Origin of the sequence: Nitratidesulfovibrio sp. D1, assembly GCF_051133415.1 — a bacterium.
Classification (GTDB): domain Bacteria; phylum Desulfobacterota; class Desulfovibrionia; order Desulfovibrionales; family Desulfovibrionaceae; genus Cupidesulfovibrio.
The window spans coordinates 227,936-271,438 of sequence record NZ_JBPGNZ010000004.1 but is presented as its reverse complement, the minus strand read 5'-3'; the positions used below and the strand labels follow the sequence as shown (position 1 = coordinate 271,438).

At 68.5% G+C, this 43,503-nt stretch carries 32 protein-coding genes (1 of these 32 running past the window's edge); 25 read left to right on the top strand and 7 right to left on the bottom strand.

The genetic code is table 11. The features are described from left to right. The first annotated feature begins 370 nt into the window (after positions 1–370). The 9 genes from ACR4XJ_RS09185 to ACR4XJ_RS09145 all read left to right on the top strand — a co-directional run bounded on the left by ACR4XJ_RS09185 (position 371) and on the right by ACR4XJ_RS09145 (position 13,370). Positions 371–685, top strand: a complete 315-nt coding sequence (locus ACR4XJ_RS09185) for an isoamylase early set domain-containing protein (protein ID WP_434754947.1) — start codon at positions 371–373, stop codon at positions 683–685. A gap of 408 nt (positions 686–1,093) precedes the next feature. Then, complete coding sequence (locus ACR4XJ_RS09180) at positions 1,094–1,855, top strand: hypothetical protein (RefSeq protein ID WP_333505894.1); 762 nt, start codon at positions 1,094–1,096, stop codon at positions 1,853–1,855. A gap of 31 nt (positions 1,856–1,886) precedes the next feature. Then, positions 1,887–2,663 (top strand): GGDEF domain-containing protein, encoded by a 777-nt coding sequence (locus ACR4XJ_RS09175; RefSeq protein WP_434754946.1) that lies wholly within the window; start codon positions 1,887–1,889, stop codon positions 2,661–2,663. A gap of 231 nt (positions 2,664–2,894) precedes the next feature. Continuing rightward, positions 2,895–5,801, top strand: coding sequence for an insulinase family protein (locus ACR4XJ_RS09170; RefSeq protein WP_434754945.1), 2,907 nt, complete (start codon positions 2,895–2,897; stop codon positions 5,799–5,801). 294 nt (positions 5,802–6,095) lie between these two features. Beyond that, on the top strand, positions 6,096–6,554 hold the full coding sequence (locus ACR4XJ_RS09165) for a Fur family transcriptional regulator (protein ID WP_333505897.1): 459 nt from the start codon (positions 6,096–6,098) through the stop codon (positions 6,552–6,554). Positions 6,555–6,880: 326 nt separating this feature from the next. Continuing rightward, positions 6,881–8,623: a YeiH family protein gene (locus ACR4XJ_RS09160; RefSeq protein ID WP_434754944.1), complete on the top strand. Its 1,743-nt coding sequence runs from the start codon at positions 6,881–6,883 to the stop codon at positions 8,621–8,623. Positions 8,624–8,706: 83 nt separating this feature from the next. Further along, positions 8,707–8,961 (top strand): hypothetical protein, encoded by a 255-nt coding sequence (locus ACR4XJ_RS09155; RefSeq protein ID WP_434754943.1) that lies wholly within the window; start codon positions 8,707–8,709, stop codon positions 8,959–8,961. 99 nt (positions 8,962–9,060) lie between these two features. Further along, positions 9,061–11,817, top strand: coding sequence for a c-type heme family protein (locus tag ACR4XJ_RS09150; RefSeq protein ID WP_434754942.1), 2,757 nt, complete (start codon positions 9,061–9,063; stop codon positions 11,815–11,817). Further along, on the top strand, positions 11,817–13,370 hold the full coding sequence (locus tag ACR4XJ_RS09145; RefSeq protein WP_434754941.1) for a sigma-54-dependent transcriptional regulator: 1,554 nt from the start codon (positions 11,817–11,819) through the stop codon (positions 13,368–13,370). The genes ACR4XJ_RS09150 and ACR4XJ_RS09145 overlap by 1 nt, the downstream gene beginning before the upstream one ends. A gap of 58 nt (positions 13,371–13,428) precedes the next feature. Here ACR4XJ_RS09145 and ACR4XJ_RS09140 read toward each other — a convergent pair whose 3' ends face one another. After that, positions 13,429–14,331, bottom strand: a complete 903-nt coding sequence (locus tag ACR4XJ_RS09140) for a DMT family transporter (protein ID WP_434754940.1) — start codon at positions 14,329–14,331, stop codon at positions 13,429–13,431. Positions 14,332–14,743: 412 nt separating this feature from the next. Between ACR4XJ_RS09140 and ACR4XJ_RS09135 the strand changes: the two genes are divergently transcribed. The 4 genes from ACR4XJ_RS09135 (at position 14,744) to ACR4XJ_RS09120 (ending at position 22,760) form a co-directional block, all read left to right on the top strand. Then, a complete protein-coding gene (locus ACR4XJ_RS09135) occupies positions 14,744–16,039 on the top strand; it encodes a molybdopterin molybdotransferase MoeA (protein WP_434755168.1) in 1,296 nt (431 codons plus the stop codon). Positions 16,040–16,195: 156 nt separating this feature from the next. Next, the gene (locus ACR4XJ_RS09130) at positions 16,196–17,074 is read left to right on the top strand and encodes a TIGR00282 family metallophosphoesterase (RefSeq protein WP_434754939.1); all 879 of its coding nucleotides are present in this window, start codon (positions 16,196–16,198) and stop codon (positions 17,072–17,074) included. 96 nt (positions 17,075–17,170) lie between these two features. Next, the gene (tyrS, locus tag ACR4XJ_RS09125; protein WP_434754938.1) at positions 17,171–18,379 is read left to right on the top strand and encodes a tyrosine--tRNA ligase; all 1,209 of its coding nucleotides are present in this window, start codon (positions 17,171–17,173) and stop codon (positions 18,377–18,379) included. 289 nt (positions 18,380–18,668) lie between these two features. After that, a complete protein-coding gene (locus tag ACR4XJ_RS09120) occupies positions 18,669–22,760 on the top strand; it encodes a DUF748 domain-containing protein (RefSeq protein ID WP_434754937.1) in 4,092 nt (1,363 codons plus the stop codon). 909 nt (positions 22,761–23,669) lie between these two features. Here ACR4XJ_RS09120 and dnaB read toward each other — a convergent pair. From dnaB to alr, 5 genes are all read right to left on the bottom strand, one after another. Continuing rightward, a complete protein-coding gene (gene dnaB, locus ACR4XJ_RS09115; protein ID WP_434754936.1) occupies positions 23,670–25,154 on the bottom strand; it encodes a replicative DNA helicase in 1,485 nt (494 codons plus the stop codon). After that, the gene (gene rplI, locus ACR4XJ_RS09110; RefSeq protein ID WP_007523775.1) at positions 25,105–25,608 is read right to left on the bottom strand and encodes a 50S ribosomal protein L9; all 504 of its coding nucleotides are present in this window, start codon (positions 25,606–25,608) and stop codon (positions 25,105–25,107) included. The genes dnaB and rplI overlap by 50 nt, the downstream gene beginning before the upstream one ends. A gap of 9 nt (positions 25,609–25,617) precedes the next feature. After that, positions 25,618–25,881, bottom strand: a complete 264-nt coding sequence (gene rpsR / locus ACR4XJ_RS09105) for a 30S ribosomal protein S18 (RefSeq protein ID WP_007523772.1) — start codon at positions 25,879–25,881, stop codon at positions 25,618–25,620. 1 nt (position 25,882) lies between these two features. Further along, the gene (rpsF, locus tag ACR4XJ_RS09100) at positions 25,883–26,188 is read right to left on the bottom strand and encodes a 30S ribosomal protein S6 (RefSeq protein ID WP_434754935.1); all 306 of its coding nucleotides are present in this window, start codon (positions 26,186–26,188) and stop codon (positions 25,883–25,885) included. Between the two features lie 206 nt (positions 26,189–26,394). Continuing rightward, on the bottom strand, positions 26,395–27,513 hold the full coding sequence (alr, locus tag ACR4XJ_RS09095; RefSeq protein ID WP_434754934.1) for an alanine racemase: 1,119 nt from the start codon (positions 27,511–27,513) through the stop codon (positions 26,395–26,397). 283 nt (positions 27,514–27,796) lie between these two features. Here alr and ACR4XJ_RS09090 point away from each other — a divergent pair, with 283 nt between their 5' ends. Beyond that, positions 27,797–30,139, top strand: coding sequence for an LPS-assembly protein LptD (locus tag ACR4XJ_RS09090; RefSeq protein ID WP_434754933.1), 2,343 nt, complete (start codon positions 27,797–27,799; stop codon positions 30,137–30,139). A 336-nt stretch (positions 30,140–30,475) separates the two neighbouring features. Here ACR4XJ_RS09090 and queF read toward each other — a convergent pair whose 3' ends face one another. Next, on the bottom strand, positions 30,476–31,042 hold the full coding sequence (gene queF, locus ACR4XJ_RS09085; protein ID WP_434754932.1) for a preQ(1) synthase: 567 nt from the start codon (positions 31,040–31,042) through the stop codon (positions 30,476–30,478). A gap of 184 nt (positions 31,043–31,226) precedes the next feature. On the opposite strand from queF, the gene ACR4XJ_RS09080 reads away from it, so the two are divergent. From ACR4XJ_RS09080 to ACR4XJ_RS09030, 11 genes are all read left to right on the top strand, one after another. Continuing rightward, entirely contained in the window at positions 31,227–34,247 is a 3,021-nt protein-coding gene (locus tag ACR4XJ_RS09080) for an NAD-glutamate dehydrogenase domain-containing protein (protein WP_434754931.1), read from the top strand. Positions 34,248–34,357: 110 nt separating this feature from the next. Further along, positions 34,358–34,561: a hypothetical protein gene (locus ACR4XJ_RS09075; protein ID WP_434754930.1), complete on the top strand. Its 204-nt coding sequence runs from the start codon at positions 34,358–34,360 to the stop codon at positions 34,559–34,561. 342 nt (positions 34,562–34,903) lie between these two features. Then, positions 34,904–35,722, top strand: coding sequence for a transporter substrate-binding domain-containing protein (locus ACR4XJ_RS09070; protein WP_434754929.1), 819 nt, complete (start codon positions 34,904–34,906; stop codon positions 35,720–35,722). A gap of 461 nt (positions 35,723–36,183) precedes the next feature. Further along, positions 36,184–37,197, top strand: coding sequence for an ABC transporter permease subunit (locus ACR4XJ_RS09065; RefSeq protein ID WP_434754928.1), 1,014 nt, complete (start codon positions 36,184–36,186; stop codon positions 37,195–37,197). Continuing rightward, positions 37,194–37,925, top strand: coding sequence for an amino acid ABC transporter ATP-binding protein (locus ACR4XJ_RS09060; RefSeq protein WP_434754927.1), 732 nt, complete (start codon positions 37,194–37,196; stop codon positions 37,923–37,925). The genes ACR4XJ_RS09065 and ACR4XJ_RS09060 overlap by 4 nt, the downstream gene beginning before the upstream one ends. A 428-nt stretch (positions 37,926–38,353) precedes the next feature. Next, a complete protein-coding gene (locus ACR4XJ_RS09055; RefSeq protein ID WP_434754926.1) occupies positions 38,354–39,115 on the top strand; it encodes a LysE family translocator in 762 nt (253 codons plus the stop codon). 78 nt (positions 39,116–39,193) lie between these two features. Further along, positions 39,194–39,607, top strand: a complete 414-nt coding sequence (locus tag ACR4XJ_RS09050) for a hypothetical protein (protein WP_333505918.1) — start codon at positions 39,194–39,196, stop codon at positions 39,605–39,607. A gap of 83 nt (positions 39,608–39,690) precedes the next feature. After that, the gene (locus ACR4XJ_RS09045; protein WP_434754925.1) at positions 39,691–40,494 is read left to right on the top strand and encodes a MogA/MoaB family molybdenum cofactor biosynthesis protein; all 804 of its coding nucleotides are present in this window, start codon (positions 39,691–39,693) and stop codon (positions 40,492–40,494) included. A 485-nt stretch (positions 40,495–40,979) separates the two neighbouring features. Next, on the top strand, positions 40,980–42,269 hold the full coding sequence (locus tag ACR4XJ_RS09040; RefSeq protein ID WP_434754924.1) for an HD-GYP domain-containing protein: 1,290 nt from the start codon (positions 40,980–40,982) through the stop codon (positions 42,267–42,269). Between the two features lie 24 nt (positions 42,270–42,293). Continuing rightward, positions 42,294–43,154, top strand: a complete 861-nt coding sequence (locus ACR4XJ_RS09035; protein ID WP_434754923.1) for a UbiA-like polyprenyltransferase — start codon at positions 42,294–42,296, stop codon at positions 43,152–43,154. A gap of 52 nt (positions 43,155–43,206) precedes the next feature. Further along, a protein-coding gene (locus ACR4XJ_RS09030; protein WP_434754922.1) for a hypothetical protein crosses the window boundary here: on the top strand, positions 43,207–43,503 show its 5' portion. 201 nt of this gene lie beyond the right edge of the window; the window shows 297 of its 498 coding nt (coding positions 1–297); the start codon lies at positions 43,207–43,209; its stop codon lies beyond the right edge, outside the window.

Sequence of the window (43,503 nt, the reverse complement as noted above, 5' to 3'; positions counted from 1 at the left end):
CAGGCTGCCGCCTCGGGATCCGGCGGCCCCCCGGCGCATGCGCCGCCCATATTCCACGTTTTCGTGCGCGCACTTTCCGGCAGGGCCGGGGGGTGCGCGTTTCGCGTTTCGCGGGGGGAGCCCCGCGCGCCGTGGGGGGGGAGGCGGCATCGCCCGCATGCGCACGCAATGGTGAAACGCCGCGCCCGTCCGCCGCTCCATGTCCCGGCATCCGGATGGGCTCCCGGCGGAAAATCACGCCCGGCGTGGCCTCCGGGGCCATCATTCACCGGGGTTGCCTTTTCCGGCATATAATGTTCCTGTCACAATGTCCGGGTATCCTTTTGACGACAGTGTCCCGGTTTGCGGCCGGGCACCATGGAGGCAAGCCATGGCATTGACCAAGCAGTTCCTGAAGAGCAGGCCCGTCTGCAAGGTGAAGTTCCGCCTGGAGGCGGACGAGGTGGGGCAGGCCACCGAGGTCTTCCTGGTAGGTGAATTCAACGACTGGGACGAGCGGGCCACCCCCATGCGCCGCCTGAAGGACGGCGCGTTCACCGCCGAGGTGGAACTGGAGACGGGGCGCGAATACCGCTTCCGCTACCTGCTGGCGGGCGGCGCGTCCGGCTGGCTCAACGACGGCCGTGCCGACAGCTACGAGTACTGCCCCTTCGCGGGCACCGACAATTCGCTGGTCAACGTCTAGCGTCCCGCCCGGCTGGACGGCTTTTGCGCCGTCCGTTCCGCCGGGCGGGGTCCGCCCCTTCGCCTTTGGCGTTCTTTTCCCCCCTCGCCTTTGTCTCCGCGCTGCCCCCCCAAGGGGCGTGTGCTCCCATGGATAACGGGCGCTTGCGTCAGTAGATGACGGGCTTTTGCGCCCTGCGCCGGGACCGGCATGCGGCTGCTGCACGGCCTCGCGTGTTCCGTGGTCACGCGTTCTTCTCGACGCGTGCCCCTGGCGGCGGCCTGCCGTTTCGCCCGGCCTGAAATCCGCCCGCGACATGCCCGGATGTTTCACGCCTCTCCTTGCCAACTGCCCGAAACGGTTGTATCATTGCTGTAAGGAACCGGCCGGGGGGCGGATCGCCGTGACCATGCAGGGGCGGAAGGTGCCATGTCGCAGACCGCATCGCAGAGCATCAGGGATTTCGACCTCCTCGAAATGCCCATGGAAGGGGTGGCCGCCTACTGGCTCTCCCTGAAGAAGCTGGTGGGCAACCGCCGCAACTTCAAGGGGCTGGACCAGGAGGCGGAATTCACCTCCGAACCCTTCGTGCGGCACCTGCTGGAAATCACCTTCAGCGGCGACATGGGCGAAGACCGCGTGCGCCGCTGCGCCGCCGCGCGGGGCGACCTCTTGCGCGGCGAACTGGACCGGCGGCTGGACCTGATGCGCGTGGCCGTCATGGACGTGGCCGGGGGCGAAAACCCCCTGCGCACCATGGCCCGCATCGCCGCCCTGTATCCTTCCCCGCCCATCACCACCGACAAGGCCCTGGGCTATGCGCAGGAACTCTTGCGCCAGGCCGGGGAAAAGCCCCCCGCCGAACGGTTCTTCGACGTGTCCCACCGGTTGCAGGACGACAGGCTCATCGTGGCCCTGCTGTTCTACGTCCTGCTTTCCCGCCATCATGGCAGGATGGCCTGCCGTCCCTTTCTCGAACACATGGGCTCGCGCTTCTTCGCCGACGGCATGTCCCTGGTGGCCGACGGCTTTGACGCGCCCTTCGTGCGCAAGTGGCTGAAAAAGCACAAGCAGGTGTTGCTGGACGACGTGCGCGACAAGATGGCCATGTCGGTGGAACTGGCCTTGGGCATCAAGGCCCGGCTGGGCTACGACGACGTGTTTCGCATCGCGCGGTCCTACATGCGGTAGGCCAACGGGGGCGCCCTACGCGGGGTGGATCATGGCCGGCAACGGCGGGGGCGGTGCACGGAAGCCAAAGGCACGGCTGCTGCGGCTGGTCCAGGGGGCCGCGCTGGGGCTCGGCGCGCCGCTGGGCTGGCAGCTGCTGCGCTGGCTGTTCGATCTGGCGCCCACTCATCCCCGGTACGAACTGGTGCTCGACGTGTACATGGCCGTGGGCGGGGTGCTGGTGTTCGCCGTGTTCGGCTATCACCTGGGCCGCAAGGAACAGCGCCTGGAACGTCTGACCCTGGTGGACCCCCTGACCTCGCTGTACAACCGCAGGCATTTCGAGCTGATGCTGGAAACCGAGTTCGCCCGGCACCTGCGCGACGGCACCGACCTTTCGCTGCTGATGCTGGATCTGGACCACTTCAAGCAGGTCAACGACACCTGGGGCCACCAGGAGGGCGACCGGGTGCTGACGACCCTGGCGGGCATCCTGCGCGCGGGACTGCGCGCCCAGGACGTGGCCGCGCGGGTGGGCGGCGAGGAATTCGCGGTGATCATGCCCGGCGTGGGCGGCGCGGGGGCCATGACCGCCGCCGAGCGGCTGCGCTGCGCCGTGCGCGACGGCACCTTCGTGGTGGGGCCGGGCACGCGCATTCCGGTGCGCATCTCCATCGGGGTGGCCAGCACCGAGCGGTTGGCCGTCTCCGGGCCGTCGGAACTGTTCCGCCTGGCGGACGACGCCCTGTACCGGGCCAAGGGCCTGGGCCGCGACCGGGTGGAGCCCGCGTGGCCGGGCGGCGCGGAGGACGGGCCGGGCTCCTGCTGAGGGCCGTCCGTTTCATTTTCCTCGCGGGTTCGGCGCTCTGGCGGTCCCGGTTGCCATGACGCCGCGAAATGTTCATGGTACAAGGCTGCGGGGCGTCGGCGCGCCACGCGGAACCCCACGGTTCCATCCGCGTCGTTCCGGCTGGACCGTCCCCGGGCCACGTCGCACTCAGGCCCGGCCATGCCCCAGCCATGCCCCGGTCATGACACCCCCCATGGAGGAATCCCACGCATGCAATCCCACGGGTTCGATCTCGTTTTCGAACGTACCGTCCATGAACTGAACAGCCGCATCCGCCTGTGGCGTCACGAAGCCACCGGCGCGCAACTGCTTTCCTGCTGCAACGCCGACGAGAACAAGGTCTTCGGCGTCACCTTCCGCACGCCGCCCAACGATTCCACGGGGGTGGCCCACATCCTCGAACATTCGGTGCTCTGCGGGTCCGAGAAGTACCCGGTCAAGGAACCCTTCGTGGAACTGCTGAAGGGTTCGCTGCAAACCTTCCTCAACGCCTTCACCTATCCGGACAAGACCTGCTACCCGGTGGCCTCGGCCAACTTGCAGGATTTCCGCAACCTGGTGGACGTGTACCTGGACGCGGTGTTCTTTCCGCGCATCACCGAGGAAATCTTCCGGCAGGAGGGCTGGCACATCGAGGCCGACGCGCCGGAAGGCCCCTTCGCCTACAAGGGCGTGGTCTACAACGAGATGAAGGGCGTCTATTCCTCGCCGGAATCCATCCTGTCCGAGCAGTCGCAGCAGGCGCTGTTCCCTGACATCACCTACGGGCTCGATTCCGGCGGCAACCCGGAGCACATCCCCGACCTGACCTACGAACAGTTCGCGGGCTTCCACGCCAGCTACTACCACCCCTCCAACGCCCGCTTCTTCTTCTGGGGCGACGACCCGGAAGACGACCGGCTGGCCTGCCTGGCCGGGGTGCTGGCCCGCTTCCAGCGCATCGAGGTGGATTCCGCCGTGCCGTTGCAGCCCCGCTCGGATACGCCGCGCATGATCGAGGTGGGCTACGCCGCCTCCGAAGGCGACGACCGGGGCATGGTGACCATGAACTGGCTGCTGTGCGAAACTGCCGACGTGGAACGCAACTTCGCCTTCGAGATGTTGGAGCACATCCTGCTGGGCCTGCCCGGCTCGCCCCTGCGGCGCGCGCTGATCGAATCGGGCCTGGGCGAGGACGTGGCCGGGGTGGGCCTGGAAAGCGACCTGCGCCAGATGTACTTTTCCGTGGGGCTCAAGGGCATCGACCCGGCGAACGCCTCCAGCGTGGAAATGCTGATCATGGAAACCCTGGCCGACCTCGCCGGGGAAGGGCTGCCCGCCGACGCCGTGGAGGCCGCCGTGAACAGCGTGGAATTCGCCCTGCGCGAGAACAATTCCGGCCGCTACCCGGTGGGCCTTGCGGTGATGGTGCGCAGCCTGACCACCTGGCTGTATGACGGGGACCCGCTGGCCCTGCTGGAATGGGAAAAGCCCCTGGCGGCCATCAAGGCGCGCATCGCCTCGGGCGAACGGTACTTCGAAGGGCTGATCCGTGACTGGCTGCTGGACAACCAGCACGTGGCCACGGTGCTGCTGACCCCCGAACGCGGGCTGGCCGAACGGCGCGAGGCCGCCGAGGCCGCCCGGCTGGAGGCCTGGCGGCAGGGCCTGCGCCAGTGCGAACGGGTGGCCCTGGTGGAGGAAACCCGCGCCCTGCGCACCCTGCAGGAGGCCCCGGACAGCCTGGAGGCCCTGGCCACCATCCCCGGCCTGAAGCTGGAAGACCTGCCCAGGGAAAACCGCCCCATACCCAGCGAGGACAGGGAGGCGGGCGCGGTGCCCGTGCTGTTCCACGACCTGGACACCTCGGGCATCGCCTACACCGAGACCACCTTCGACCTTTCGGCCGTGCCCGCGCATCTGGTGCCCCTGGTGCCGCTGTTCGGTCGCGCTCTGTTCGAGATGGGCACCGCCAGGCGGGACTTCGTGGACCTCGGCATGCGCATCGCCCGGAAGACGGGCGGCATGGACGCCGACACCCTGTTCGCCACCACCCTGGGCGCGCGCCAGCCCGTGGCGCGGCTGGTGGTGCACGGCAAGGCCACCTGCGACAACGTGCCCGCGCTGTACGACATCCTGTCCGAAGTGCTGCTGGAGGCGAAGTTCGACGACCGGGAACGCTTCCAGCGCATGGTGCTGGAGGAAAAAGCCCGGCAGGAGCACGTGCTGGCGCCTTCCGGCCACGGCATCGTCATGGCCCGGCTGCGCGCGGGGTACAACGCGGCGGGCTGGCTGGACGAAGCCACCACCGGCGTGTCGTATCTGGTCTTTCTGCGCACCCTGGCCGAGCGCATGGAAAAGGACTGGGACGGCGTGCTGGCCGACCTTACGGCCCTGCGCGGGCTCGTCCTGCGCCGTTCCGGCTGCCTGATGAACCTCACCGCCGATGCGGAGGGCGGGCGCGTGGCGTCCGGCCCGGCCGCCGCCCTGGCCGGGGCGCTGCCCGACGCGGCGGCTCCGTCCGCCGTATCCGGATGGCGTCCCGCCGAAGCCCCGGCCGAGGCCGAGGCGCTGGTCATGCCCGCGCAGGTCAACTACGTGGGCAAGGCGGCGGACCTGTACGGGCTTGGCTACGCCTACCACGGCTCGGCCAACGTGGTGTTCAAGCACCTGCGCATGGCCTTCCTGTGGGACCGGGTGCGCGTGCAGGGCGGGGCCTACGGCGCGTTCTGCGCCTTCGACCGGGCCAGCGGCCTGCTGACCCAGGTTTCGTACCGCGACCCCAACGTGGCCGCCACGCTGGACGTGTACGACGCCACGGCCGACTACCTGCGCCGCGTCTCGCTGTCGTCCACGGAACTGGCCAACGCCATCGTGGGCGCCATCGGCGACGTGGACAAGCACATGCTGCCCGACGCCAAGGGGGCGGCCGCGCTGTACCGCCGCCTGGCAGGCGATTCCGACGCGGCGCGCCAGCAGATGCGCGACGAGATCCTTTCCACCACCAACGATCACTTCCGCGCCCTGGCCGACGTCATGGCCGAGGCGGCCCGCACGGGCCGGGTGGCGGTGCTGGGCGGCGCGGCGCTGGAGCGCGTGGCCGCGGAGAAGGGATGGCGCGTCGAGCGGGTGCTCTAGCCCTGACTTGTCTTTTCGTCTGTTGGCTTCGTCAAACTTCGCCTGCCATTTCGGTCGAATACAATAAGAGCGCGCTGCGGTCCTTATCCGTAAGGTTCGCTTCGCTCACCTAACGGCTAAGGCATACTCCCTCATGGCAGGCTCGTTTTCCTTGTCAACAAACGAAAATCCTGCGTCAGGAGTTCCGGTCGGGCCGTTCGGGTTTCTTTCGTCCGCCAGCGCAACGGCCCTGTTGCGCTGGCCGGGCACACGGTATAGGAACAGCCTGACCACGCCCACATAGCGAGGAAACCCATGAAGCAAGCCATAGACGTGTTTCACGAGTACATCGCCCGCAACGGCCTGAAGGTCACGCCGCAACGCATGCTCATCGTCGAGGTGTTCATGAGCGCCGGTGGACACCTGACCACCGAGGAACTGTACGAACGGGTCAAGGCCGTGGACCCTTCCGTGGGGCAGGCCACGGTGTACCGCACCATGAAGCTGCTGTGCGATTCCGGCCTGGCCAAGGAAGTGCACTTCGGCGACGGGGTGGCCCGCTACGAGCAGAAGTACGGCAGCAAGCACCACGACCACCTCATCTGCGAGGCCTGCGGCGAGAACATCGAAGTGCTGGACGACGAGATAGAACGGTTGCAGGAGGATCTTGCGCGCCGCCACGGCTACGTGCTGACCTCGCACCGCATGTACCTGTTCGGGGTATGCGGAAAGTGCCGCTCTGACGGAAAGCGCCGCCCCCCGCGCGAGGACTGAGCGCAGGCCGCTCCCCGGCCCGATGCGCCCTGCCCGGTGCGCCCTGCCCGGTGCGTTTGGCCGGGGCATGTTCCGCATCCAGGAAGAAACACCCCGCCGTCACGACACTCGTGGCGGCGGGGTGTAAACTTTTGGAGGCACAGCACTGCAAATAAAACTTTGCACTGAAAACGCAGGTTGCGCCCTGCCGGTGGGGCCTGTTTGATAACATCTTATATCGCAGTGGGTTGGAAGCCGCGTATCGGCGGGCATGGTTCTTGATTCCGGGCGGGCAATACCGCGTCGCGCGGCGCGCCACGCGAACCCGCAAGGAGGAGGACAAACGCATGTCAGACGCCGATGGATCGAACATTGTCATCGACAAGGGGCAGTCGAAGCTGTCCGACCTATGGACCAAGGAAGACTACTGGGCCATCTGGCTGGGGCTTGCGATCATCGTCGCCGCCATATTCCTCTTCCTCGCCAGCCCGCCGGCCGAGTACCGGCAGAAGATCGACAAGGCCAACACGGTCATGGCGGCCGAGGCGCAGCGCGCCCCGTTCAAGACCATAGCCTGGTACAAGGCGCAGGATGACAAGTCGCGCATCCGGGCGCGCGACAGCGCCGTGGGCAAGACCATTGCCAACATCATGAAGACGCCGCAAGGCTGGGTATCCAACCCGCTGGATTCGTTCGTGGTCAGCAAGGCGGACGCCGACGCCAAGGCCGCCGCCAACGCGGACAAGGCCGCCACGGCCAAGGCCGCGGCAGAGGCCGCCCTGGCCGCCGCCGTGGCCGCCGAAACGGCGGCGGGCGACGCCGCCTTCGCCGACGCCACCCTGAACGCGGACGCCCAGGCCAAGATAGCGCAGTGGCGCGCCTCCGCCGCCAAGGCCAAGTCGGCGGCGGACAAGGCCAAGTCCAGCCCATTCAACCTCATGACCTCGCTGCCGCTGATCATGATCGCCGCGGGCCTGCTGTTCGCCATCGGCATGAAGGCCATGGGCCGCGACGTGCCGCGCTTCATGCTCGGCTTCATCGGGGTGTTCGCGGTGGCCTGCCTGGCCTTCATGATGGGCCAGCAATCCACCATGAAGTACTGGGGCGTCGGCGCGGAAGCGTGGGCCATCATCATCGGCATGGTCATCGCCAACACCGTGGGCACGCCGCGCTGGATACACCCGGCGTTGCAGGTGGAATTCTTCATCAAGACCGGCCTCGTGCTGCTGGGGGCCGAGGTGCTGTTCGACAAGATCGTGGCCATCGGCGTGCCCGGCATCTTCATGACCTGGGTGGGCACGCCCATCGTGCTCATCGGCACCTACATCTTCGGCCAGCGCATCCTGAAGCTCCATTCCAAGACCCTGAACATCGTCATCTGCGCCGACATGTCGGTGTGCGGCACCTCGGCGGCCATCGCCACCGCCGCCGCGTGCCGGGCGAAGAAGGAAGAACTGACCCTGGCCATCGGCCTTTCGCTGGTGTTCACGGCCATCATGATGATCGCCATGCCCGCCTTCATCAAGGCGGTGGGCATGCCCCAGGTGCTGGCGGGGGCCTGGATGGGCGGCACCATCGACGCCACCGGCGCGGTGGCCGCGGCGGGCGCGTTCCTGGGCGAAACGGCCCTGCACGTGGCCGCCACCATCAAGATGATCCAGAACGTGCTCATCGGCGTGGTGGCCTTCGGCGTGGCCGTGTACTGGACCACCCGCGTGGAGGCGGGCGTCGGCAACACCGCCAGCGTGGCCGACATCTGGCACCGTTTCCCCAAGTTCGTGCTGGGCTTCCTGGGCGTTTCCATCCTGTTCTCCATCATCAGCGGCAGCCTTGGCCCGGACATGGGGCAGGCGCTGCTTGACCAGGGCGTGATCCGCGGCCTTACCTCGCCCGCGCGCAACTGGTTCTTCTGCCTGGCGTTCGCGGCCATCGGCCTGGAAACCAACTTCCGCGAACTGGCCCATTACCTCCAGGGCGGTAAGGCGCTGGTGCTGTACGTGGTCGGCCAGCTGTTCAACCTGGTCATGGCGCTGACCCTGGCGTACCTGATGTTCTACGTGCTGTTCCCCGAAATCACCGCCAAGATCTAACCCCCAACCGCATCACGATTCACGACGAAGCCTCAACCGGTCCCCCGCCCCGCGCGGGCGGGGGACCGCCTTCCGGAGCCCCCATGCGACGTACCCTTGCCGGCCGGGTGGCCAGCCTGTTCCTCTGCATCGCGGTCCTGTGGGCACTGTTCTTCGGCGCCGGTCCGCTGCTGGTGGCATCGCTGCCCGCGCTGCGCCACTACGGCGAAGTGCAGGACATCTACGGCATCCGCAGCGGGCAACTGTACTACACCGATGTGGAAACATCGCAGATGGCGGAGATGAATTCGCGCCACACGTGGCGGTTCACGCCGCGCGGGCCGGACGCGGCCCATTGATGAAATCCGGCGGGGACCGGGCTTGACGCGGTCGCCCCGCACGACATACCGTCCGAACATCCCGCGTCCTCGCGGTCTTACTCCCGGTCGGTGCCGCCCATGCACATCCCCAAGCCGCACACCCTCCAGCACAAGTTCCTCGCCGGGCTGGCCGTGGCGGTGGTCTGTCTTGGCGGGCTGTTCGCCTCCGCGCTGTACGTGCACCTGCGCGACGTGCTGGAGGAAGAGGTGCAGGCCAAGGCCGAACTGGTCTTCGCCCAGGTGGACGCCATCCAGGGCTTCGTGCGGGACACCCTGCGCCCGCGCATGATGGAGGAGCACCCCGGCGACTTCATCATCGAGGCCATGTCCTCGTCGTTCATCTCGCGCCAGGTCATGGACCGCATGAACGGCACGGGCACTGGCCACACCTACCGCCGGGTGGCCATCTCCGCCCGCAATCCGGCCTACGAGGCCACCCCCCGCGAGCGGGACCTGATCCAGCACTTCCGCGCCAATCCCGGCGTCGGGCTGTGGACCGGCTACGACACCGTGGACGGGCAGGAGTACTACGCCATCGCCCGGCCCGTGGTGTTCACCGAGCCGTGCATGCCCTGCCACGGCCGCCCCGTGGACGCCCCGCAGGAACTGGTGGACATGTATGGCGCGCGCGGCTTCGGCCAGGTCATGAACGAGCCCGTGGGGCTGGATTACGTGGCGGTGCCCGTTTCCGCGTCGGTGTCCGGGCTGCGCCAGTCCATCACCGCCTTCTTCGTGTCGCTGATGGGGTGCGCCCTGGTCTTCTTCTCGGCGGCCAGCGTGGTGTTCCGCGTGCTGGTGGTGCGCAACCTGCGCCGCCTGACCGTGGTGTTCCGCCGTACCTTGGCTCAAGGGGCTCAGGGGGCCCAGGGGGCCGTGGAGTCCGCCGGAACTGGCGGAACCGCCGGAACTGGCGGAACCGCCGGAGTTGGCGGAACCGTCGGAACTGGCGGAGCTGGCGTGTCCGATGGCAGCGCCGCGCTCATCGAACGGCTGGAGCAGGGCGACGAGATCGACGAACTGGTGGACGGCTTCGAGCAGGTGGCCCATTACCTGGCCGACGCCCGGGCCCAGTTGCAGCGCTATGCCGACAACCTGCGCCAGATGGTGGACGAACGCACCGGCGAACTCTCGCGCGAGGCGGACGAGCGCCGCGCCGACGTGGCCTTGTTCGTGCGCCTGTTCGAGGACATGCGCACCCTGCGCACCCGCGAGGGGTTGTGGCGTTGCGCCCTGCCGCAGATCTGCCGCCGCTTCGGCGCGCGGCGCATCGCCTACGTGTGCACCCTGGTCTCGCACAACTTCTACGCCTGGCCGGAGCGCGACCGGCGGCCCGACCTGCCCCGGCCCCTGGCCGACGCGCTGACCGGCGGGCGGGTGGTGCGGCACGGCACTTCGCTGTTCGTGCCGGTGGAGGCCCAGGCGGGCGCGGCCGAAGGGCTGCTGTGCCTGGAATGGGACGATCCGGGCGACGCCGCCCGCCAGAACCTGGACGTGCTGGGCGCGCTGGGCCGCCAGTTGGGCACCGTGGCCGAGAACCTTTCCGCCTTCGACAGGCTGATGCGCCAGATGGACGTGTTGCAGTCGGTGTTCGAGGGCATCCGCGACCCGCTGGCCCTGGTGGACGGCTCGGGCTCGGTGATCATCGCCAACGAGGGGGCGCGGCGGCTGTCGCTGGAGCTTTCCGGCGGGGCCGTGCGCGCGGGCGACCTGCTGGCCGCCCTGAGCGGCGACGGGAACGGCGGCGGGAACGGGAATGGGGATGGCCGGGCGTCCGGTCCGCTCCCCGGTCCGCCTCCCGGTCCGGTCATCGCGGCCTCCGGCCCCGTGGCGCCGTGCGGGGCGGGCCAGGGCGCGGAATCGCGCGAGGTCAGCCTGCCCGGCGGGCGCTCGTTCATGGTCAACCTGTACCCGCTGGCGCGCGGGGCGGGCGAGCCGGGGCGCGCGGCGGTCTACGTGCGCGAGACCACGCTGGAAAAGCGCATGTTCGCCCAGGTCAGCCAGGGCGAGAAGATGGTCACCGTGGGCAAACTGGCCGCCGGTCTCGCCCACGAGATCAACAATCCGCTGGGGGTCATCCTGTGCTACGCCGAACTGCTGCGCCGCAACACCGGCGACGCCCAGCAGCAGGCCGACCTGGACGTGATCCTGCGCCACACCCGGCAGGCCCAGCGCGTGCTGCGCGACCTTCTGAACTTCGCCCGGCCCAAGGCGGCCGGGGCCACCCCGGCGGACATCGCCCGCGTGGCGCGGTCCGTGGCGGAGGTCTTCGCGGTGCAGGCGGGCAAGATGGACGCCACGGTGTCCGTGGAGACCGAGGCCGACCTGCCCCCGGTGGTGGCGGGCGAACAGGCTCTGGAACAGATATTCAGCAACCTGGTGCTCAACGCGCTGGATGCGTTGCCCCCCTCGGGCGAGGGACGGGTGCGGGTGCGCGTGCGGCGGGGCGAAACCCCCGGCGAGGTGATGGCCACGGTGGCGGATTCCGGCCCCGGCGTGCCGGAGCACCTGCGCAAGGACGTGTTCGACCCGTTCTTCACCACCAAGGAAATGGGCACCGGCCTTGGCCTTGCCGTGGTGTACGGCCTGGTGGTGGACGCGGGCGGCAGCGTGGGCGTGGGCGACAGCGCCGAACTTGGCGGGGCGGAGTTCACGGTGCGCCTGCCCGTGGTGGGGGCCGCATGCGCCACGCCGCCCGGCGACCCGCTGCCGCAGCCCCTGCTCCCCTCCGTTCCCCCTGCTCCCCCCGATCTCTTGGACGCCGGACCGGCCGATTTCACCCCCGGCCTGGCTACGGCTTGCCCGGCGGACAGTGACGCCCCAATCCGGGAGGAATGATGCCCCACAGACCGCACGTGCTCATCGTGGACGACGAACCGGACTTCGCCCGGGGGCTTTCGCGGCTGGCCGCGGAACTGTTTCCCGAGGTGGTGGTGGCGCAGGCGTTTTCCGGCGCCGAGGCGCTGGACTGCCTGCGCGCGCAGCGGGTGGACGTGCTGATCACCGACCTGCGCATGCCCGGCATGACCGGTCTGCAACTGGTGCCCATGGCGCTGGAGCAGGACGCGGACCTGAGCGTGGTGGTGCTGACCGCGCACGGCTCCATCGAGACGGCGGTGGAGGCGTTGCGCGCCGGGGCCTACGACTTCGTGGCCAAGCCGGTGGAGCCGGAGCAGTTGGCCCGCGTGCTGGGCAAGGGGCTGGAGCGCAGCCGCCTGCTGGCTGAAAACCGCCGCCTGCGCGACGTGGTTTCGCTGGGCACCGGCCGCGACGACCTGGTGGGCCAGGGGCAGGCCATGCAGGCCCTGCGCCGCACCATCGCCACCGTGGCCCAGTCGGACTACACCGTGCTGGTGCGGGGCGAATCGGGCACCGGCAAGGAAATGGTGGCCCGCACCATCCACCGGCAGAGCCAGCGCGCGCCCATGCCCTTTCTGGCCGTGAACTGCCCGGCCATTCCGGAACACCTGCTGGAGAGCGAACTGTTCGGCCACGTGCGCGGGGCCTTCACCGGGGCGGAGCGCGACCGCAAGGGGCTGTTCGCCATGGCCGACGGCGGCACCGTGCATCTGGACGAAATCGGGGACATCTCGCAGCCCATCCAGACCAAGCTGCTGCGCTTCCTGCAAGAGGGCGAAATCCGCCCCGTGGGGTCGGGCCGCACCGAAAACGTGGACGTGCGGGTGGTGGCCTCCACCAACCAGGACCTGGAGGCGCGCATGGCCTCGCGCGAATTCCGCGAAGACCTGTTCTACCGGCTCAACGTGGTCACCATCCGGGTGCCCCCCCTGCGCGAGCGGATGGAGGACATCCCCCTGCTGGCGGTCACCTTCCTGCGCAACGCCTGCGACGAACTGGGCCTGCCCCAGAAGACCGTGTCCCCGGACGTGCTCGACCATCTGGCCGGGCGCGACTGGCCGGGCAACGTGCGCGAATTGCAGAACGTGGTGCGTCGGCTGACCCTGTTCTGTACCGGGGACGAACTGGGCATGGACACGGTGCGCCACGTGGCCGTGGGCGGGCATGGCCGCACGGGCGACTGGCTTCGGGCCCGGCAGGCGGGATGCCGGGGAATCGCGGGAGGGATTTTGGGAGGAGCGGGGGACAGCGGCGTTGCCGGTGCGCCGGGTACGCCGGACGGGGGGCAGGCAGGGGATGCGGCCCGCGCGGGCCGGTCAGGCGGCGCTCCATCGGGCGGGGCCGCCGTGGCGCCGTACAAGACGGCCAAGGCTCGCGTCACCGACCAGTTCACCGAACGCTACCTGCGCGACCTGCTGGCCCAGACCGGCGGCAACGTGTCCGAGGCGGCCCGGCTGTCCGGCCTGTCACGGGTGGCCATCCAGAAGATGCTGGGCAGGCTGGGCATGGACGTGGGCGAGTTCCGGGGCTGATCCATCGGGAGCGCCGGTCGCCGGCGTCAGCGGCGGAAGCACGGGCCGGGCGTGAACCTCATTCCCGCGTGGCCACCAGGATGCCGCCGAGGATCAGCGCGCCGCTCACGAAGTGGGCGGGCGTCACCGGCTCGCCCAGCAGCAGCAGCGCCTCCAGCCCGCTGAAGGCGGGCAGCGAGTAGTAGATCAGCGCCGAACGGCTGGGGCCGATGGACGCGATGGCCAGGTTCCAGCAGCGGAAGGCCACCAGCGACGCCCCCAGCCCCACGTACAGCACGCCGGTCACGGCCTGCGGCGTGAACACGGGGACCGCCCCGGTGGAAAGCTCCCACATCAGCATGGGCACGATGCACAGCAGGCCGGGGATGAAGGTGGCCATGAGGAACGTGGTCTGCCCCACGCCCGCCGGGCGCTTGCGCACCAGCACCGAATACCCCGCGAACAGCATGGAGGCGGCCACCATCCACAGGTCGCCGCTGGTGAAGGTCAGGCTGGCCAGCCGGGCAAGGTCGCCCCGCGTCACCAGCACCACGATGCCGCACACCGCCGTGGCAAGCCCGGCCAGGCGGCGCGCGGTCACGGCCTCGCCCAGGAACATCCGCGAGAACAGGATGATGAAGATGGGCGACGACGTGGCGATGAGCGCCATGTTCAGCGCGGCGGTGGTGCGCCCGGCCACGTAGATGAAGGTGTTGAACACCGAAACGCCCACGAAGCCGGTCACCAGGAAATACGCAAGATGGGCCCGCACCACGGGCCATTCGCGGCGCAGCGGGCCGATGCCGAAGGGCAGCAGCGCGCAGGTGGCCACCAGCCATCGCGCGAACGATACGGACACCGGGGGCATGCTGTCGGCCAGTGCGCGGGCCACGATGAAGTTGCCGGACCAGATGACGGTGGCCGCCAGCGCCAGCAGGACGCCGCGCGTGGCACCGCCCCCGGGGCTTGGGGATGCGTGCATGGGTGTGCTCCGGAAATGAGGAGCATCTTGCCTACGCCGGGGGAGTGGGGGTGTCAAGCCGGGCCGGCGCCGGGCAGGGGCAGGACGCCGAACGGCGCGCCCCCGTCGGCGGGAACGACGGGGGCGCTGGCGGGAAGGGGGCGTAGTTCTCTTGCGAAGCACACCGTGCGGATTGGTGTTACGATTTTTTAAATCGTATGCTTTTGATGTAGCCGTTCACTGAAAGCGTGTCAACCGTCCGGTTCGAATTTCCGCACGGGGCGGCTCCCTTGCCCGCGGCGTCCGCGCGGGGTAGGAGAGGTGTTCGCGCCAGCCGTCGCCGCCGCTGGGGGCGGCGCGGCCGTGCGGTTCATTCCGCGCGTGGCGGTGTTGCCCGTCCCGCGCGTGCCAGGAAAAGGAATCACCCGTGACCATGACCGGATTCTTCAACGTCCTTTCGGTGGAGGCGTTCACCGATCTCTTGCGCGCCTTTCCGCCGCTGGGCACGGAGCCCGTGGACCTGCACGGCGCCGACGGCCGCGTGCTGGCCGCCGACGTCATCGCCGCCGAAGACCTGCCCCTCACCGACCGCGCGGGCATGGACGGCTACGCCGTGCGCGCCGCCGACCTGTTCGGGACCACGGAAACCAGTCCCGCCTATCTGGAATGCGACGGCCGGGTGGACATCGAGCACCCCGCCGCCTTTGCCGTGGCCCCTGGCCGCTGCGCCGCCATCGTCACCGGCGGCGTCATGCCCGAAGGGGCCGACGCGGTGATCATGGTGGAGCACACCCACGAACTGGGGGCCTCCACCATCGAGATGCGCCGCGCCGTGGCCCCCGGCGAAAACGTGATGCTGCGCGGCGAGGACGCCATGGCGGGCACGCCCGCCCTGGTGGCGGGCACCCGGCTGCGCCCGCAGGAAGTGGGCATGCTGGCCGCCGTGGGCGTCACCGGGGTGCGCGTGCACCGGACGCCGCGCGTGGTCATCATCTCCACCGGCGACGAACTGGTGCCCCCGGAGGCCACGCCCCGGCCCGGCCAGGTGCGCGACGTGAACAGCCACACCCTGGCCGCGCTGGTGCGCCGGGCCGGGTGCGAGGCGCGCTGCCTGGGCATCGTGCCCGACGAACTGGACGCGCTGGAGGCGGCGCTGCGCGAGGGGTTGCGTGACGCCGACGTGGTGCTGCTGTCCGGCGGCAGTTCCGTGGGCGTGCGCGACCTGACCGTGGCCGCCCTGTCGCGCATCGAAGGGGCGGAACTGCTGGCCCACGGCGTGGCCATCAGCCCCGGCAAGCCGACCATCCTTGCCCGGGTGGAGGGGGCGCATGCGGGTGGAGAAGGCGGCGGCTGCCGCGCGGTGTGGGGCCTGCCGGGGCAGGTGACCTCGGCCCAGGTGGTCATGTTCGTGCTGGGGGTGCCCTTCCTGCACCATCTTTCCGGCCGGGCCGACGCTTTCGACCGTTCGCTGTGGCCCGCGCGCCGGGTGCGCCTGGCGCGTAACGTGGCCTCGCGGCAGGGGCGCGAGGACTGGGTGCGGGTACGCATCGAGGCCGCGCGGCCAACCGGCGGGAGCAACGGGGGCGATGCCGGTCCGCCGTCCGCCGTGCCGCTGCTGGGCAAGTCCGGCCTGCTGCGCACGCTCACCGGGGCGCACGCGCTGGTGCGCATCCCCGCGCGGGCGGAGGGGCTGGTGGCGGGCTCCGAACACGACGCCTACCTGATCTGACCCAACGCGGTCTTTTCGTTTCCGGCGACGTCAGGTGCGTTTTTTGCTCCGGTCACGTGCCTAAGAGCACGCTCCCTCCGCAAAAAGACGCCTCTTCCTTGCCGGAAACGAAAACTCCTGCGTTGGTCGTTATACCTCACACGGAAATACGGAACCATGCGCATCCTCTTCTTCGGCGACATCGTGGGCAAGCCGGGCAGGCAGGTCCTGAAGGAACTGCTGCCCGCCCTGCGGCGCGAGCACGCGGCCGACGTGGTCGTGGCCAACGGCGAGAACGCCTCCGGCGGCATCGGCCTAACGGGGGAAACCCTGCGCGAACTGCTGAGCATGGGCATCGACATCCTGACCACCGGCAACCACGTCTGGAAGCACCGCGACCTGTACGGCCCGCTGGACAAGGAACCGCGTCTGCTGCGGCCCGCCAACTACCCGGCGGGCGCGCCGGGGCGCGGCCTTGGCGTGTACGACCTGCCGGGCGGCCATCGCCTGGCCGTGCTGAACCTGTGCGGCACCACCTACATGGACCCGCTGGACTGTCCCTTCCGCACGGCGGAAACCCTGCTGGCCCGGCTGGAGGCGGAGGAAGGCGCACCGGCCGTCAGGCTGGTCGATTTCCACGCCGAGGCCACCAGCGAAAAGAAGGCCCTGGGCTGGTTTCTGGATGGCCGGGTCAGCGCGGTCATCGGCACGCACACCCACGTGCAGACCGCCGACGCCATGCTGCTGCCCGGCGGCACCGCCTATCTCACCGACGCGGGCATGTGCGGGGTGGAGGCGTCCGTGCTGGGCATGGACCACAAGGTCATCGTGGACCGCTTTCTGACCCGGCTGCCGCAACGCTTTCGCCCGGCCACGGGGCGCGGCTCGCTGAACGGCGTGCTGCTGGACGTGGACGAGGCCACCGGCAGGGCGCGGTCCATCCGCGCGCTGCGCGTGGCCTGCCCGGCGGCGGAACTGCCCGGCGGGGCGGATACGTCCGGCTCCCCCAACTCCCCAGATTCTCCTGATTTCCCGAGTTCGCCCGGCTCCCCCTGAACGCCGGCCCCGCCGCCCCCTTCGGCCCCTATCCGGTTGACACCGCCCGCCATCTCTGGAAGACCGTCCCGATACCATGCAGAGGGGTTGCAGACCATGATCGACATCGACACCCAGTTGGAACGCATCAAGCGCGGCATGGCCGAACTCATCGACGAGGCCGAACTGCGCAAGAAGATCGCGCGCGGCACGCCGCTGCGCGTCAAGGCGGGCTTCGACCCCACCGCGCCGGACCTGCACCTCGGCCACACGGTGCTCATCCACAAGCTGCGCCATTTCCAGGAACTGGGCCACACGGTCATCTTCCTGATCGGCGACTTCACGGGCCAGATCGGCGACCCTTCCGGCCGCTCCGACACCCGCCCGCCGCTGACGCCGGAACAGATCCTGGAAAACGCCGAGACCTACAAGAAGCAGGTCTTCAAGATCCTGGACCCGGAAAAGACCGAGGTGGATTTCAACTCGCGCTGGATGAACGCCTTCTCGGCGGCGGACTTCGTGCGCCTGGCCTCGCGCTACACCGTGGCCCGCATGCTGGAGCGCGACGACTTCGAGAAGCGCTACCGCGAGGGACGGGCCATCGCCATCCACGAATTCCTGTACCCGCTGGTGCAGGGGTACGATTCCGTGGCCCTGCGCGCCGACGTGGAACTGGGCGGCACCGACCAGAAGTTCAACCTGCTCGTGGGCCGCACGCTTCAGTCGCAGTACGGACAGGAGCCGCAGTGCATCCTCACCGTGCCGCTTCTCGAAGGGCTGGACGGCGTGAAGAAGATGTCCAAGTCCCTCGGCAACTACGTGGGCATCGACGAGCCGCCGTCCGACATGTTCGGCAAGGTCATGTCCGTGTCCGACGACCTCATGTGGCGCTACTACGAGCTGATTTCCGCCCGTTCGCTGGAGGACATCGCCGACCTGCGGCGCCGCGTGGAGACCGGGCAGGCCCACCCCAAGGCCGTGAAGGAAGACCTGGCCTTCGAGATCACCGCCCGCTACCACGGCGAGGACAAGGCCGCCGAGGCCCGTCAGGGCTTCAACGCCGTGTTCGCAGGCGGCGGCGTGCCCGACGACGCGCCGGAACACACCTGCGCCCACGGCGAGGACAGCACCCCGCCAGTGTTTCTGGAGGCGGCGGGTCTGGTCAAGTCGCGCGGGGAGGCCAAGCGGCTGATCAAGGAAGGCGCGCTGTCCGTGGACGGCGTGCGCTGCGACGACGCCATGGCCCCCCTGGCCCCCGGCGGCTACGTGGTCAAGCTGGGCAAGAAGCGCTTCCTGCGCCTGACCGTCACGGCGAGCGGGGGGTAGCCCCGCCGGGTTGCATCCATCCGCGCAACACCGCGTTTTCGCACCGTATTCCCATCGCATCCTCACGCCGCCCCGGTCCGCCGGGGCGGCGTTTTCGCGTCTGGCGCGCGCGGCCTTCGGCGTATCGCGCCCGCCGTACCGTGGCGCTGCCGTTGCGCCATGGGGACCGCGCCGTGGGGCTGCCACATAGGGTAGGGTTGTCCCGCGTTGTGGCCCACACCCCTTCTCATGGGGGCGCAACTATTCTATGGTGTTGGCAGAACCGTCAATCCTCGGGCATGGAGCGGATATGGACGCGAAGTCGGAAAAGAGTTCGTCGGGATGGTCGCCTGCCGCCATCGCATCGCGCGGCAAGGGGTGGTGGGGTTTGCGGCGGGTACGTCGCTGGACGTACACGCTCGTCGGCATCGTCGCCGCATGGGGCGTGCTGGCCGGGCTGGCCATGCCGCCGCTGTTGCGCGGCGTGCTGGAGGGCCAGCTGTCCGACAAGCTGCGGGTGCGCTGCACCGTGGAAAAGGTGCGCTTCAACCCCTATTCGTGGGCGCTGTCCATCCAGGGCGTGCGCGTGCCCAACCCCACGGGCGACGGCGACCTTTTGACCTTCGACGCGCTGGAGTTCTCGCCCGGCTTGTCCGCCGCGCTGCGTCTTGCGCCGGTGCTGGCCTACGTGCGTCTGGTGAACCCCGTGGTGTACGTGGCCCATTTCGGTGACGGGCGCTATTCCTTCTCGGAATTCATTCCGGCCGACGAGGGCGGGAAGCAGGACCGCGCCGACGACGCGGACAGGCCGCTGTTCCCCTTCGCGGCCAGCGACTTCGAGGTGGTCAACGGCACGGTGATTTTCCACGACGCGCCGCTCAAGACCATCCACACCATCACCGAATTGCAGTTCGTGGTGCCGTTCACCTCCACCATGGAGCGCGACCGCGAGCGCACCATCACCCCCAGCCTCAACGCCACGGTGGACGGCAAGGCGCTGACCGTGCAGGGGCGGCTGTTGCCCTTTGCGGAACACCTGCGCACCGAGTTCGACGTGGTCACCGACGAGGTGGACCTGACCCAGTACCGCGAATATCTGGCCGCGTTCACGCCGCTGCGTCTGGAATCCGGGCGGCTGGGCGTGAACCTGAAACTGGTGGTGGAGCAGCCCGACAAGCGGGACGTGGAATTCGGGCTGGCGGGTTCCGTGACCCTGAAGGACCTGCGCGTCAACGCGCCCGACGGCAAGGAGACGGTGCTGGGGCTGACCTCGGGCGTGGTGGAGGTGGAGGAATTCTCGTTGCTGGACCGGCATGTGGACGTGCGCCGGGTGGACCTGGACGGGCTGCTGGCCCGGGCCGGGCGCTTGGCCGACGGCTCCATCGACTGGATGGGCTTCGTGGCCCCGGCGGGCGGAAAGCAGCAGGTCCAGGTGACGCAGACTCAGGTGACGCAGACCCAGGCGACGCAGGCCGAAAAGAAGCAGAATGGACCGGCGGCCGCCAACACGGCCCCCGGTGCGATGGATGACACGGCAGATGGCGCGGCGTCCCCCGCCGCCCCGGCCAAGGCTCCTGTCAAGAACGAGCCGCCCTTCGTGGTCAACGTGCGCACCCTGGGGCTGCGCGACGCCACGGTGGTCTGGAAGGACGCCTCGGTGCCCGGCGGCGCGGTGGTGCGCCTGAGCGGCTTCGACGTGACCCTGACTGACTTCGCCACGCCCGGCGGCAAGGACCGGCCCAAGGGCGGCGGCGCGTTCACCGCCTCGCTGCGCATGGACGGCGGCGGCGCGGCAGGTGATGCCGCCAAATCGGGTGCGGGCACGCTGAAGGCGGAGGGCAACGTGACCCTGGAGCCGTTGGGCGTGACCCTGCGCCTGGACGCGCGCGACCTGCCACTTGCGCCGGTGCGGGGCTACGTGGCCCAGGCCCTGCCCCTGTCGCTGGACGCCGGGGCGGCGGGCGCGCAGGGCGACATCGATCTTTCGCTGGCCACGCCCGACGCTCCCGGCCTCGTGGTGCGCAAGGGCGCGGTGCAGGTGTCCGGACTGTCCCTGTCGTTGACCGGGCAGAAGCAGCCTTCGGTGGGCCTCGGCAGGCTGGAGGTGACCGACACCTCGGTGGACCTCGCGGCGCGCACCGTGGCCGTGGGACCGGTGACGCTGACGAAGCCCGATGTCCGGGTGGTGCGCGGCAAGGATGGGGTTATTGACCTTGCCGCGCTGGCGGGGGGAGCGGCCCCGGCGGAACCCGCCAAGGCCCGGCCCGCCGCCCGGTCAGCGCGGGGCAAGGGGCAGGAACGCCCGGCGGCGCGCGGAGCCTCGCGCCCCGCCCCGCAGCAACCCGCCGCCACGCCGGAAGCCCCGGAGTGGAAGGTGACCGTGGCCTCGCTGCGCATGGACGAGGGCCGCGTGACCTTCGAGGACCGGCAGCCCAAGGATGCGGGCGTGCTTACCCTGGAGGGGATGCGCCTGGTCACCGGCCCGTTGTCGCCGCAGCGCGGCGCGCCGCTGGACGTGGATTTCGGCGCGCGCTGGCAGAAGCAGGGCACCATCGCCATCAAGGCCAAGGGCACGGCGCAGCCGCTGCACATGACCGTGGACTCCAGGCTGGCCAAAGTGGACTTGCGCCCGCTGGACCCGTACCTGGGCGAGGTGACCGACCTGCTGTTCGGCAGCGGCGAGGTGTCGTCGGAACTCAAGGTGGCCCTGCGCGAGCAGGCCCCCCCGGCGGGCAGGGCGCGCCGCGCGTCCGCATCCGGCGGACAGGCGGCTGAACCGGCGCTGGACGTCAGCGTGGAGGGTGCGGCCCGGCTGGACAACCTGTCGCTGAAGCTGGCCGGGGGCAAGCAGGAACTGGCCTCGCTGCGGCGGTTTTCGGTGCGCGGGCTGCGCTTCGGGCAGCAGCCCTCGGGCGATCTTTCCCTGCGCGTGCAGGAGGTGGGGCTGGAAAGGCCGAGACTTTCGGTCATGGTGTTCAAGGACGGCTCCACCAGCATCAGCCGGGCCATGGGGGCTGCGCCTCCGGCGGCGCAGGCGGCGAAGGACCCCAAGGCCCAGGCGGCCAGCACTCCGGCCCCTGCCGCCGTTCCGGCCAGCCCGGCCACGGATGCCGCGTCGCCACCGCCTGCGTCCGGCCCGTCCCCTTCATCCGGCGACGAAGTGGCGGCCCGTCCCAACGCGGGGCCGTTCACCACGCTGGAGGTGGGCAGCCTGTCCATTTCCGGCGGCTCGCTGCGCTTCCGCGACGAGCGCATGTCCCCGGCCTACGCCGCCGAGATGTCGGACATCGAGGGGCGCATTTCCGGCGTCTCGCTGGACCCGGCATCGCGGGCCGAGGTGCAGTTGCGCGCGGGCATCGAAGGGGTGCCGGTGCTGGTGGGCGGCACGGTGAACCCGTTCATCCATCCGGTGTTCGCCGATATGCGTTTCACCATGTCCGGGCTGGATCTGGTGCCCCTGTCGCCTTACTCGGTGCAGTACATCGCCTATCCCGTGGAGCACGGGCGCTTTTCCGCCGACGTGGCCGTGAAGGCGGAAAACTGGGTGCTGGACGCCGAAAACCACTTCACTCTCAGCCAGATCGAACTGGGCAGCAAGGACAACCGGCCCGACGCGCCCAACTACCCGGTGAAGCTGGGCCTGGCCCTGTTGCAGGACATGAGCGGCAACGTGGACCTGCGCCTGCCCGTCAAAGGGCGGCTGGACGACCCGGAATTCCGCCTTGGCGGGGTGATCATGCAGGCGGTGCTGAACCTGATGGTCAAGGTGGTCACCTCGCCCTTCGCCCTGGTGGGCAGCGTGCTCAGCCTGGGCTCCGGAGGCAAGGACATGCGCTACGTCGAGTTCGCGCCCGGCGTGGCCACCCTGAACGAGGCGGCGGAAAAGGACCTCCGCGCCGTGGTCGAGGTGTTGCGCCAGCGTCCGCGCCTGAAGCTGGAGGTGCAGGGCGCGGCCGAGCCGGACGGCGACACGCGCGGCCTCAAGGAACAGGCCCTGCTGCGCGGGCTGCGCGAGGCCAAGCACGCCTCGCTGTCGCGCTCCGAGCGGGCGCGGGTGAACGTGGACGACGTGACCATCGACAAGGACGAGTACGAGGACTTGCTGGAGGACGTGTACAAGGACGCGCCCTTCGACAAGCCGCGCAACGTGGTCGGTTTTACGAAATCACAACCTGTCGATGTGATGGAGGCCGCGCTGAAGGAGCACCATGAGGTGACGCCCGACGATCTGCGGGAACTGGCCACCGCGCGCGCCAAGGCGGTGCGGGACAAGTTGCTGGAACTGGAGCCCGCGCTGGGCGAGCGGGTGTTCCTGTCCGGGGCCAGGGTTGCGCCCGCCGCCGCTGCGGAGAGCGACGCGGCCAAGGGCGGCGGGAGCAGGGTTAACCTCGGGTTGCAGTAGTGAGGGGAAAAGGGAAGGGAAGAGGGAATGGGTAGTGCGCGGTTGCACCCGGCTTCTACGAAGACAATCGTGCCCTGTTGAACCCGCTCGATTTCGCTATGTCTCCGACGGGCAGGGGGGCCTTTAGCGAGGCCCCCCTGCACCCCCGCGCTCCAGGGGGGCTTCGCCACCCCTGGACCCCCAACGTTTCATGCACCGCGTTCCTTCCGTCGCCAGCTTCCCTGCGGCGCAAGGCGCCTCCGGGTGATCTGGCAACGGGAATGCGATGTGCGCAAGGCTCCCGGTAGCAGGGCGAAGGGTGGGTGCTTTTTATTTCGTTCTTTCTGCGGCGCGCAGCCGCAGCCGGAGCTTCCGCCTCGCGAAGCCTCGGCGGTGATCTCCGGCTGCGGCTGCGTATCGCCGCGCAAAGGTTCCCTTTGCCAAACCAACAGGTACGATCATGCAGAGAATATTTTTTTCGTGTCACGCGCACGATCACGTTCCGCGCGCAGAAGCGTATGCCGCCGGGCTTTGACGGCGGCATACGCGTCGCAACGGGGGGCGAAGGTAAAAGCACCCTCGCTTTGTCATGCCAGCGGGAGCCTTGTGCGCATTGGCGGCACCGGCGGCAGATCGCCCTGAGGCGCTTTGCGCCGAAGGGAAGCTGCCGCCGAAGGGACGCCGCGCATGAAGCGTTGGGGGTCCAGGGGTGGCGAAGCCCCCCTGGAACGCGGGGATGCAAGGGGCCATCGTTTCATGGCCCCTTGCCCGCCGGAGGCATAACGAAATCGAGGGTGCTCAAAAGGGCAGAACTGTCTTCGTAGAGGCCGGGTGCAACGAAACTCCCTCCCCCCCCAACCGGCCAGCACCCTATTCCCCCGCCTCGTACGCCACCAAACAAAAGGGGCCACCTTGCGGCAGCCCCATCAATCAATCCCCATACCCCTCCGAGGGCGGCGGCGGGACGAACGTCAAATCCTCGAACGCGGTGTACGAGGGCAGGTAGGCAAGCTCGGCCACGCCCACGGGGCCGTTGCGCTGCTTGCCGATGATGATTTCCGCGATGCCCTTGCGCGGGTTGTCGTCGCGCTTGTTGTAGGCGTCGTCGCGGTAGATGAACATGATCACGTCGGCGTCCTGCTCGATGGCGCCCGATTCGCGCAGGTCCGAAAGCATGGGGCGCTTGTTGGTGCGCTCTTCCACCTTGCGGTTCAACTGCGACAGGGCGATGACCGGGATGTTCAGTTCCTTGGCCAGGGCCTTCAGCGAACGCGAGATTTCGGAAATTTCCAGTTCGCGCGAATCCACCCGGCGGGCGGAGCGCATCAATTGCAGGTAGTCCACCATGACGAGGCCAACGCCGCGTTCCGCCTTCAGGCGGCGGGTGCGGGCGCGCAGTTCCAGGGTGGTGATGGCCGGGGTGTCGTCGATGTAGATGGGCGCCTGCGAGAGCACGTCGGCGGCGTGGTACAGGCGCTGCCAGTCCTCGTCGTCCAGGAAGCCCTTGCGCACCTTGGAAAGGTCCACCTTGCCCAGCGAGCAGAGCATGCGCATGACCAGCTGCTCCATGGACATTTCCAGGGAGTACACCGCCACCGGCACGTTCTGGTTCACGGCGGCGCGCAGGCACATGTTCAGGGCGAAGGCGGTCTTGCCCATGGAGGGGCGCGCGGCCACGATGATCAGGTCCGACTGTTGCAGGCCCGAGGTCATCTGGTCCAGCTGCACGAAGCCGGTGGTGACGCCGGTGACCACTTCCTTGCGGTCGCAGCGCTTCACCAGGTCTTCGAAGACCTTGTTCACCATTTCCTTGGCGCTGCGGAACATCTTGCCGCTGACCCGCTCGGAGATGGCGAACACCGCCTGCTCCGATTCGTCCAGCAGCTTCTGCACCTCGCGCGAGGCGTCGTAGCAGTTGCTGATGATCTCGGAGCCCGCGCCGATCAGCGAGCGCAGCAACGACTTGTCGCGCACGATGGTGGAGTAGTGCTCCGCGTTGGCGGCGCTGATGGTGGACTGGGCCAGTTCCGCAAGGTACACGGCCCCGCCCACCCCTTCCAGGCGGCTCTGCGATTGCAGGTATTCCGCCATGGTCACGAGGTCGATGGGGGCGTTGCGCCGGTACAGTTCCAGGCAGGCGTCGTAGATCTGCTGGTGGGCGGGCAGGTAGAAGTCTTCCGGCCGCAGGGTGTCGACCACGGAATGCAGCACCGAGTTGCGAAGCAGAATCCCCCCGAGCACGGCCTGTTCGGCTTCGGTGCTGTGCGGGGGGACTCGGCGCAACAGATCGGCGGAAGCGCGTTCCGTCGGATCGGGAGCGCCGCCCCCGCCCTGGTAGGCGGAGGCGGCGTCGGAATCGGTGCGGCTATTCGGCCGGGGTTTCCGGCTCGGCGTCCACGACGGGTTCTGCGGCATCGCTCACCTTGTCTTCGGCAACGACCTTGACGTTCAGGGTGGCCACCACGTCGGCGTGCAGGCGGACGCGCACTTCGTGCGTGCCCAGGGTGCGGATGGCGGCGTCGAGCAGGATGCGGCGACGGTCGATGTCCACGCCCTTTTCGGCCAGCGCGTCGCCGATGATGGCGGTGGTGACGGAACCGTAGAGCTTGTCGTTTTCACCCACGCGAACGGGGATCACCAGTTCGGTGGCCGCGATCTTGGCGGACAGGTCGGAGGCCGCGGTGCGCAGGGCGTCCATCTTGGCCTGAAGTTTCTTGCGCTCCAGTTCGAACGCCTTCAGGTTGGCATCGGAAGCCAGCATGGCCAGGCCCTGCGGCAACAGGAAGTTGCGGCCGAAACCGGGCTTCACCACCACCACGTCGCCGAGGCGGCCCAGGTTTTCAACGTCAGCACGAAGGATCAGCTTCATCCCATCCTCCTAGATCTGGCTCTTTTTCTTGACGTCGCTGGAGTGACCCGCGGTGTAGAACAAGAGGGCCATCTGACGGGCGCGCTTGATTTCACGGGTGAGCAGACGCTGGTGATGGGCGCAGGTGCCGGTGATGCGGCGGGCGATGATCTTGCCGCGCTCGGTGATGAAGTCGCGCAGGATGTCGGCGCGCTTGTAGTCGAGGGGCAGGTCCTTGTCGGCGCAGAAGCGGCAGAACTTGCGGCGCGGGGTGAACTTCTTCTTGAAGGCCATGTTACGCAACCTCCTCGACCGCGTCGGCCAGCTTGACGGTAACGAACTTGAAGATGCCGTCGGAGATGCGGATGTTGCGTTCCACTTCGGTCACGGCCTCGCCGGGGGCGAGGTATTCGAGGCGCACGTAGTAGCCGCGCATGTGCTTCTGCACGGGGTAGGCGAGGTCGCGCATGCCCCAGTGGTCGGCGGTGACCATCTTGCCCTGTTCACGCTCGACGACGCCGGTGAGGGTGCCGAGCAGCGCCTCGCGGGCATCCGCGGCCAGCTCCGGGGAAAGGAGCAGCAGCGTTTCAAATTTCCTCATGGGATTCCTCCTTGTGGGCTTTGGCCCGCCCCTCACGTGGGGGCGAGCAAGGCAGAAACAGGGTCTATAGTCGCAGGCCGCGCGGGTGTCAACACCCCTGTTGGCGGCGCGGGACAAGGCCGGGCGGGGATGGTCGGTTCCCGGTTGGTCGCATCGGGGGCGACTCCGGGAGATTCCGGCCGACTCGGACCAGTCCCGCCGTGCGCCTATTCCTCGTGGGTGCGCGGGTTCATGCCCAGCAGGCAGAGCACCTCATAGGATATGGTGCCCCACAGGTCCGCAAGGTCGTCGGGCGTCAGGGCCTCGCCGGGGCCGCCCAGCAGGTGGGCCGCATCCCCGGCGGCCACGCCGGGCACGTCCGACACGTCCACGGCGGTCATCTGCATGCACACCCGGCCCAGGATGGGCACGCGGCGGCCGTGCACGGTCATGGCCCCCCTGCCGGAAAGTCCCCGGCTGTAGGCGTCGGCGTAGCCGGTGGCCACGATGGCCACGGTCATGCCGCGCGGGGCGGTGAAGGTGCGCCCGTAGCTGATGGACCGCCCGGCGGGCAGGGGGTGCACCTGCAGGATGGGCGCGGTCACGTCCATGGCCGGTTCCAGCCCGTCCCCGTGGTGCGCCTGGGGGGTGCCCCGCAAGGGGTTGGAGCCGTACAGGGCGATGCCGGGGCGCTGCACGTCGAAGTGCAGTTCCGGATGGGCCAGCAGCGCGGCGGAGTTGGCCAGCGAACCCTGCGCGGCGGGCCAGGCGGCGCGCACCCCGGCCAGGATGCGGGCGAACGCTTCGCCCTGCTGCCGGGTGAAGTCGGCCCGCTCCGGGTCGTCGGACACGGCCAGGTGCGACATGGCCAGCACCGGGCGCAGCATGGGCCGGGCGTGCAGCCGGTCGAGCAGGGCGGGCAGGTCGGCCTCGGTGAAGCCAAGGCGCGCCATGCCGGTGTCGAACTTGAGGGCGATGTCCACCTGCTGGCCGGGCGCGGCGCGCGACGCCAGCAGTTCCAGCTGGTCGGCGGAATACACGGCGGGCACGATGGACCGGGCGACGCAGCATTCGGCGTCGTCGGCGTCGGTGGCGCCCAGCAGGGCCACGATGCGGCCGGGAATGCCGCCGTCGCGCAGTTGGACGCATTCGCCCACAGTGCCCGCGGCGAAGGCGTCGGCCCCGGCGGCTTCCAGCGCGCGGGCCACGGGCATGAGGCCGTGTCCGTAGGCGTCGGACTTGATCACCGGCATGGCGGCGGGAGCCATGCGGCGCAGCCGCTGGAAATTACGGCGCAGCGCGCCAAGGCGCACGCGGACGGACAGCTTGTTGTAGGCGATGGTCATGCGGGCTCCATGCTCGGGGCCGGCCAGGGAATCCGGCGACGGCTCGGGAAGGGGAACGGGCAGGCGCCGGGACCGGGGGCTCCCGGCGGCTTTTCCTGCCGGGAAAGTTATGGTAAACGACTGCGGTCCCGGTATTGTGCAGGGAGCGGTTGTACCCCCTCGCGCCGCGACATTCAACATCTTCGACGTCCCCGCCGCGCCAGGTGCGACGCGCCGCGCCGGGGGACCGGAGACCCACGTGACTTCATAAACCGGGCGCCTGCCCGGATGATCCGGATTGCGCATGACAGACGGCAGATTCCGCCCGCTCGCCGGGTTCGCGGCGTATGTGTTCCTGCTGCTTTCCGGCATCCTGTTCGCGGGCGGGGCGCACGCCCAGCAGGCGCAGCCCAACGTGCTGCAAATGCGCACAGAGGACGACCGCGAGGTGACCTGGAACCTCACGGCGGACTCCGTCACCACGCAGAACGACAGCAAGATCATCGAGGCCGAGGGCCGCGTGGCCCTGCGGCGCGGCAAGGACTACCTGAAGGCCGACTACATCCGCTATTACTCCACCACCAACTGGGTGTACCTGAAGGGCAACGTCGAGGTGCACTTCGGCAAGGACGACATCGCCGCCGAAGAGGCCGAGTTCGACCTGCGCAGCCGCACCGGCTGGATGAAGAACGGCCGCATCTTCATGGGCGACCCCCACGCCTACTTCGCGGGCGAGCGCATCGACAAGAACTGGGGCGACCTCTACACCTTCACCAACGCCAAGATCACCGTGTGCGACGGCGACACCCCGGCCTGGGCGCTCACCGCCGAGGAGGCCGTGGTCGAGATCGACGGCTACGCCCGCCTGTGGCGCTCCAACTTCCAGGTGAAGGACAACGACGTCGCCTATTCCCCCTATTTCGTCATGCCCGCCAAGCGCACCCGCCAGTCGGGCTTCCTGATGCCGCAGTACGGCATCAGCTCGCGCGACGGGTTCTACTACAACCAGCCGTACTACTGGGTGCTGGATGAAACCAGCGACGTGACCCTGAACGAATACTTCATGTCCGAGCGCGGGTTCATGCACGGCGTGGAGTACCGCGCCCGGCCCACCACCGACCAGACCACCTGGCTGCGCTTCGACTGGCTGTACGACAACGAGGTGGTGGACAGCGACGGCGATGACCCCATCGACAGCAATGACGGCCTGCTCCGCACCAACCACGAGCGGTACTGGCTGCGCGGCATGTTCGAGACGCGCCTGGGCGATCCGCGCTGGCGGCTCAAGGGCGACCTGGACTTCGTGTCCGACCAGAACTACCTGCGCGAGTTCAAGCGGGGGCTGGGCGGGTTCGGCGATTCGCGCGACAACCTGTTCGAACTGTTCGGCCGCGACATCAACGAACGCGACCGTTACCGCACCAGCCAGGTCATGCTGACCCGCGACTGGGACCGCGTGTCCGTGGCTCTGGGGGGCCGGTACGACCAGGACCCGGAACTGGGCCACGGCAACCGGGCCTACTCGGAGGATTCCCTGCCCCAGCGCCTGCCCGAGGCCGACGTGTACCTGCACCGGGGCGCCCTGTTCGAGGGGTTGCCGCTGGAAGTGCAGGCTTCGGCCCAGTCGGTGTACTTCCACCGCCGCAACGGCACCCAGGGCGCGCGACACGAGGTGCATCCGCAGATGGTGCTGCCGGTGAACGGCAAGTACGGCTCGGTAATCTCCACCGTGGGCCTGCGCCAGACCGTGTACGATACCGAGCGCCGTGAAAGCCTGCCCGGCGACGGCGGCGACTCCTCCGGCGAGGGGCGCACCCTGCCCGACTACAACGTGACGGCCTCCACCGAATTCGCCCGCGTCTACCACCTGGAGGGCGCGCCGCTCACGCTGTCGGCCGAGCAGGCGGGGCAGAGCCGCTGGACCGGCATCCGCCATGCGGTGCAGCCGCGCGTGGAATACAGCAACTTTCCGTTGGTGGACCAGCACGACAACCCCCGCTACGACGATGACGACCGCATCGGCGCGCGCAACGAACTGGTCTATTCCATAACCAACGTGTTCACGCGCAAGCGCGAGATGGTGCGCATGAAGGCCAACGACGAAGGGAAGGCGGAGCCGGGCCTGGCCACCGACTATCTGGAGTTCCTGCGCCTGAAGTTGCAGAGCGGCTACGACATCCGCGAGGCCAACCGCGACGACGAACTGGACACCTACGAACGCCGCCCGGTACTCGATTACCTGGCAGAGGTGGAATACTTCCCGGTGGCCTGGCTGTCGTGGCGCAGCCGCACGGCGTGGTCTCCTTACACCGGCGATTCCACCCAGCACGACCACAGCTTGGCCCTCATCGACCCTGAACGGGGCACGTTGCGGCTGGGCTACAATTGGCGTGCCCAACTCGACGAGTACCGCAGGACGCGCGCGAAGGACATCAGTTCGCTGTACCTGCGCGGCGAAGCCGCCGTGTGGGGGCCGTGGAGCGTGGGCGGCGAATACCGCGTGGACATCGACGAAGGCCGCGACCTGGAGCGGATTTTCGACGTCATCTATAACCACCAGTGCTTCAAGATCATCGGCCGAACCACCTTCGACCGCGACGAGGAACGCTACGAGGTGCTGGTGGTGTTGCCGGGCCTCAGCGACTAGATGGTGTCGCCACGAGCGTCTTTTTGCCCTCTGCCTGACCGACCCGAAGGGCGCGAAGCGTGCCTGTTGGGCGAGCGCGCAGCGCGAGTCCTACGGGCATTGAGAGCAGAGATGTCAGAATGCCCTTTCGCTCCGGTCGAGTACTGAAAGAGCGCGTTGCGGTCGCCAGCCGTAAGGCTCGCAGACTCGCCTAACGGCTGCCGCACTCCCGTCGCAAAAGGGCATTCTTCCTTAGCAGAGAACAAAAACTCTGCTCGTGACGACACCATCTTAATGGTGCCCTCCCGCATTTTTTCCTTGCCTTCCCTGCTCCTGCTTCTTCGGTCTTGGCGGGCGCTACGCCGTATGCCGTCCGCTCTCGCGTTTCCACTCCGAAACCATCTCGCGCACCATGGTCGCGCGTTCCGCCTCCACCTGCTTGAAGCGCTCGGCGAACACGTGCAGGTGGGTGCCGCCGCGCGGGGTGAACAGGCCCTTCACCCGGCACCACAGCGGATCCAGGGCTTCGGTCATGTGGTCGAGCACGGTGTTGGTGATGGTCTCCATGAACGACTGGTGGTTGCGGTAGGCGAACATGTACAGCTTGAAGCTCTTGGATTCCACGCACAGCCGGTCGGGGATGTACTCGGTGACGATGGTGGCGAAGTCGGGCTGGCCGGTCACCGGGCACAGCGAGGTGAATTCCGGAAAGCCGATGCTCACGATGTACGGCCGGTCCGGGAAGTTGTTGGGAAAGGCCTCCAGGATGTGCGGGCCGGGTCCGGCCTGGGGATAGTCGGCCTTCACGCCCAGCGTGCGCAGGTGCCCGGTCTGGTCCTGGCTACGGGTATAGGGGGCGTTGGCGGAGTCCGATGCGGGGCTCGATGCGGAACCGGACGCGCGGGTGTCGTTCTTCGTGGTCATGCGATGCTCTCCCGTGGGAATATGATGCGCGCATTGTGGCCGCTGGGGCCGGGCTTGGCAAGCGGTGCGGGCGGTTCGCCCATGGTGGTACCGACGACAACCACGGCAGGCGGCAGAAAACGGTTGCCACGGCGGGCCATTGCGCTATCCTGAGCGGTAAACCGCCCGTGACGGAGGAACTTCCATGGCCGAACCGCATGCCAAAGGTGTCGAAGAAGCGCTCTCGCTCGTCAAGGGCGGGCTTGGCGGCATTGCCGATCAGGTGGTGCCGTGGTTTTTTGCCAACATGCCGGACTATTACCTGCGCACCCATTCGGTGACCGAGCAGGTGCACCACCTCCAGGCCATCATTTCCGGCCGGGTGGTCACGGACAACCACGCGGTGCGCCTGGCCAGCCCCGACGGCCGCAAGATCACCTACATTTCCCCCTCCGCCTCGCGCGATCTGCACGGCATTCTGGCCGGGCTGCTGGGCGAGCACATCGAGACCGCGCGCATCTACACCACGGCCGACGGACAGTTGGGGCTGAACGAATTCCTGCTGGCCCCGCAGCCCCGCGCGGGCAGCCTGCGCACCGCCGACGGCGACGGCCTGTTCGGCTCCGCCCTGGACGCCATGCGCGCCAGCGGCGAACTGCCGGAGACGGACCTTGCGCCCTTTGCGGCGTTCCTGGCCTCCGCCAACGCGGAATACGCGGAAAAGTTCGATCCGGTGCGGGCGGCCCGCCATTTCCGGCTGCTGCGCGAGATCGGCGGCGGCGACGACACCGGGCTGCTCATCGAGCAGTGCTCCGCGCCCGGCGCCCCGGTGGCTCCGGAAGGGGCATCCCTGTCGGCCGAGCCCTGCGACGTCCGGCGCGAGACGCGCATCGTGGTGGCCATGCGCCATCCCCCGGCCACGGGCCTGTTGCTGCAAATCGCCAGGATCATGCGCCGCCTGGACATCACCGTGCACCGCGCCTACGCGGACACCTTCTCCGACGCCTCCGGCGAGACGGCCATCATGAGCTTCTACGTCTCGCACAAGGGCGACCTGATCCTGGACGATTCCGCCCTGTGGCAGAACCTGCGCAAGAAGCTGCGCCTGGTGAAGTGGTTCGCCCCGCACGAACTGGAAATCCTCGCCGACGAGGAATCCTGGCCCATCAAGCGCATCATGCTGTTGCAGGCCGCCTGCGGCTTCGCCCACGTGTTCCTGGCCAAGGACAACCAGTGGGCCTTCAGCACCCAGAACGTGGTGCGCATCGTGCTGGCCCGCCGGGCCGAGACCGCCGCGCTGGTGGACTGGTTCGAGGCTCGCTTCGACCCCACGCTGGGCGACCGCGAGGCGGCGGCCCGCAGGCTGGAGGCCGACGCCGCCGACGCCGTGAACGGGGTGGCCGACGAGCGCGAGCGCGCCGTGCTGCTGATGATCCAGCGTTTCTTCCGCCACGTGCTGCGCACCAACTACTTCCTGGACACTATCTACGGCCTGTCCTTCCGGCTGGACCCGGAATTCCTGCCGCCCGCCTACCGCCAGGAGGGCGAGGAACTGCCCTTCGGCATCTTCTTCTTCCATACGCCGGGGGGCCTCGGCTTCCACATCCGCTACCGCGACATGGCGCGCGGCGGGGTGCGCGTGGTGCCCACCCGCACCCAGGAGCAGTTCGAACTGGAGTCGAACCGCCTGTACGACGAGGTGCGGCGGCTGGCCTACGCCCAGCAGGTCAAGAACAAGGACATTCCCGAGGGCGGGGCCAAGGCGGTCATCCTGCTGGAACCCCTGGGCGACGTGGGCCTGGCCGTGGCCTCGGTGATCAACTCGCTGCTGGACGTGGTGCTGCCCGGCCAGGACACCCCGGCCCTGCCCGGCGTGGTGGACTACCTTGGCCGGGAGGAGATCATCTACTGTGGCCCGGACGAGAACATCCAGCCCGCGCACATCGCCTGGATGGTGGAGCGCGCCCGCCAGCGCGGCTACCGCTGGCCCTCGGCGTTCATGAGTTCCAAGGCCGGGGCGGGCATCAACCACAAGCAGTACGGCGTCACCAGCATCGGGGTGATGGTCTTCGCGGAGGAAATGCTGCGCCATCTGGGCATCGATCCCTTCTCCCAGTCGTTCACGGTGAAGATCACCGGCGGTCCCAAGGGCGACGTGGCGGGCAACCTGATGCGCCTGATGTTCGAGGCGTACGGCGACAACGCGCGCGTCGTGGCCGTAAGCGACGGGCACGGCGGGGCCTGGGACCCGGACGGGCTGGACCCGGCCGAACTGCTGCGCCTCGCCGACGTGCAGCGCAGCATCAGCGCCTTCGATCCGGCGCGGCTGCGCGGCGAGGGGGCGTGGGTGGTCACGGCCGACACCCCGGAAGGGGTGCGCCGCCGCGACACCCTGCACAACACCGCCCACGCGGACATCTTCATCCCCGCCGGGGGGCGGCCCGACACCGTCAACACCCGAAACTGGCACGACTTCTTCGACCGGGGCGGGGTGCCCACGGCGCGCGCGGTCATCGAGGGGGCCAACCTGTTCGTGGCGCCCGACGCGCGCAAGCGCCTGGCCGAGCGGGGGGTGCTGGTGGTGCACGGCTCGTCGGCCAACAAGACCGGGGTCATCTGCTCCTCGTACGAAGTGCTGGGCGGACTGGTCATGACCGACGAGGAGTTCATCGCCCACAAGGACCGCTTCGTGGCCGAAGTGCTGAACATCCTGCGGGTGCGCGCCCGCGACGAGGCGCGCCTGCTGCTGGCCGAGATACGCCGCTGCGACGGCTGCAAGGCCCTGCACGAGATATCGGTGGACATCTCGCTGGAGATGAATGCCGTGGCCGACGCGCTGTATGCGGCGCTGGTGGCGCGCGGCGAACCGGTGGAGGCCGACCCGGCCCTGCGCCAGGTGCTGCTGGGCTACCTGCCGCCGGTGCTGGTGGAGCGCTTTCCCGAACGGATATTCGAGCGCATCCCGTTGCGGCACCAGTACGCGCTGGTGGCCGCGCACACGGCCTCGCGCATCGTCTATGCAGAGGGCGCGGGCTGGCTGGCTCCGCTGGCGCGCCAGCGCGACGCCGAAAGCGTGGCCCGGGCCTGGCTGCGCGAGGACGTGCGCATCCGCGACCTGATCGCGGCGGTGTCGCGCAGCGGGTTGCCGGAAGCCACGGCGGTGGTGCACCTGCTGGAGCGCGGCGCGCGCAAGCGGGCCACGGAAGAAGCGCTGGGGTTGGAATGACCGCCACGGTGCGGGCTTGATTTTTCGCGGGGGCTCGCCCAATATGCCGGGTCCGCTTCCGGGGCGCGGGCAGGCGTGCGCTGCCCGGAGGCGAGAAGGAGGTTGCTGCCGTGAACAAGGATGGACATCACAAGGACGGGCACCATAAGGACGGTCCGCTGAAGGACCGTTACAGGCGCGGCTTCGTCGAGGTCGTGTGCCCCAAGTGCCGCACCACGCGCATCATCGTGGTGCCGGAAGAGCCCATGCCGCGCTGCGAGAACTGCCGCGTGGAAATGATCGTCAAGGAAGTGCTTACCGAGGGCAAGTACTAGTCCGCACGGCGGCCTTTCGCCCCCCTGCGTCGTCAGATTTTGCCATTTGCTCCGGTCACGTACGACAGAGCGCGCTGCGGTCGCCATTCGTAATGCTCGCAGGCTCGCATAACGACTGCCGCACGCTCCCTCCGCAATTGGCTCATCTTCCTCGCCGGAGAACGAAACTCCTGCCGTGCGTACAGGATGCACCAAGCATTCACGAAATTTCAAAGCGGGCTCCCGTGGGGTCTGCGCCGCGCCCCGCGCGTTTTCGGGCGGATTGCCGACGCCCGCCGTGCGTCGGGGCGCGGCATCGCGTTGCCGGTTGTGGTTTTTCAACGATATCCGATGGAGGAACGCATGAAACTGTTCAAGCTGCTGGCCGCCATGCTGGTGGCCGTGCTCGTCGCCGCGCCCGCCATGGCCGCCGACATCGAGCTGGCCAAGAAGTCCACCCTCAACGAAATCGTGGCGCGCGGCGAACTGCGCGTCGGCTTCGACGCGGGCTACATGCCCTTCGAAATGACCGACAAGAACGGCAACTACGTCGGCTTCGACATCGACCTCGGCAAGGAACTGGCCAAGGCCATGGGCGTGAAGTTCGTGCCCGTGAACACCGACTTCGACGGCATGATCCCGGCCCTGCTCAGCGACAAGTTCGACATCATCCTCAGCGGCATGACCGTGACCCAGGAACGCAACCTGCGCATCAACTTCGCCGATCCGTACATCGTGGTCGGCCAGTCGGTCATCGTCAGCAAGAAGCTGGAAGGCAAGATCAAGAGCTGGGAAGACCTGAACAAGCCGGAATACACCGTGGTCTCGCGCCTCGGCACCACCGGCGAGGAAGCCACCAAGCGCCTGCTGCCCAAGGCCAAGTACAAGTCCTTCGAAAAGGAAGCCGACGGCGCGCTGGAAGTCATCAACGGCAAGGCCGACGCCTGGGTGTACGATATGCCCTTCAACGTGGTGTTCATGGCCGAACAGGGCGCGGGCAAGGCCATCCACCTGGACAAGCCCTTCACCTACGAGCCGTTGGGCTTCGGCATCAAGAAGGGCGACCCCGACTTCCTGAACTTCCTCGACAATTTCCTGCGCCAGATCAAGAACGACGGCCGCTACGACCGCATCTACAACAAGTGGATGAAGTCCACCGAGTGGCGCGCGCAGGTGCAGTAGCAATCTGCCGCAAGGGCCTTTTTCCTTCTGCCTGACCGACCCGAAGGGCGCGAAGCGTGCCCGTTGGGCGAGCGCGTAGCGCGAGTTCTACGGGCATCGAGAGCACGGCTGTCAGAACGCCTTTTTATTCCGGTCGAGTACCGAAGAGTACACTTCCTTCATAAAAAGTCGTTCTTCCTTGGCAGAAGCGAAAAATTCCTCTTGCGGGAACGTATTGCTTTCAGTGTCCCGGCAGGGGCGGGCGCGTGCCCGCCCCGCCTTGCCCGCGTCCCCACGGTTTCGCGCGGGCGCGGTTCCCGCCTTTCGTCCCCTCCTCACCGGGGCAGGGCAGGGAACCGCCCCCGCGCGAAGCCCTGCGGCTTTCGCCGCGCCCCGGCGCGGCCATCCCCCCGGCGTTTCCGCCGTTCCGCACGGTTCCGCACCCGTGCCGGGCGCGCGGTCGCGCAGCAAAAGGAATCACGATGACGCAGTACAGAGGGCTGGACAAGCCCAAGGGCAGGGGATTCTTCCTGTTCTGGAAAGCCATGTTCGTGGCGGCCATGCTGGCGCTGGTGGCGTTCTTCTGGGTCGCCTCCTCGTCGGTGGAATACATCTGGCGCTGGAACCGCGTGCCGCAATACTTCTGGGTGAACGAAGCCGCGGACGTGCGCGCCGAGGCGGAGGGCGACGTCACCATCATCGACCGCCAGGGCAACGAACAGCGCGTGGTGGTGCGCGACGCCTCGGGCGAGGAACACCCCCACATGCTGCCCGGCGAGGGCACGGTGCTGGTTTCCGCCGGAGATTTCGCCTACCGGGGCGACGTGCTGGGCCGCTACCAGCTGAACAAGCCCGGCATCCTGCTGGAAGGGCTGTGGATCACCCTTGAAGTCAGCGTGCTGGCCATCATCGGCGGCATCGTCATCGGGGTGGTCACGGGGCTGTGCCGCATCTCCATCAACCCCATGCTGCGCTGGGGCTCCATCGCCTACATCGAGATCATTCGCGGTTCCCCGCTGCTGGTGCAGATATTCCTGTGGTATTTCGTGGTGGGCACGCTCATCAACGCCCTGCTGGAACACGTGGGGCTCGGCGGCATATCCCCGCTGTGGTACGGGGTGATGGCGCTGGCCCTGTTCACCGGGGCCTACGTGGCGGAAATCGTGCGCGCGGGCATCCAGTCGGTGCACCGGGGACAGATGGAAGCCGCGCGCTCGCTGGGCATGAGCTACGCCCAGGCCATGCGCAAGGTCATCCTGCCCCAGGCCTTCCGGCGCATCATGCCGCCGCTGGCCGGGCAGTTCATCAGCCTGATCAAGGACTCGTCCCTGCTCGGGGTCATCGCCATCCGCGAACTGACCAAGGCCACGCGCGAGGTGGTCACCACGTCGTTGCAGCCGTTCGAGCTGTGGATCGTCTGTGCGGTGCTGTACCTCGTGCTTACCTTCACCCTTTCGCTGTTCGTGCAGTACCTTGAACGCAGGGCCATCCGATGATCAACGCCACCAACGTCCACAAGTTCTTCTACACCCCCGACAGGCTGCACGCCCTGCGCGGCGTTTCGCTGTCCGTGGCCCCCGCCGAGGTGGTGGTCATCATCGGGCCCTCGGGCTCGGGCAAGAGCACCTTCCTGCGCTGCCTGAACCGGCTGGAATACGCCGACGAGGGCTCCATCCTCATCGAGGGGCGCGACATCCTGGACCCCGACTGCGAAATCAACGAGGTGCGGGCCGAGGTCGGCATGGTGTTCCAGTCGTTCAACCTGTTCCCGCACCTGACCGTGCTGGAAAACCTGACCCTGGCCCAGACCACCGTGCGCAAGCGCGGCAAGGCCGAGGCCGAGAAGAAGGGCATGGAACTGCTGCGCAAGGTGGGGATTCCCGAGAAGCACAGCGTGTATCCGGACCAGCTTTCGGGCGGGCAGCAGCAGCGCGTGGCCATCGCGCGGGCGCTGGCCATGGACCCCAAGGCCATGCTGTTCGACGAGCCCACCAGCGCCCTGGACCCCGAGATGGTGGGCGAAGTGCTGGACGTCATGAAGAACCTGGCCCGCGAGGGCATGACCATGGTGGTGGTCACCCACGAGATGGGCTTTGCCCGGGAAGTGGCGGACCGCGTGGTGTTTATGGACCAGGGCAGCATCCTGGAAGTGGGGTCGCCGGACCGGTTCTTCACCGCGCCCGAGCATGACCGGACCAAGTTGTTCCTGAGCCAGATACTGTAGCGGGGAAGTGCCGGCTTGCAGGTCAGCGCGGCCACGCTGCTAGCGAAATCCGCCCTTTGGGGCCGGGCGGCGTTGAACCGGAATTTTTGATGCTCACGTACAAAAGTACGCTGCGCTCAAAAATTCCGGTTCGCCTTGCCCGACCTCAAACATCGTAATTTCTTGCATCGTCTCCGCACCAGCCCCCCGCGATGGAAGCCATCGCGGGGCATAAGGAAAAAGAGCGCAGGCGCGAGCCCGGCCTTCGTCTTGCGAAAAGGTGGGGGCGCGTTTTTCGGGCAGACTGGGAGGCGTGAATGGACGTCCCCCCGTGGGGGGATACCCCTTGGGATACCCCCTGTTGCCCCCTTCCGGCGTAACGGGTAGAGTCGCGCCCATCCGCTGACCGTCTGGTGAAGCGTCTGGTGTTTGCGGTGCGAGGGTTTGCCGTGAATCATGAATTTCTGGCCTTCATGGGCCTGGCCGCGCTGCTGGTGGTCACCCCCGGCCCGGACACCATGCTGGTGGTGCGCAACTCGCTGCGCGTGGGCGCGCGTGGCGGCGTGGCCACCACGTTCGGCTGCGTGTCGGGGCTGCTGGTGCATGTGGTGTGTTCCGGCCTTGGCGTGTCCGCCGTGCTGGTGCATTCCGCCGCCGCGTTCGACGTGGTGCGCCTGGCGGGCGCCGCCTATGTGGTGTGGCTGGGCGTGCGCGCCCTGCACGGAGCGTGGAAGGGCGGTGCGCATGATGCTTCAACTGCCTGTGCCTCGGCGGATGCCGATAGCGCGGCGGCGGCTGGCGCTGCCGGGGTTTCCGGCCCGGCCCACTGGCGCGACTATCGCACCATGCCGCGCACCACGCCGCGCGGCGTCGTGCGCCGGGCGTGGATGGAAGGCTTTCTGAGCAACGTGCTGAACCCCAAGGTGGCCGTGTTCTACCTGGCGGTGCTGCCCAACGTGGTGGCCGCCGGAGGCGTGGCGGCCGACGTCGCCGCCTCCGGGGCGGGCGCGCTGGGCGGCGCCTTTGCGCGGGCCTGCCTGTTCGGCGGCATGCAGGCCGTGGTGGCCGTGCTGTGGTTTTCGTTCCTGTCCGTTTCCGTGCACCGGGCGCGCGCCACGCTGCTGCGCCCCGGCGTGCAGCGGGCCCTGGAAGGCGGCGTGGGCGGGCTGATGGTGGGCTTCGGCCTGCGGCTGGCCCTCGATCGCGGCTGAGTCATCCGGGTCCATCTGTCCGCACCGGTGCATGACCACGCACGGCCCTGCCGTGCGGCATCCTCAACGGAGGTTCCCATGCGGCGATGTTTCGTGCCGGCCCTTGCCCCGGCCGTCCTCATGCTGGCCCTGCTGCTTGCCGGGTGCGCCGCGCGCGGCGGCCTGTCGCACGTGGCCACCGACCCGCTGCTGTCGGCCTGCCAGAAGCGCTGCCAGCAGGACGACGAGTACGGCGTGCTCACCCGCAACGGCTGCATGCGCGGCTGCGAGGCGGCCCAGGTGCGCTTTCCGTTGCGCGGCAGCCACTACCTGTCCGAGGAAGCCTGCATCCGGGGCGTGAACAGCCTGAACGTGGAAGAGCAGTTGCGCGTCATGGACGCCTACTGCGAAGACACCTGGGTGACCATCCACACCCGCAAGGGCTGCAAGGATGCCGCGCAGGCGTTCTATGGCGCGGTGGGCGAGCATTTGTGCCGCCCCGACGCCCGGTAGGGAGTTCTCGTCCGTTCCGTTCGCACCTCCGGGGGGAAGTCCGAATCATGTCCATGCCACACGACGCATGCAGGGAGGCCGCCATGGGCGACGACCAGGTGATGCTTGATGTTGCCACCATGCCCGTGCCCAAAGGGGGCATCATCGCGCTTGCCGCCGGGCCGGTGGGCCTGCCGGGGGCGCTGCCCGCGTTTGCCGCCGTGCAGGCCGACGTGGTGCTGGGGCTGACCGTGGGCGCCATCCTGCACGATTCCAGGGGTGATGTCCTGTTCCGGGTGGTGGGCCGCACCCTGTTGCCCCGTTCCGGGTCGGCGCATGCCGGGGCCTGCGTCTTCGTGGAAGCCCTGTGCGACGAGCCGGGCGGCCGGGTGTTGCAACTGTCGGTGCTGCGCCGGGGGCGCGCCCTGGCCTGGGTGACCCTTTCCGACAAGGGCGCGGCCGGGCTGCGCCAGGACGCCAGCGGCCCCACCATCGCCGAGATGGTGCGCGGGACCATGCGGCTGTGCATCGAGCGCGGCTACCTGCTGCCCGACGACGGCCAGCGGCTGCGCGCCCTGCTGATGGATCTGGCCCTGACCCAGGGCTACGACCTCATCCTGACCACCGGGGGCACCGGCATCGGCCCGCGCGACGTGACGCCGGAAGCCACCCTGGCCGTCATCGAACGGCGACTGCCCGGCTTCGAGCAGGCCATGATGGCCGCCAGCCTCGCCAAGACGCCCAATGCGGTCATTTCGCGCGCCGTGGCGGGCACCCTGGGCGGGGCGGTCATCGTCAACCTGCCCGGCAGCCGCAAGGCCGTGGCCGAAAACCTTGCCGCCGTGCTGCCCGCGCTGGCCCATGCGCTGGACAAGTTGCAGGGTGATCCTGCCGAGTGCGGCGGCTAGGGGCTGCCTCTAACTTGTCTTTTTGCCCGTTGGCTTCCGACCCGAAGGGCGCGGAGCGTGGCCGTTGGGCGAGCTTGCGAGCCCTACGGACATCGTGCGCAACGCGGTCAAACTTCGCCTGCCATGGCTTTGCTGTCCTTATCCGTAAGACTCGCGCTGCGCGCTCGCCTAACGGCTAAGGCTCGGTCAAATACGATAAGAGCGCGTTGCGGTCCTCATCCGTAATGGCTCGGGGACTCGCCAACGGCTGAGGCATATTCCCTCATGGCAGGCTCGTTTTCCTTGCCAACGAACAAAAATCCTGAATTAGAGACAGCCCCTGTAAGCGTACTGATTTCCGCATGCCGGGGGCATGCGCCACGGCAACCATCTCCAACCATTTCCAACCATCAACAGGCACCGCACGGCATCCGGGCGACAGGGGACGGCGCAGCGCATTTCGGGGAAAAGCGCCGCGCGTCCGGCGTCCGGCCGGGGACACACTCATGCAGCAGCCTTTGCAGGTCAGGCTCATCGACCTGACCGTGGCCTTTTCCCGTGCGCTCGACCTGGTGAGCCCGGCCGTGGCCGCGCATCACGTGCACGTGGGCTTCATCGCCGCGCGCCTGGCCGAACGGCTCGGCCTGCCCGACAGGGACAGGTGCGAACTGCTGCTGGCCTCGCTGATGCACGACGCGGGCGCGGTGCCGCTGAAGGCGGCGCTGGAAGGGCTGATATTCGAGCAGGACATGGATTCGCACTCCCGCGCCGGGGCCGTGATGCTGGGCACCTGCCCGCGTCTGGCCCAGGCCGCGCGCCTGGTGCGCCATCACCACGCCCCGTGGTGCCACGGCAGGAAGGAGGACGGCGTTTCCGCAGCCGCCCACATCATCCACCTGGCCGACAGGCTGGACGTGCAGTTGCGGCGCGGCGAGGACCCGGCCCGCCAGTTCCCCCGCGCCATGGAACGGCTGGAGCGGGGGCGCTCCGGCCTGTTCCGGCCCGACGCGCTGGACGCCCTGCACGACCTGACGTCCGACCCGGACTTCGCCGCCGGGCTGCGCGCGCCGGAATGCCATCTGCACACCGGGCCGGGCGGTCGGCTGGAGGAGGAAATCCTGGACGCCGACGGGGTGATCTCGTTCTCCGCCCTGTTCTCGCTGGTCATCGACTCGCGCAGTCCCTTCACCGCCACCCATTCCAGCGGCGTGGCGGAAACCGCGCGCCTGCTGGCCCGCTGGGCCGGGTTCGACGGCCCGCAGGGCAAGGCCCTGTACGTGGCGGGTCTGCTGCACGACATCGGCAAGCTGGGCGTTCCGCTGGACATCCTGGAAAAGCCGGGTCGCCTGGACGAGGGGGAAATGGCGCGCATGCGCCGCCATGCGGAGCACAGCATGGACATCCTGGCCTCCGTGCCGGGGTTCACCCAGGTGGCCACCTGGGGCGCGCTGCACCACGAGCGCATGGACGGCAGCGGCTACCCCTACCGCCTCACGGGCGACGACCTGCCCCTGCCCGCGCGCATCGTGGCCGTGGCCGACGTGTTCACCGCCATCGCCGAGGACCGGCCCTACCGGGGCGGCATGTCTCCGGAGGCGGCCCGCGCCGTGCTGCGCGAGCAGGCCCGTGACGGCAAGCTGGACGGCGAGCTTGTGGACCTTCTGCTCTCGCGCTACGAAGAAATGGACGACGCGCGCCGCCAGGCGCAGGAGCGGGCGCGCGATGAAATCGGTCTGGTGCGCGCGGCCCTGGAGCGTGAACCGGACGATGCAACCTGCCAGGAAACGGCCGCCTAGCCAAACGAACCGGACGGACGCCACATGAATCCCTTTTCGCGCCTCGCGGCCATCTGCCGCATGATCAAGATCGAACACTCGGTGTTCGCGCTGCCCTTCGCCTATGCCGGGGCCTTTCTGGCCGCCGGGGGCTGGCCGGGCCTGGCGCCCATGCTGCTGCTCACCGTGGCCATGGTGGCCGTGCGCTCGTTCGCCATGGCCTTCAACCGCCTGGCGGACCTGAAGTACGACAGGCTGAACCCGCGCACCGCCAATCGCCCGCTGGTCACCGGCGAGATTTCCGTGGCCTGGACGTGGGCGTTCACCGTGTTCATGGCCGTGCTGTTCGTGGCCGCCTGCGCCGTGCTGAACCGGCTGTGCCTGTACCTCGCCCCCGTGGCGCTGCTGGTGGCCGCCTCGTACAGCCTGCTGAAGCGTTTCACCTGGCTGTGCCATTTTTTCCTGGGCGGGGTGCTGGGCCTGGCCCCGGTGGCCGGGTGGATCGCCGTGGACCCGCAGTTCACGGTGCCCGCCGTGCTGCTGTTCTGGGGCGTGCTGTTCTGGGTGGCCGGGTTCGACATCCTGTATTCGTGCCAGGACATCGAGTTCGACCGGTCCGTGGGCCTGCACGCCGTGCCCGCGCACTTCGGCCTGCCCGCCGCGCTGGTGGTCTCCGGCTTCTGCCACGCCAACGCGGCCATCTTCCTGCTGCTGGCGGGTTGGTCCGCCTCGCTGGGCTGGCCGTGGTACGCGGTGTGGGCGGTCGTCGCCGGGGTGCTGGCCTGGGAACACCGCATCATCAGCCCCGACGACATGTCGCGGGTGAACATGGCCTTCTTCACCCTGAACGGGGTCGTCGCCTTCATGGTGCTGGGGGGCGTGCTGCTGGGCCTGTACATGGGATAGGACCAGCCGGCCGCGGGCCGCGTTTCCCGTGTTTACCGCCGGGAGGTCTTGCATGCGACTGACCATGGCGCAGGAGTACACCCGCCGCAGGGTGCAGGCCATGTACGGCTGGCAGGTGGCGGTGCCCGTGCCGCACGACGGCATCGGCATGGACGGCGAGGCGGCCGGGCGGCTGCGCGAGGCCGCCGCGCAGGTGGCCGCCGATGCGGGCGTGCCCGTGGCGCTGGTGGCCCGGCGGCTGTTCGACTACGCCTACCGGCTGGAACCCACCGGCACTCTGGTGCTGGTGGTGGGGGTGCCAGAGCGGGGCGTGGAACTGTTCGTGGAGATGGGCGCGCAGCACTGGCGG

Bases quoted from the DNA above. Each gene is read 5' to 3' on its own strand.
- ACR4XJ_RS09185 (WP_434754947.1), top strand. From the start codon at position 371: ATGGCATTGACCAAGCAGTTCCTGAAGAGCAGGCCCGTCTGCAAGGTG.
- ACR4XJ_RS09180 (WP_333505894.1), top strand. From the start codon at position 1,094: ATGTCGCAGACCGCATCGCAGAGCATCAGGGATTTCGACCTCCTCGAA.
- ACR4XJ_RS09175 (WP_434754946.1), top strand. From the start codon at position 1,887: ATGGCCGGCAACGGCGGGGGCGGTGCACGGAAGCCAAAGGCACGGCTG.
- ACR4XJ_RS09170 (WP_434754945.1), top strand. From the start codon at position 2,895: ATGCAATCCCACGGGTTCGATCTCGTTTTCGAACGTACCGTCCATGAA.
- ACR4XJ_RS09165 (WP_333505897.1), top strand. From the start codon at position 6,096: ATGAAGCAAGCCATAGACGTGTTTCACGAGTACATCGCCCGCAACGGC.
- ACR4XJ_RS09160 (WP_434754944.1), top strand. From the start codon at position 6,881: ATGTCAGACGCCGATGGATCGAACATTGTCATCGACAAGGGGCAGTCG.
- ACR4XJ_RS09155 (WP_434754943.1), top strand. From the start codon at position 8,707: ATGCGACGTACCCTTGCCGGCCGGGTGGCCAGCCTGTTCCTCTGCATC.
- ACR4XJ_RS09150 (WP_434754942.1), top strand. From the start codon at position 9,061: ATGCACATCCCCAAGCCGCACACCCTCCAGCACAAGTTCCTCGCCGGG.
- ACR4XJ_RS09145 (WP_434754941.1), top strand. From the start codon at position 11,817: ATGCCCCACAGACCGCACGTGCTCATCGTGGACGACGAACCGGACTTC.
- ACR4XJ_RS09140 (WP_434754940.1), bottom strand. From the start codon at position 14,331: ATGCACGCATCCCCAAGCCCCGGGGGCGGTGCCACGCGCGGCGTCCTG.
- ACR4XJ_RS09135 (WP_434755168.1), top strand. From the start codon at position 14,744: ATGACCGGATTCTTCAACGTCCTTTCGGTGGAGGCGTTCACCGATCTC.
- ACR4XJ_RS09130 (WP_434754939.1), top strand. From the start codon at position 16,196: ATGCGCATCCTCTTCTTCGGCGACATCGTGGGCAAGCCGGGCAGGCAG.
- tyrS (WP_434754938.1), top strand. From the start codon at position 17,171: ATGATCGACATCGACACCCAGTTGGAACGCATCAAGCGCGGCATGGCC.
- ACR4XJ_RS09120 (WP_434754937.1), top strand. From the start codon at position 18,669: ATGGACGCGAAGTCGGAAAAGAGTTCGTCGGGATGGTCGCCTGCCGCC.
- dnaB (WP_434754936.1), bottom strand. From the start codon at position 25,154: ATGCCGCAGAACCCGTCGTGGACGCCGAGCCGGAAACCCCGGCCGAAT.
- rplI (WP_007523775.1), bottom strand. From the start codon at position 25,608: ATGAAGCTGATCCTTCGTGCTGACGTTGAAAACCTGGGCCGCCTCGGC.
- rpsR (WP_007523772.1), bottom strand. From the start codon at position 25,881: ATGGCCTTCAAGAAGAAGTTCACCCCGCGCCGCAAGTTCTGCCGCTTC.
- rpsF (WP_434754935.1), bottom strand. From the start codon at position 26,188: ATGAGGAAATTTGAAACGCTGCTGCTCCTTTCCCCGGAGCTGGCCGCG.
- alr (WP_434754934.1), bottom strand. From the start codon at position 27,513: ATGACCATCGCCTACAACAAGCTGTCCGTCCGCGTGCGCCTTGGCGCG.
- ACR4XJ_RS09090 (WP_434754933.1), top strand. From the start codon at position 27,797: ATGACAGACGGCAGATTCCGCCCGCTCGCCGGGTTCGCGGCGTATGTG.
- queF (WP_434754932.1), bottom strand. From the start codon at position 31,042: ATGACCACGAAGAACGACACCCGCGCGTCCGGTTCCGCATCGAGCCCC.
- ACR4XJ_RS09080 (WP_434754931.1), top strand. From the start codon at position 31,227: ATGGCCGAACCGCATGCCAAAGGTGTCGAAGAAGCGCTCTCGCTCGTC.
- ACR4XJ_RS09070 (WP_434754929.1), top strand. From the start codon at position 34,904: ATGAAACTGTTCAAGCTGCTGGCCGCCATGCTGGTGGCCGTGCTCGTC.
- ACR4XJ_RS09065 (WP_434754928.1), top strand. From the start codon at position 36,184: ATGACGCAGTACAGAGGGCTGGACAAGCCCAAGGGCAGGGGATTCTTC.
- ACR4XJ_RS09060 (WP_434754927.1), top strand. From the start codon at position 37,194: ATGATCAACGCCACCAACGTCCACAAGTTCTTCTACACCCCCGACAGG.
- ACR4XJ_RS09050 (WP_333505918.1), top strand. From the start codon at position 39,194: ATGCGGCGATGTTTCGTGCCGGCCCTTGCCCCGGCCGTCCTCATGCTG.
- ACR4XJ_RS09045 (WP_434754925.1), top strand. From the start codon at position 39,691: ATGGGCGACGACCAGGTGATGCTTGATGTTGCCACCATGCCCGTGCCC.
- ACR4XJ_RS09040 (WP_434754924.1), top strand. From the start codon at position 40,980: ATGCAGCAGCCTTTGCAGGTCAGGCTCATCGACCTGACCGTGGCCTTT.
- ACR4XJ_RS09035 (WP_434754923.1), top strand. From the start codon at position 42,294: ATGAATCCCTTTTCGCGCCTCGCGGCCATCTGCCGCATGATCAAGATC.